Source organism: Agrobacterium sp. 22-209-1, assembly GCF_053522485.1.
Genome location: NZ_JBNWCH010000012.1, coordinates 56421 through 114091, shown reverse-complemented (window position 1 = coordinate 114091; position 57671 = coordinate 56421). Strand labels below are relative to the sequence as shown.

At 58.9% G+C, this 57671-nt stretch carries 48 protein-coding genes, 2 pseudogenes and 1 riboswitch (2 of these 51 cut by a window edge); of the genes and pseudogenes, 32 read left to right on the top strand and 18 right to left on the bottom strand.

Going from position 1 to position 57671, the window contains the following annotated elements; genetic code table 11:
* Together pdxA and ACQZ48_RS21165 are read left to right on the top strand one after the other, a co-directional pair.
* Positions 1-949, top strand: partial view of a 4-hydroxythreonine-4-phosphate dehydrogenase PdxA gene (gene pdxA / locus ACQZ48_RS21170; protein WP_077984723.1) — the 3' portion only. The gene continues 8 nt to the left of window position 1, outside the view; only the last 949 of its 957 coding nucleotides appear in the window; its start codon lies beyond the left edge, outside the window; the stop codon is at positions 947-949.
* Positions 946-2073, top strand: coding sequence for an iron-containing alcohol dehydrogenase (locus ACQZ48_RS21165; protein WP_448729421.1), 1128 nt, complete (start codon positions 946-948; stop codon positions 2071-2073). The genes pdxA and ACQZ48_RS21165 overlap by 4 nt, the downstream gene beginning before the upstream one ends.
* Positions 2074-2120: 47 nt before the next feature.
* On the opposite strand, the gene ACQZ48_RS21160 is transcribed toward ACQZ48_RS21165, so the two are convergent.
* The 4 genes from ACQZ48_RS21160 to ACQZ48_RS21145 form a co-directional block, all read right to left on the bottom strand.
* Positions 2121-2828 (bottom strand): FadR/GntR family transcriptional regulator, encoded by a 708-nt coding sequence (locus tag ACQZ48_RS21160; protein ID WP_077984721.1) that lies wholly within the window; start codon positions 2826-2828, stop codon positions 2121-2123.
* A gap of 4 nt (positions 2829-2832) precedes the next feature.
* Complete coding sequence (locus tag ACQZ48_RS21155) at positions 2833-3873, bottom strand: four-carbon acid sugar kinase family protein (RefSeq protein ID WP_448729420.1); 1041 nt, start codon at positions 3871-3873, stop codon at positions 2833-2835.
* Between the two features lie 232 nt (positions 3874-4105).
* Complete coding sequence (locus ACQZ48_RS21150) at positions 4106-6349, bottom strand: polysaccharide deacetylase family protein (protein WP_448729419.1); 2244 nt, start codon at positions 6347-6349, stop codon at positions 4106-4108.
* Positions 6350-6521: 172 nt separating this feature from the next.
* On the bottom strand, positions 6522-6911 hold the full coding sequence (locus ACQZ48_RS21145) for an acyl-CoA thioesterase (RefSeq protein ID WP_035260778.1): 390 nt from the start codon (positions 6909-6911) through the stop codon (positions 6522-6524).
* Positions 6912-7045: 134 nt separating this feature from the next.
* Between ACQZ48_RS21145 and ACQZ48_RS21140 the strand changes: the two genes are divergently transcribed.
* Entirely contained in the window at positions 7046-7279 is a 234-nt protein-coding gene (locus ACQZ48_RS21140) for a hypothetical protein (protein ID WP_137412553.1), read from the top strand.
* Positions 7280-7310: 31 nt separating this feature from the next.
* On the opposite strand, the gene ACQZ48_RS21135 is transcribed toward ACQZ48_RS21140, so the two are convergent.
* Positions 7311-9119, bottom strand: a complete 1809-nt coding sequence (locus tag ACQZ48_RS21135) for an ABC transporter ATP-binding protein/permease (protein WP_077984717.1) — start codon at positions 9117-9119, stop codon at positions 7311-7313.
* Positions 9120-9411: 292 nt separating this feature from the next.
* Here ACQZ48_RS21135 and ACQZ48_RS21130 point away from each other — a divergent pair, with 292 nt between their 5' ends.
* From ACQZ48_RS21130 to ACQZ48_RS21100, 7 genes are all read left to right on the top strand, one after another.
* Positions 9412-12738, top strand: a complete 3327-nt coding sequence (locus tag ACQZ48_RS21130) for a transglutaminase family protein (protein WP_448729418.1) — start codon at positions 9412-9414, stop codon at positions 12736-12738.
* 1 nt (position 12739) lies between these two features.
* Positions 12740-15145, top strand: a complete 2406-nt coding sequence (locus ACQZ48_RS21125) for a circularly permuted type 2 ATP-grasp protein (RefSeq protein WP_077984715.1) — start codon at positions 12740-12742, stop codon at positions 15143-15145.
* Between the two features lie 4 nt (positions 15146-15149).
* Positions 15150-16028, top strand: coding sequence for a transglutaminase family protein (locus tag ACQZ48_RS21120; RefSeq protein WP_448729417.1), 879 nt, complete (start codon positions 15150-15152; stop codon positions 16026-16028).
* A gap of 168 nt (positions 16029-16196) precedes the next feature.
* A complete protein-coding gene (locus ACQZ48_RS21115; RefSeq protein ID WP_448729416.1) occupies positions 16197-17417 on the top strand; it encodes a vWA domain-containing protein in 1221 nt (406 codons plus the stop codon).
* Positions 17418-17548: 131 nt separating this feature from the next.
* Positions 17549-19171: an ABC-F family ATP-binding cassette domain-containing protein gene (locus tag ACQZ48_RS21110; RefSeq protein WP_077984712.1), complete on the top strand. Its 1623-nt coding sequence runs from the start codon at positions 17549-17551 to the stop codon at positions 19169-19171.
* Between the two features lie 60 nt (positions 19172-19231).
* Positions 19232-20242: a 2-hydroxyacid dehydrogenase gene (locus ACQZ48_RS21105; protein WP_142913372.1), complete on the top strand. Its 1011-nt coding sequence runs from the start codon at positions 19232-19234 to the stop codon at positions 20240-20242.
* Positions 20243-20387: 145 nt separating this feature from the next.
* On the top strand, positions 20388-21140 hold the full coding sequence (locus ACQZ48_RS21100; protein WP_077984710.1) for a FadR/GntR family transcriptional regulator: 753 nt from the start codon (positions 20388-20390) through the stop codon (positions 21138-21140).
* A gap of 56 nt (positions 21141-21196) precedes the next feature.
* Here ACQZ48_RS21100 and ACQZ48_RS21095 read toward each other — a convergent pair whose 3' ends face one another.
* Complete coding sequence (locus tag ACQZ48_RS21095; RefSeq protein ID WP_077984709.1) at positions 21197-21994, bottom strand: carbohydrate-binding protein; 798 nt, start codon at positions 21992-21994, stop codon at positions 21197-21199.
* A 10-nt stretch (positions 21995-22004) separates the two neighbouring features.
* A complete protein-coding gene (locus tag ACQZ48_RS21090) occupies positions 22005-23792 on the bottom strand; it encodes a heparinase II/III domain-containing protein (protein ID WP_448729415.1) in 1788 nt (595 codons plus the stop codon).
* A gap of 247 nt (positions 23793-24039) precedes the next feature.
* Between ACQZ48_RS21090 and ACQZ48_RS21085 the strand changes: the two genes are divergently transcribed.
* The 9 genes from ACQZ48_RS21085 (at position 24040) to ACQZ48_RS21045 (ending at position 34966) form a co-directional block, all read left to right on the top strand.
* Positions 24040-24969 (top strand): carbohydrate ABC transporter permease, encoded by a 930-nt coding sequence (locus tag ACQZ48_RS21085; protein ID WP_202048328.1) that lies wholly within the window; start codon positions 24040-24042, stop codon positions 24967-24969.
* A 3-nt stretch (positions 24970-24972) separates the two neighbouring features.
* Positions 24973-25809 carry a carbohydrate ABC transporter permease gene (locus ACQZ48_RS21080; protein WP_077984706.1) on the top strand — a complete coding sequence of 279 codons (837 nt, stop codon included), beginning with the start codon at positions 24973-24975 and terminating at the stop codon, positions 25807-25809.
* A 4-nt stretch (positions 25810-25813) separates the two neighbouring features.
* Complete coding sequence (locus ACQZ48_RS21075; protein WP_448729414.1) at positions 25814-26986, top strand: glycoside hydrolase family 88 protein; 1173 nt, start codon at positions 25814-25816, stop codon at positions 26984-26986.
* Between the two features lie 13 nt (positions 26987-26999).
* On the top strand, positions 27000-28109 hold the full coding sequence (locus tag ACQZ48_RS21070) for an ABC transporter ATP-binding protein (protein WP_448729413.1): 1110 nt from the start codon (positions 27000-27002) through the stop codon (positions 28107-28109).
* A gap of 19 nt (positions 28110-28128) precedes the next feature.
* Positions 28129-28833, top strand: coding sequence for a hypothetical protein (locus ACQZ48_RS21065; protein ID WP_448729412.1), 705 nt, complete (start codon positions 28129-28131; stop codon positions 28831-28833).
* Positions 28834-28881: 48 nt separating this feature from the next.
* Complete coding sequence (locus ACQZ48_RS21060) at positions 28882-30162, top strand: ABC transporter substrate-binding protein (protein WP_448729411.1); 1281 nt, start codon at positions 28882-28884, stop codon at positions 30160-30162.
* Between the two features lie 69 nt (positions 30163-30231).
* A complete protein-coding gene (locus ACQZ48_RS21055) occupies positions 30232-32106 on the top strand; it encodes a DUF2264 domain-containing protein (RefSeq protein ID WP_448729410.1) in 1875 nt (624 codons plus the stop codon).
* On the top strand, positions 32103-33770 hold the full coding sequence (locus ACQZ48_RS21050) for an acyltransferase (RefSeq protein WP_443388565.1): 1668 nt from the start codon (positions 32103-32105) through the stop codon (positions 33768-33770). The genes ACQZ48_RS21055 and ACQZ48_RS21050 overlap by 4 nt, the downstream gene beginning before the upstream one ends.
* A gap of 50 nt (positions 33771-33820) precedes the next feature.
* On the top strand, positions 33821-34966 hold the full coding sequence (locus ACQZ48_RS21045) for an alpha-hydroxy acid oxidase (RefSeq protein WP_077984699.1): 1146 nt from the start codon (positions 33821-33823) through the stop codon (positions 34964-34966).
* Between the two features lie 226 nt (positions 34967-35192).
* Here ACQZ48_RS21045 and ACQZ48_RS21040 read toward each other — a convergent pair.
* Positions 35193-35402 (bottom strand): annotated as a pseudogene (locus ACQZ48_RS21040) (IS3 family transposase); the annotation flags it as partial.
* Positions 35403-35616: 214 nt separating this feature from the next.
* On the bottom strand, positions 35617-36513 hold the full coding sequence (locus ACQZ48_RS21035; RefSeq protein WP_077984698.1) for a LysR family transcriptional regulator: 897 nt from the start codon (positions 36511-36513) through the stop codon (positions 35617-35619).
* A gap of 105 nt (positions 36514-36618) precedes the next feature.
* Here ACQZ48_RS21035 and ACQZ48_RS21030 point away from each other — a divergent pair, with 105 nt between their 5' ends.
* From ACQZ48_RS21030 to ACQZ48_RS21015, 4 genes are read left to right on the top strand one after another with little or no spacing between them, the layout of a single operon-like run.
* Positions 36619-37701 carry a 4-oxalomesaconate tautomerase gene (locus ACQZ48_RS21030; RefSeq protein ID WP_077984697.1) on the top strand — a complete coding sequence of 361 codons (1083 nt, stop codon included), beginning with the start codon at positions 36619-36621 and terminating at the stop codon, positions 37699-37701.
* Positions 37702-37749: 48 nt separating this feature from the next.
* Entirely contained in the window at positions 37750-38751 is a 1002-nt protein-coding gene (locus ACQZ48_RS21025; RefSeq protein ID WP_443388566.1) for an ABC transporter substrate-binding protein, read from the top strand.
* A 9-nt stretch (positions 38752-38760) separates the two neighbouring features.
* Positions 38761-39582, top strand: a complete 822-nt coding sequence (locus ACQZ48_RS21020) for an ABC transporter ATP-binding protein (RefSeq protein ID WP_077984696.1) — start codon at positions 38761-38763, stop codon at positions 39580-39582.
* Positions 39569-40345: an ABC transporter permease gene (locus ACQZ48_RS21015; RefSeq protein WP_077984695.1), complete on the top strand. Its 777-nt coding sequence runs from the start codon at positions 39569-39571 to the stop codon at positions 40343-40345. The genes ACQZ48_RS21020 and ACQZ48_RS21015 overlap by 14 nt, the downstream gene beginning before the upstream one ends.
* A 165-nt stretch (positions 40346-40510) precedes the next feature.
* Here ACQZ48_RS21015 and ACQZ48_RS21010 read toward each other — a convergent pair whose 3' ends face one another.
* Positions 40511-40678, bottom strand: coding sequence for a hypothetical protein (locus ACQZ48_RS21010; protein WP_165691314.1), 168 nt, complete (start codon positions 40676-40678; stop codon positions 40511-40513).
* 192 nt (positions 40679-40870) lie between these two features.
* Between ACQZ48_RS21010 and ACQZ48_RS21005 the strand changes: the two genes are divergently transcribed.
* The 6 genes from ACQZ48_RS21005 (at position 40871) to ACQZ48_RS20980 (ending at position 47286) form a co-directional block, all read left to right on the top strand.
* Positions 40871-42028, top strand: a complete 1158-nt coding sequence (locus ACQZ48_RS21005; protein ID WP_448729409.1) for a DSD1 family PLP-dependent enzyme — start codon at positions 40871-40873, stop codon at positions 42026-42028.
* Entirely contained in the window at positions 42028-42417 is a 390-nt protein-coding gene (locus ACQZ48_RS21000) for a RidA family protein (protein WP_137412569.1), read from the top strand. Before ACQZ48_RS21005 ends, ACQZ48_RS21000 begins: the two co-directional genes overlap by 1 nt.
* 50 nt (positions 42418-42467) lie before the next feature.
* On the top strand, positions 42468-43790 hold the full coding sequence (locus tag ACQZ48_RS20995; protein ID WP_448729408.1) for an NAD(P)/FAD-dependent oxidoreductase: 1323 nt from the start codon (positions 42468-42470) through the stop codon (positions 43788-43790).
* 209 nt (positions 43791-43999) lie between these two features.
* A complete protein-coding gene (locus ACQZ48_RS20990) occupies positions 44000-44992 on the top strand; it encodes an ornithine cyclodeaminase family protein (protein ID WP_271365868.1) in 993 nt (330 codons plus the stop codon).
* Between the two features lie 5 nt (positions 44993-44997).
* A complete protein-coding gene (locus tag ACQZ48_RS20985; RefSeq protein ID WP_077984840.1) occupies positions 44998-45966 on the top strand; it encodes a threonine/serine dehydratase in 969 nt (322 codons plus the stop codon).
* A 390-nt stretch (positions 45967-46356) separates the two neighbouring features.
* Positions 46357-47286: a LysR family transcriptional regulator gene (locus ACQZ48_RS20980; RefSeq protein WP_448729407.1), complete on the top strand. Its 930-nt coding sequence runs from the start codon at positions 46357-46359 to the stop codon at positions 47284-47286.
* On the opposite strand, the gene ACQZ48_RS20975 is transcribed toward ACQZ48_RS20980, so the two are convergent.
* The 5 genes from ACQZ48_RS20975 to ACQZ48_RS20955 all read right to left on the bottom strand — a co-directional run bounded on the left by ACQZ48_RS20975 (position 47280) and on the right by ACQZ48_RS20955 (position 52838).
* Positions 47280-48701: an aldehyde dehydrogenase family protein gene (locus ACQZ48_RS20975; protein WP_374638582.1), complete on the bottom strand. Its 1422-nt coding sequence runs from the start codon at positions 48699-48701 to the stop codon at positions 47280-47282. The two genes, ACQZ48_RS20980 and ACQZ48_RS20975, sit on opposite strands and share 7 nt — an antisense overlap.
* A gap of 163 nt (positions 48702-48864) precedes the next feature.
* Positions 48865-49773, bottom strand: coding sequence for a GNAT family N-acetyltransferase (locus ACQZ48_RS20970; protein WP_374638589.1), 909 nt, complete (start codon positions 49771-49773; stop codon positions 48865-48867).
* Positions 49774-50271: 498 nt separating this feature from the next.
* A complete protein-coding gene (locus tag ACQZ48_RS20965; protein WP_137412575.1) occupies positions 50272-50772 on the bottom strand; it encodes a flavin reductase in 501 nt (166 codons plus the stop codon).
* A 26-nt stretch (positions 50773-50798) separates the two neighbouring features.
* Positions 50799-51827 (bottom strand): methionine synthase, encoded by a 1029-nt coding sequence (locus ACQZ48_RS20960; protein ID WP_077984688.1) that lies wholly within the window; start codon positions 51825-51827, stop codon positions 50799-50801.
* A 27-nt stretch (positions 51828-51854) separates the two neighbouring features.
* On the bottom strand, positions 51855-52838 hold the full coding sequence (locus ACQZ48_RS20955) for a DUF1852 domain-containing protein (RefSeq protein WP_077984837.1): 984 nt from the start codon (positions 52836-52838) through the stop codon (positions 51855-51857).
* A gap of 275 nt (positions 52839-53113) precedes the next feature.
* A riboswitch (cobalamin riboswitch) is annotated at positions 53114-53304 on the top strand.
* Positions 53305-53403: 99 nt separating this feature from the next.
* On the opposite strand from ACQZ48_RS20955, the gene ACQZ48_RS20950 reads away from it, so the two are divergent.
* Both ACQZ48_RS20950 and ACQZ48_RS20945 read left to right on the top strand, forming a co-directional pair.
* On the top strand, positions 53404-54240 hold the full coding sequence (locus ACQZ48_RS20950) for an acyl-CoA thioesterase (RefSeq protein ID WP_448729406.1): 837 nt from the start codon (positions 53404-53406) through the stop codon (positions 54238-54240).
* Positions 54241-54242: 2 nt separating this feature from the next.
* A complete protein-coding gene (locus ACQZ48_RS20945) occupies positions 54243-55130 on the top strand; it encodes a LysR family transcriptional regulator (RefSeq protein ID WP_448729405.1) in 888 nt (295 codons plus the stop codon).
* Here the strand turns inward: ACQZ48_RS20945 and ACQZ48_RS20940 are convergent.
* Positions 55122-55289: a hypothetical protein gene (locus ACQZ48_RS20940; protein ID WP_448729404.1), complete on the bottom strand. Its 168-nt coding sequence runs from the start codon at positions 55287-55289 to the stop codon at positions 55122-55124. The two genes, ACQZ48_RS20945 and ACQZ48_RS20940, sit on opposite strands and share 9 nt — an antisense overlap.
* Before the next feature lie 326 nt (positions 55290-55615).
* Here ACQZ48_RS20940 and ACQZ48_RS20935 point away from each other — a divergent pair.
* Positions 55616-55819, top strand: a pseudogene (locus tag ACQZ48_RS20935) (hypothetical protein); the annotation flags it as partial.
* A gap of 376 nt (positions 55820-56195) precedes the next feature.
* Here ACQZ48_RS20935 and ACQZ48_RS20930 read toward each other — a convergent pair.
* Both ACQZ48_RS20930 and ACQZ48_RS20925 read right to left on the bottom strand, forming a co-directional pair.
* Positions 56196-57008 carry an oxidoreductase gene (locus ACQZ48_RS20930; protein ID WP_448729403.1) on the bottom strand — a complete coding sequence of 271 codons (813 nt, stop codon included), beginning with the start codon at positions 57006-57008 and terminating at the stop codon, positions 56196-56198.
* 202 nt (positions 57009-57210) lie between these two features.
* Positions 57211-57671 carry the 3' portion of a glutathione S-transferase family protein gene (locus ACQZ48_RS20925; protein WP_448729402.1) on the bottom strand. The gene runs 127 nt beyond the window's last position, so 461 of the gene's 588 nt are visible here — the last part of the coding sequence; its start codon lies beyond the right edge, outside the window; the stop codon is at positions 57211-57213.

Below are 57671 nucleotides of genomic sequence, written 5' to 3'. Positions count from 1 at the left end.
TATTATTGGCATCACCATGGGTGATCCCTGTGGTGTCGGCCCGGAAATCACGGTGCGGGCGCTCGCCGAAATGTCCGGTTCGGATCGTGCAGCGACGCGGATTTACGGCAACCTCGCCACGCTGGAAGCGGCGCAGGATGCGCTCGGCGTTGATATCGATCTTTCTCAGCACGTGGTCGACCTGCCAGTGGAGGGTGCGCCGCTGCCCTGGGGTACATTGTCGCCTGTTGCCGGAGACGCCGCGTTCCGCTTTATCGAAAAGGCTGTTCGCGATGCCGAAGCGGGCGCAATCGGCTGCATCGTTACCGCGCCGATCAACAAGGAAGCCCTGAATCTCGCCGGTCACCATTATGATGGCCACACCGGCATGTTGCGAAGCCTCACCGGCTCCTCGGCTGCCTATATGCTGCTCGCCTCCGAACGGTTGAAGGTCATTCACGTTTCCACCCATGTCTCCTTGCAGGAAGCCATTACCCGCGCGACGACGGAGCGCGTGCTTGCGACCATCCGCGCCGGCAACGCGCATCTGAAACGCATCGGTTATGGTCAACCGCGCATCGCGGTTGCCGGCATCAACCCGCATTGCGGTGAAAACGGCCTGTTCGGCAATGAGGATGACAATCAGATCGCACCGGCGGTCGCCGCCGCACGCGCCGAAGGCATCGAAGTTCAGGGACCGATTTCCGCCGATACCGTGTTCCACCGGGCTTATTCCGGCGCTTTCGATCTCGTCGTCGCACAATATCACGATCAGGGCCATATCCCGATCAAACTTGTCGCTTTCGACACCGCCGTCAATGTCTCCGTCGATCTGCCGATAGACCGCACCTCCGTCGATCACGGCACGGCTTTCGATATCGCCGGCAAGGGCATCGCCAATCACGGCAACATGAATGCGGCCATCGCCTATGCGCGCAAGCTGGTGGCCGGCAAGGATCGAAAGGGATGAGCACCATGTCAACAGCTCCCATTCTCATCCATCAGCCACGCCGGCTCGCCGTTGGCGCCGGCACCGTTTCACAGGTCGGCGTCTGGGCGGGGAAAACCGCATCGACCCTCGTTATCGCCACACCGCTGACGGCCAAATTTGCCGAACGGCTGCAATTGCCGGGTCCTTTCACTGTCTTCGACGCCATTCCCGGCGAGCCGGACACCACAACGCTCGAAGCCGCCCTTTCCGCGGCAAGCGCCGCCAAGCCGGATCTCGTCATCGGCCTCGGCGGCGGTTCGGTAATGGATGTGGCGAAGCTGGTCGCGGCGCTCTGGAATTCCGGCCAGACGCTTGAGGATGTGGCTGGACCGAACAGGGTTGCCGGGCGCGACACCCGGCTGGTGCAGATCGCCACCACCGCCGGAACCGGCTCCGAAGCCGGCATCCGTTCGCTTATCACAGACGCGGTAAAAGGCAGCAAGATCGCGGTCGAAAGCCCTCATCTGATCGCGGATTTCGCCGTGCTCGATCCGGAACTCACCTATTCGGTCCCACCAGCCGTTACGGCGGCAACGGGTGTGGATGCCATGGCCCATTGCGTCGAAGCCTTCACCAACCGCAAGGCCCACCCGATGATCGACGGTTTCGCACGCATGGGATTTGCACTGGTCGGTAAATATCTGGCGCGCGCCGTCCGCGACGGTGCGGATACTGAAGCGCGGGAAGGCATGATGCTTGCCTCGTATTATGGCGGCATCTGCCTTGGTCCGGTCAATACGGCCGCCGGCCATGCCATCGCCTATCCGCTCGGCACGCTTCTTAACCTGCCGCACGGGCTGGCGAACGCCATCGTCTTTCCGCATGTTCTGGCCTTCAACCAGCCCGCGGTTTCTGCGAAGACGGCGGAGGTGGCGGGAGCGCTCGGGCTTCGCGAACATCTTTCGCCTGATGATTTGCGCAAGGCGGCGACGGATTTCTGTGCCGGACTCGGCATCGAAATGTCGCTTGCACGGCACGGCGCCATTGAATCCGATCTTCCCCGCTACGCTGAGAATGCGCATGCCATCCGCCGGCTGATGGACAACAACCCCGTCGACATGAGCCTCGAGGATGTGCTCGGCGTTTACCGCCACGCCTTCTGAGCAAAATTCCGGTGCGCGGACGCGCGCATCGGTCTTCGGTCACCCGCTTAATCCGTGTGCGAAGACTCAAACAGGCGGTCGCGCGATCCGGTCAGGTGCTGGAGCATCAGCTGGCGTGCCGCCTCTGCATCCCCATCGGCAATCGCCTTTGCGATTGCCTCATGCTCGGCAAAAACACGCGTCAGGCCGGATGCTTCCCGCTTCAATGACATGCCGTGGAACTTCATTCCCACGGCAATATGGTCTTTCAGCGCTTCCATCGCAGTGGAGAAATAACTGTTCCGCGCCGCCCGTGCGATGGCGAGATGAAACTGATAATCGGCATCCTCGCGGTGGGACTGGCGATTGGTCGCATCCCGCATCAGTTCGAGCGCCTTCCGGATCGCCGCAAGTCTCTCACCATCGTGCCGAAGAGCCGCCGCTGCCGCCGCGGCCGGCTCCAGCGTCAGCCTGAATTCGTAACAGTTGAGAAGGTCCGCGACGTTTTCAAGCTGTCCGAAGCCGAGCGGCTCGCGCAGGCCGAAGGCCCTGACATAGCTGCCGGAGCCTCTGCGGGAATAGATGAAACCCTGTTCGCGCAGCCGCCGGAGTGCCTCGCGCACCACCGGTCGCGATACTTCGAATTCCATGGCGAGTTCATGCTCGGTCGGCAGCCGCTCATCCGGCTTGTAGGCGCCGGATTTGATCGCGCGGTGCATTCTCTCGAAAATAATGTCCGGAAGTGCCTTGCGCGCCGTTTCTTTCATCAGCCCCATCTGGTCAGCTCTCTCCAGCGTCATTGTCGCCAAGCATCATTTTCGCGATCCGTTTCAACGTGTCAGCTTGCCCAAAACCGCCGGACTTCGCAATGATGCATTGATCGCCGGACCAGCCCACGCCGAGACCCGGCAGGCATTCGCCGGCAAGACGCAAGCGCGAAACGCCCATGGCCCGCAGCACGGCCTCCGCCGTGGCTCCACCTGACAACAGCAGTCTCGCCGCTCCGGCGGTAAAATGCGGCACGACGCCTTGCGCCAACCGGTCTGAAACCGCAAGCGGCGACAGATTTTCCGCACCCTGCGTCGCTTGAACCAGCATCAGACCGGCACCGTCATCGGTGTGGCGGGGCATGACGCCATTCGGCGCCTCAATGATCGAAACAGGTCCAACGCTTTTGAGAACGTCAATCTGCTCCACCGTGATCGGATCGCGAGACCCGATGACAAAAAGCCCCTTTCCGGCCGGAATGATCGCGGCCTCAGGAACAGCCTGCGCCGTCATCGCCTCAGCCAGCGCCTCGGCAAGCCCGCGCGCGCCGACCAGAAGATCGGCCCCTTGCGCCTGCGCGGCGGCGAGAGCCTCGGCGATTTCGCCCTTTGATCGCGTATCGGGTATCGTGCAACGGTCGGCATGCCCGCGCAGCCTTTCATGAACCGGAATGGCAGCGTCGACGCCAAAGCCGGAAACGGCTCCGCCAATAACGACGCGTCCAAAATCCGGAATTGCGGGCGCGACAAGCGCGTGGCGATAGGAAATCGCATCCATTTCCGCCGCAATATGCCCCTTCAGGCGGGAATCGATCTTCTTGAAAAGGATGGTATCGACCGGAATCAGCCCCAGCAGTTCCCGCGTGCGGCGGCGGGCTTCATCCGCCTCGCCGTCGCGGCAGCCGAGATCGACGCTAAGGACGGCAGGCGCGTCCGCCAACGCCGCACGCGCACCGTCAAGCCCGATGGCAACCTCGGTCGCCAGCCCGCGCCCGGCAAAAGGGGCGGCGGCGTCGAGCGCTCCGGTCAGATCATCGGCAAAAATTAATAGCAAGGGCGATGTCTTCATAAAAGTTGTAATGTTTTCTGTCGATAAATTTATTTATAATCAATAGATAAGTGGATGTGAATAACAAAATTTGCGACACAGCTTTTCGCACTGACCAATCAGCCGCAAAGAGGCTCGAAGGACGAGAAAAAAACCGGAAACGGCAAAAGTGAACGCCAAATGCGAGCCGCAGAAACATCTGGCAAGACGGCCGAGAGATGGCGAACGAACAAGGTCGCTAGATGAAGCGGAAGGGCAGACCTGAAATGAGCGCCTTGACGAAACGCTTTTTCTGAAAGCGACCATTCAGCGATACACGCGGCAGCTGCGTCGGCTTTTCAAGGCATCGGGGATCGATAACGCCAGCCTGCGTGGTCACGGCTGCGGAAAATCCTGCGTCGTGAACCGCTTTCGCTTCCCGTTCTCCCACGGCCTTTATCCAGCCATAGGGATAAGAAAAGGACCGTGGCCGGTGGTCGACATAAGCTTCCACCCGACGCGTCGATTCCGCGATCTCATAAGCCAGACGCGTCGCATCGACCTTGCGCATATTCACATGCGTCACGGTATGTGCGCCGAAATGCACCAGAGGGTCTTGTGCCAGCGCCTTGAGCTCGTCTTCATCCATGACAAGTTCGTCCACGATCGCGATGGGATCGACGCCATGCTGCCTCGCGACACGATCGATCCGTTCCACCGCCTCGTCTTCCGAAAAATTCTGGACGAAATCTTCAAGCCGCGTGAATGCCTCCGCTTTCTGCGAAGGGCTGGCGCACGCCACCAGTTCCGGCCCCGCCCCGAAATCGAATTCGAAAGACGCGGCTTTCTGCGTCAAGGCGGCAGCGGTTTCCCACCAGAGGCTGCGTGTTCGCTCCACAAAACCCGGCGTGATGAAAATCGTGTAGGGAACGGCATATTTACGGAAGATCGGTGCGGCATACTCGGCATTGTTTCGATAGCCGTCGTCGAGCGTGAAGGCGCAGAAGGACCGGCCCTCGTGATTATCGGCTAGCAGAGCCGGCAGATCGTGCAGATGGACAGGAACAAGACCGCATTCGAGTGCGGCCTGTATCGCCTCTTCCAGAAATTGCGGCGTGACGGACAATTGCACATTGGGTGCGAAAGCCGAAACAACCCCTCCGGGGCGCACATGATGAAGCGTAAAGATTACGCCACGCCCGGCAAAAGACGGAAATGCCGAACGGACGGCCGGGAGAGAACTCACCTCCAGCCCCGCCCTTATGACTCCATATTTCACAAGGCGTTTGATCGGCTGAAAGAAAATTCTCCCCGATTGTCCTGATCTCAGGCCGGGAAGAAGGCGTTTTCTCACGACTCTCGAGACCGTTAGCGGCAGGTCGATCAGGCCCGGCAAGGGATCCTTCGGCGCAAAGGCGGCCCAGCTGCGGATCTTGCCCAGAGAAGCAAGGTAGTCACCAATTTTCGCCTGCCCCCTCCGGGCCAATGTGAAAGCGGCAACGGCGTCGCGGACAAGATAGGACCAGGAAACACCCTGCCGCACATCGCCGGGCGGACCGACCGGCTCACCGTTGGCGACCCGCCATAGCAGGGCGCCAAGGTCGACGCCCGCCGCCGAGCAAAGGCCAAACCATGACCATGGGCGCGGATTGACATCGAGAAGCTTGAGTTTCCCGTCCCGGTGGTCGAGCTTGAATTCCGCCTCGACCAGCCCGCTATGGCCGGCCGATTTCAGTATTTTTTGGGCCGCCTCCACCGCTTTCCCGTTGTCGACGACCTCGACGCGGGTGCTGGTATAGCCGAAATCGACAGGATATTGCCGGACGCGCCGGGCAGTGAATTCCGCTACCGGCTCTCCGTTCAGCCAGAGCGCCGCGTAGGAGAACTGGCTTTCTCCTCCACCCGGAATGAGTTCCTGCACGACGACATTGCCGACGCCGATCTCTTCACTCGCATCGGCAAAAGCCGTTTTCAAAGCATGGCGGTCATCGGCGCGAATGACTTTTGCCCGGGCGATGGTGGTATCGCCACCCCCCATATTCGGCTTGAGAATGACGGGAAACAATATGTCCAGCGTGTCGATGTCAGCGGCCGATGTCAGTGCATAGGTACGCGGAATATCGACGCCGAGTTCTGCGGCGCGCTGATAAAGCAGCGGTTTTTCGCAGAGCCATTGCAGCTCCGCCCAATCCGGCAAAACGATCTTGTAAAGAGCGGAAAGCTCCTCACGATGCTGCGCAACGAGCTGGACCTCTCCGTCACCGGATGGCACCAGCAGACAGCCCTTCAAACCACGTTTCGCCGCCATCTGACGCAGGAACTCCATTGCTCCGGCGTCGTGCGGGCCATCCCAGCGGATTGTTTCCCGCACGAAGCGCGACCAGCCTGGCAACGGTGAATCATGGGTGAGATAATAGACAGGCACATTCAGGGCGCCGAGGCTGCGCGCAAGGGCGAGCGTGCCGTGAGCGCCGCCGACAATAACAACACCTGGAATGGTCAAAGCCTGATCCCCGTCCTATTCCATATCTTGATCGCAAAAATTGATAAATAAATTGGATATTTCTAAAGTATTGAGCGGACGGATATCGAAATGCGAAAAATCCGAAACGCCTATGCTTCTAGTCATTTGCAGGCGCTTCGGAATTGCTTTGAAAAAAAAAGCGGAAGTCGTCTCACGCCTCCTTACGGACAGGACGCGGATCGCCGTTGTCGTCCACCGCGACCATGATGAAGACGGCCTCCGTCACCTTTTCGCGTGAATCCTGATAGTGCCTGCGGGTCCACGCCTCGATCTTCAATGTGACGGAGGTACGGCCGATCTTTTCGATTTTTGTATAGACACACAATGTATCGCCGATCTTGACCGGCTTCTTGAAGACGATCTCATTGACTGCGACGGTGACGGTGCGGCCGCCAGCCACATCATTGGCGCGGACGAAAGCGGCAAGGTCCATCTGCGACATGACCCAGCCGCCGAAAATATCGCCGGCCGGGTTGGCATCGGCGGGCATCGCAAGCGTTCTGAGCGTGAGTTCCATATCGGCGGGCGGTTGCTGGTCCATGTCTCAAAGTCCTTTCACAAGCCTCCCGCTGCCGGACTTAAACAACCGCACCCCATCCGCCAATAGCCGATTTGTCGCGGCAGCCCTTCCAAAACAGCAAGGAATCATAGAGCCGTCGTAAGCTTCGGTTAACCATGATGAGGCACGATTCCAAAAAACGCGAGGGCGTGCGAATGGCCTATGACTGGAGTGGAAACAACGCAATACAGCAGCGCTACGACCGTATTGTCCTGGTGGTCGCCAGCGTCGTCGCCATCAGCCTGGCGACCGGCACATTTGCCCTGCGTTCGCAGGTGGAGCCGGACACCACACTAAGCCTTGTCAAACAGCCGCGGCTCGCTTCGGATCAATGGCATCTTCGGCTATAGCCCGCTCCGAACAACTCCATAGCCCGACGGCCTATAGCGGAGCGCTGTCTGCCGGAGAGATATTTTCCTTCTGCGCGGTATGGTCGAGATGCGCCACGGCCGGGGCGAGAACCGACAGAAATGTTTCGGAGCGGCCGATATAGATGATCGCCGCACTGTCGATCCCGTTCAGAACTTCCGCCAGCGTATCCTGCGTCTGTTTTTCCAACCCTTCGAGCAAATCATCGATAACGAGGAATTTCGGCTTCAGCAGCAGGGCGTTTGCAACCCGGATGCTGGCCTGCTCGTCTGAATCCAGTTTTTTATCCCAGCGAATGTTTTCATCGAGACGGGACGCCATCTCGCCAAGCCCGCAGGCAGCGAGCGCCGAGATATAATCGGCATCGGCAAAACGCTGGGGAGCGCGCGGATAGGCGAGGATTTCACGCAGCGACCCCGCCGGCAGATAGCCGTGCTGGGCGATGAAAAGCGTGTCGGACTGTTCGGGCATCTCTATCCTGCCCTGTCCCCAGGGCCACAGGCCCGCCATGGCCGCAAAAAGCAGCCTTCGGTTCACGCCCTGCTCGCCATTGATCATCAGTCTTTCGCCCGGCCCGATCGTGACTTCGCTCTCGCGCAGCTGGAAGCCGCGATCCAAATCCTGTCCGCCCGCATCGCGGCAGATCACCACCGACTGGAGGCGGATTTTTTCATTCTCCGCGCTGCGTTGCAGATCGATCGCCAAGCCGTGCTGTTCGACGCTGTCCATCTCGATAAGGGCGTTACGGAACACCGAAACGCGCTGTAACGTGGCCTTCCAGCTGGCAATCGGTCCGAAATTGTCGATGTACCAGCGCAGCGCCGTGTTGACCTGGTTGAACGCACCCACGGCCATCATCAACCCGCCGAATGTCAGATTGCCGGAAAAATAAACGGGAGCTGCGATCAGGATCGGCGCCACCACCGCCAGCCAGCCATATCCCGCCGAAACCCATGTTAGATTTGTCAGGGCCATCGCCAGCCCTCGAATGACGCCAATCACCGCATCAACATCGATACCGATCCGCCGCCTTTCGTTCTTTTCACCGCGCGCAAGGGCAATGGCGGCAAGATTTTCGCTGGCCCGCATCAGCGAGAAGCGAAGCTCCGCTTCTTTGGAGTAACGCTCGGCATTCAGTCCAACCAGCCGATAACCGACGAGATTGCTGAGCAGGGAGGCTGAACCGGCGTAAAATATCGCCGCCCAAACCATGTAGCCGGGGATAGCATAGGTATCGCCGCCGATGGTGACAGCAAAGCCCGCCGAGAGCGACCAGAGGACGCCGATAAAGCTGATGAGCAGGATCGTCGCATTGACGAGCCCGATGGAAAGCGCCGTACTGCTTTCAGCGAGATTGCGGACATCGTCATGGAGGCGCTGGTCGGGGTTGATCGCAATCGTGCCGAAACCGGCAAGACGGGCGGCGCGCCCGGGTTTCAGCCATTGATCCACCATATCCTTGGCAAGACCTTCGCGCATGTTCAGCGCCGTCATCTGGTTCAGCCAGGTCTGGATGACGTTGAGGAGAAGCAACGCCCCCCCGATGATGGCGAAGACCTCCAGCTGATGAATGAAGGCGGCAAGATCGCGCCGCTCCAGCGCATTGTAAAACGGCGCGTTCCATTCATTGAGCCTGATCTGGCCGTAAGCGGTGAGCAATATTACCGTGAGCAACGCCATCGACAGCAAGATCAGCCGATTGCGCACCGGCGAGGTCCAGAAGGCGCGCCCCATCATGCGCAGCTGCGCGGGAAAATCGAGATCGAAACCCGAAAGATTAGCCGCGCTTTTGCGCTGATCGTCGGTCACCGTTGTTGCCATTCATTCCATTCCGAAACGTCAGTCGGCAAAGAAAGCGGGGCGCGATTCTGCGCCTTTCGTTGCCAAGCAATAACACGCCGTTCAACCTTGTCCACAATCCCGGCGAAATCTCAGCTGCGATGATTGAAAAGCCCAGACAATTCTTCCCACGGGCAAATATCGCGGCTTAACCCAACAATGCTGTCGCTTCCGGAAATGATCCTTGCTTTCTTTTCCTGCATTGCACAAAATCCGGATAATTTCAGAGGGGCGGACAAACCGCATAAGCCGGAAAACCGGGCAAGGCAGATTAATGGCGATCAAAGCGAGCATCTATCATCTGACGCATTATAAATACGACAATCCTGTTCGCCTTGGACCACAGATCATAAGATTAAAGCCCGCCTCGCACTCCAGAACCCGTGTCATTAGCCATTCGCTCAAGGTTTCGCCCTCCAATCACTTCGTGAACCTTCAGCAAGATCCTTACGGCAATTACCTCGCCCGCTTCGTTTTTCCCGAGCCGGCGACGGAATTTAAGATCGAGGTCGATCTTGTCGCCGATATGACGGTTTACAATCCGTTCGATTTCTTTGTGGAGGAAGAGGCGACAAAGTGGCCGTTCGATTATCCGCAGGAATTGCGGGACGATCTCTCCATCTACATGAAGCCGGAACCGACAGGCCCGCTGCTTGCCGCCTTCATGGCCACCGTCGACCGCACGCCGGGGCAACCGACTGTGGACATGGTCGTTGGCCTCAATGCCCGCCTGCAACAGGAGATCGGTTACGTCATCCGCATGGAACCCGGCGTCCAGACGCCGGAGGAAACGCTCGCTTCCGGCAAGGGCTCATGCCGCGATACGAGCTGGCTGCTCGTGCAGGTTCTGCGGCATCTTGGCCTCGCCGCCCGCTTCGTGTCGGGATATCTCATTCAGCTTACTCCCGATCTCAAGGCGCTGGATGGCCCATCCGGCACCGAAGTGGACTTCACCGATCTTCACGCCTGGGCCGAGGTCTATATGCCCGGCGCCGGCTGGATCGGGCTTGACCCGACCTCCGGGCTTCTGACAGGTGAAAGCCATATTCCGCTGGCCGCGACGCCGCATTATCGCAATGCCGCACCGATTTCCGGCGGTTATTTCGGCCACGCCAATACCGAATTCGCCTTCGACATGCAGGTCCGGCGTGTTGCCGAGACACCGCGTATCACCAAACCCTTTTCGGATGAAAGCTGGGAGGAGCTCAACGCGCTCGGTGAAGCGGTCGACGGCGTTCTGAACAGCCATGACGTCCGGCTGACCATGGGCGGCGAGCCGACCTTCGTTTCCATCGACGATTTCGAATCCGACGAATGGAACACCGGCGCAGTCGGGCCGACAAAGCGTGAAAAGGCCGACGCCCTGATCCGCCGCCTGCGTGAGCGTTTCGCACCGGGCGGCTTCCTGCATTACGGGCAGGGGAAATGGTATCCGGGCGAAACCCTGCCGCGCTGGACCTTTTCGCTCTACTGGCGGAAGGACGGACTGCCGATCTGGCAGAACCCGGCCCTGATTGCGGAGGAAGGCGCCGATACGGGCGTCAAGGCCGAAGATGCACAGAAGCTATTGGGTGGTATAGCCACCCAGCTCGGCATTGAGCCTGATCTGGTGCTGCCAGCCTATGAGGATCCGGCCGAATGGATCATCAAGGAAGGCAGCCTGCCCGACAATGTCGACCCGTCCAATTCCAGACTGAAGGATCCGGAAGAGCGCAACCGTATCGCCCGCGTCTTCGAACGCGGTTTGACGACGCCCACCGGCTACATCCTGCCGGTACAGGCATGGAATGCGCGCGCCGCCGGCGAACGCTGGATCAGCGAAAAATGGAAGACGCGGCGCGGCAAGATTTTTCTCGTTCCGGGCGACAGCCCGGTCGGTTACCGCCTGCCGCTCGGCACCCTGCCCTATGTGCCGCCGTCGGCCTATCCCTATATCCATGAGGCCGACCCTTCTATCCCCAGGGGCCCGCTTCCCGATGTCTTGACTCCCTCCGGTCGCGCCATGCCCGAAGCCTCGTTCCAGGCAAGCGAAGTGGCCGGGCAGGAGCGCATAGAGCAGACGCTCGGTGAAATCGGCGGCGCGGTGCGCACCGCCATGTCAGTGGAACCGCGTGACGGAAGGCTTTGCGTTTTCATGCCGCCGGTCGAGCGCATCGAGGATTATCTCGAACTGATCGCGGCAGCGGAAGCGGCTGCCACAGAGCTTGGCCTGCCCGTCCATATCGAGGGTTACGCACCGCCGCATGACGAACGCCTCAATGTTATCCGCGTCGCGCCCGATCCCGGTGTGATCGAGGTCAACATCCACCCCGCTTCGAGCTGGAAAGATTGCGTCAATATCACTACGGCAGTCTATGAGGAGGCGCGCCAGTCGCGTCTCGGCGCCGACAAATTCATGATCGACGGCCGCCATACCGGCACCGGCGGCGGCAATCATGTGGTTGTCGGTGGGGCAAACCCTAATGACAGCCCCTTCCTGCGCCGGCCCGATCTTCTGAAAAGCCTCGTTCTGCACTGGCAGCGGCATCCATCGCTCTCCTACCTCTTTTCCGGCCTGTTCATCGGCCCCACAAGTCAGGCGCCGCGCATCGACGAGGCCCGACACGACAGTCTCTACGAACTGGAAATTGCGCTGGCGCAGGTGCCTGCCCCCGGTGAGGGCGCTCCGCCTCTGCCATGGCTGGTCGACCGGCTGTTCCGCAATCTTCTGACGGATGTGACGGGTAACACCCACCGGGCCGAAATCTGCATCGACAAGCTGTTTTCACCCGACGGGCCGACCGGGCGCCTCGGACTGGTGGAATTTCGCGGTTTCGAAATGCCGCCGAACGCGCGCATGTCGCTTGCCCAGCAATTGCTGGTGCGCGCCCTCATCGCCCGCTTCTGGAAAAATCCGGCCGCCGGCAAATTCGTGCGCTGGGGTACGGCGCTCGCCGACCGCTTCATGCTGCCGCATTATATCTGGGCGGATTTTCTCGATGTGCTTGCGGACCTCAGAGAAAACGGTTTCGACCTCAAGCCGGAATGGTTCACCGCCCAGCAGGAATTCCGTTTCCCCTTCTTCGGCGAGGTGGAATACGAGGGTGCGAAACTTGAGCTGCGCCAGGCGCTGGAGCCCTGGCATGTGATGGGCGAACAGGGCGCGATCGGCGGCACCGTGCGTTTTGTCGACAGCTCCGTGGAGCGCCTGCAGGTGCGGCTGGAAACCTCCAACCCTTCTCGTTACACCGTCGCCTGCAACGGACGCGCCGTGCCGATGACACCAACGGAAAACCGCAGTGTCGCGGTGGCCGGCGTGCGCTTCAAGGCATGGCAGCCCTCTTCCGGCCTGCATCCCGTCCTGCCCGTCAATTCACCCTTGACCTTTGACATTTATGATACATGGTCGAGGCGATCGATCGGCGGATGCATCTATCATGTTGCTCATCCGGGCGGGCGCAATTACGAGACGTTTCCCGTCAACGGCAATGAGGCCGAGGCACGCCGCCTCGCCCGTTTCGAACCATGGGGGCATACGGCCGGGCAATATCCGCTGATGGCGGAAACCGTGTCGCCAGAATTTCCGCTGACGCTCGATCTGCGTCGGCCTTACGGAGTGTAAATTGTCCAAAGCCCCGGCAACGGAACGCAAGACGGAAACAGGCGCGCAACCACGCGGGCTTGAATATTCCCCCTTGCCGGGCGTTGCCGACGAAATGCTCGATACCAATGGCAAGGTCAGGCCGGTCTGGAAGACCCTGCTCGACGCCCTGTCGCGCATGTCGGAACGGGAACTGCACGAGCGCTTTGCCCGCACCGACCGCTATCTGCGCGACGCCGGCGTGTTCTACCGCGACTACGGCAAGGGCAGCAGCGAAAGAAACTGGCCGATCTCGCATATTCCGGTCCTGATCGACGACAGGGAATGGACGGTACTTTCCGAAGGACTGAAGCAGCGCGCCAATCTTCTCGAAGCCATGGTTGCCGATTTTTACGGCGAGAACCGGCTGGTGAAGGAAGGTTATGTGCCGCCAGCGCTGATTGCCTCCAATCCGGAATTTCTAAGGCCCATGGTCGGCGTGAAACCGGCAACCGGCCACTATCTGCATTTCTGTTCCTTCGAGATCGGCCGCGGACCTGACGGCAACTGGTGGGTACTGGCTGACCGCACGCAGGCACCGTCCGGCGCGGGTTTTGCTCTCGAAAACCGGGTGGCGACCACTCGCGCGCTTTCCGATATCTATGCGGAAACCCATGTCCACCGTCTCGCCTCGTTTTTCGGTGCTTTCCGCGACGCGCTGCAGGCGCAAAGAAAGCACCCCGATGACCGGATCGCCGTGCTGACGCCCGGTCCCGCCAACGAAACCTATTTCGAACACGCCTATATCGCCCGTTATCTCGGCTTCATGTTGCTGGAAGGCGAGGACCTCACCGTCGTCAACGGCCGCGTCATGGTCAGAACCGTGGCCGGGCTAAAACCGATCGGCGTTCTGTGGCGGCGTCTCGACGCCTCCTATTCCGATCCGCTGGAACTCAACCAGCACTCCCATATCGGCACGCCCGGCATGGTGCAGGCGCTGCGCAATGAGGCGCTCACCATCGTCAACGCGCTCGGCAGCGGCATTCTCGAAACCAGGGCGCTGCTCGCCTTCATGCCGCGCATCTGCCGCCACATTCTGGGCGAGGAGCTGAAACTGCCATCCATCGCCACCTGGTGGTGCGGTCAGGAAGCCGAACGCCGCCATGTCGCCGGCAATATCGAAGGCATGGTCATCGGGCCTGCCTATTCCCGGCTTCCCTTCTTCGACGACAACGGCCAGTCCGTGCTCGGCTCTTCCCTGAGAGAAACTGCAAAGGAATCGATCAGCGACTGGCTTACCTCCGACGGCCACAGGCTGGTGGGCCAGGAAGTGGTGAAGCTCTCAACCACCCCAGCCTATATCGACAACAAGCTCGTGCCGCGCCCGATGAGCCTTCGCGTTTTTGCTGCGCGCACCCAGGATGGCTGGCAGATCATGCCGGGCGGCTTCGCACGGATCGGCAGCGGCGACGATGTGTCTGCCATCGCCATGCAATCGGGCGGCAGCGCTGCCGATGTCTGGATCGTCAGTGACAGACCTGTGGAGCGCACCACGCTTCTGCCGGCGGAAGAGAGCTTCACCCGCAATATGCCGGGCAGCCTGCCGAGCCGCGCAGCCGACAATCTGTTCTGGCTCGGGCGTTATATCGAGCGTTCGGAAGGCGCCCTGCGCATCCTGCGCGCCTGGCACGGGCGTTATGCCGAATCCGCCGATCCGCGCCAGCCGCTGCTCGCGCATGTGACACGCTATCTCGAAACGCTCGATGTGGAGATGAACGATGCCGTGCCGGAAAGCCTGCTGAACAACATCAACAGCGCGCTTTATTCCGCCAGCAACATTCGCGACCGCTTTTCGCCGGACGGGTGGCTGGCGCTGAACGACCTTGCCAAGACCGCCCGCCGTTTCCACGCGAAAGTGGCCCCCGGCGACGACGCTACCCATGCCATGACGATCCTTTTGCGCAAGCTTGCAGGCTTTGCCGGTCTCGTGCACGAAAACATGTATCGCTTCACCGGCTGGCGTTTCCTGTCGATCGGCCGTTACCTGGAGCGCGGCCTGCATATGACGCGTCTTCTCGGCCATATGACCGGCCCGGACGCGCCTGACGGCTCCTATGACATGCTGCTTGAAATCGGCGACAGCGTCATGACCCATCGCCGCCGCTACAACGTCAATACGGCCGGCCTGACCGTGACCGATCTTCTGGCGCTCGACCCGCTCAATCCCCGCTCGATCCTGTTCCAGCTGAACGAGATCCGCACCGAGGTGGAGCAGCTTCCGAATGCCTTCGTCAACGGTCAGATGTCGCCCTTCTACCGCGAGGCGATGCGCCTGCATTCCGGGCTTGCGGTCATGACGCCGGAAAACATGAACGGCGCGATCTATCGCCAGCTCGAAACCGACATGGAGCATCTCTCCGATGTTCTGGCCCGGACCTATCTCGGATAATCCTATGCTTTACGATCTTTCCCTGCATATGGGTTACACTTACGACACGCTGGCCCACGGCGCGCGCCACATCATCCGCGTCCTGCCGCTCTCCATCCCCGGCCGGCAGCGGCTTGTCGCCGGCTCCATCGATGTTTCGCCTGTGCCGGAAGAACGTGTCACCTTCGAGGATTTCTTTCATCAATCGGCCACGTCAGTGCATCTGCGCGCACCGCATGAGAAGCTGGATATCCGCATGCAGGCCCGCGTGATGGTGGAGGCGCCGGCGCTGACGGCGGATTTCTCGCCCGAGCTTTCCCGCCTGCCGCAGGATCTGGCCGATGTCTGGTCGCTCGATTTCCAGTCGCCGCACCACTTCATCGGTGCGAGCCCGAGGATCGGAATGGACGCAACAATATCCGCCTATGCCCGGGAATTGCTGAAACCCGGAATGACCATTCGCGAGATCGCGCTCTCTCTATGCAAACGCATCCACAAGGACTTTACCTATGACGGCGAGGCGACGACCGTCGATACGACGCCATCGGAAGCCTTCAAGCTGAAGCGCGGCGTGTGCCAGGATTTTTCGCATATCATGATCATGGCGCTGCGCAGCCTCGGCATTCCCGCCGGTTATGTCAGCGGTTTCCTGCGCACCATTCCGCCACCGGGCAAGGAACGGCTTGAAGGCGCCGATGCAATGCATGCCTGGGTTCGCGTCTGGTGCGGAGAAGCGGCCGGTTATCTGGAACTCGATCCCACCAATGATATCGTCGCCGGAAGCGACCATATCGTTGTCGGTTACGGCCGGGACTATTCCGATGTCGCCCCGGTGATCGGTGTCTTGAAGAGCTATGGCAACCAGCAGATAAAACAGGCCGTCGACGTCATCCCCGTCCAATAATGACACGATGTGTATTATTGCGGCCATCGCGCCAGACAATTCTTGAAAATACTTCGAAAACTGCTCCAATGTGAACACTGTGTAAAATTGAACCGATCACGTTAGCGGATTTTACATCGTTTGCGGCTTTTCTGTGCTCAGTCGAATATTCTAATCTGTGAGCCCGTCATGACCGCCTCTGCACATCAAAAACCCAAGCGCCGTTTTCTTGCCGATACCAGCGGCAATTTCGGCATGATGACGGCCATCCTGCTGCCGGTCCTGCTGGGTTTTGCCGGCGCCGGCATGGAGTTGGCGAATGTGATGCAGGTGAAAGCGGATATGCAGAATACCGCGGATTCGGCGGCCCTTGCGGCGGCGACCGAGGCCCGTTTGAAAATGGGCGATATGACGGACGAGCAGATCAAGGAAATCGCCAAGAACTTCATCGCCGCCCAGATGGAAAAGAGCCTGACCGAGGAAGAGAAAAAGGAACTGGAGCAGAATTCTCCGACCAGCATTGCGACGACGGAAAATGCCCGCGGCAAGACCTACACCGTCGAGACCACGATCAACCGTCGGATAGAACTCAATCCGCTCCTGGGATTCATTGGCGCAAAAACGCTCGATCTTTCGGTAACGGGCACCGCAAAGAGCACCGTCAACAAGGGCGCACCGATCTCCATGTATCTCGTGCTCGACCGTTCAGGTTCGATGTCATTCAAGACAGAGAAAGTCGACGGCAACAGAACGTCTTGCCAAAATTACACGGCTGACAACTGGGGCAGCTATCCCAATCTTAAAAAGACAGCACCCTGCTACGTCAACAAGGCCACATCGCTAAAGACCGCTGTAAGATTTCTCGTAGACGGACTGAACAAGGCCGACCCAACCTCTCAGTTGGTCCGGACTGGCGCGTCAGTTTATACACACGAGAGCTATCCGGCTCAGGCCATCACTTGGGGTACGAGCAACATTGTCAGATATATAGACAAATATATCCCGGACTTTCCACAGGGCGGAACGGACGCCACAAGTGGTCTGGACGCCGCCTATAACGCCCTCAAGAAGGCGAATACTACGGAAGCTGAAGCGCATGACAAGCAAAAAAATGCATCTTTCGAGCGGTATATCGTTCTTATGACGGATGGCGAAATGACTGGGAACAGTGCCACGTGGAATGCTAGTATCGATGCAGCAGTTCTCAAGACCTGCGAGAAGGCCAAGAAGGATGGTATCAAGATTTTCAGCGTCGCCTTCATGGCACCTGAAAAGGGTAAAACGCTGCTAAAGAATTGCGCTTTCACCGAAGATAATTATTACGCGGCCGAAAGCATGGAACAGATCGTCACCGCCTTTGGCGAAATCGCACGAAAAGCCGCCGGCACCGTAGCCATCCTGACCAACTGACGACAAGCAGAATAACGCGATTACCGCATTCCGCGATATGGCGATACTTGATGTCTCGTCCTGCAGTCCGGCAGGTGACAGTGGCGGCGGCCCGTGGCATAGGAGGGCCGCTCCCATTCACAGGCCCTGTCATGATCCGCATCGAAAACATCAGCAAGTCGAACAGTCACCGCATTCTCTATATCGAGGCTTCCGCCGCGCTCAATCGCGGCGAGAAGATCGGCCTTGTCGGCCCGAATGGCGCCGGCAAGACCACGCTGTTCCGGATGATCACCGGCGAAGAGCAGCCCGACGAGGGCCAGGTCGTCGTTGAAAAGGGCATGACGGTCGGTTATTTCGATCAGGATGTCGGTGAAATGTCCGGCCGCTCGGCCGTCGCGGAAGTCATGGAAGGGGCAGGCCCCGTCAGCGAAGTGGCGGCGGAGCTTCGGGAACTGGAAGCCGCCATGTCCGACCCCGACCGGATGGATGAGATGGACGCCATCATCGAACGTTACGGCGAAGTGCAGGCGCGTTATGAGGAGCTGGACGGCTACGCGCTGGAAGGCCGTGCGCGTGAGGTGTTGGATGGCTTGAGCTTCAGCCAGGAAATGATGGACGGCGATGTTTCCAAGCTTTCCGGCGGCTGGAAGATGCGCGTGGCGCTTGCCCGTATTCTTCTCATGCGCCCTGACGTGATGCTGCTCGACGAACCGTCGAACCATCTCGATCTCGAAAGCCTGATCTGGCTCGAAGACTTCCTGAAGAACTACGACGGCGCGCTGCTTATGACCTCGCATGACCGCGAATTCATGAACCGCATCGTCACCAAGATCATCGAAATCGATGCCGGCAATCTCACCACCTATTCCGGTGACTACGGCTTTTACGAGCAGCAGCGCGCGCAGAACGAAAAGCAGCAGCAGGCGCAGTTCGAGCGCCAGCAGGCTATGCTCGCCAAGGAAATCAAGTTCATCGAACGCTTCAAGGCCCGCGCTTCGCACGCCTCGCAGGTGCAGAGCCGTGTGAAGAAACTCGAGAAGATTGACCGCGTCGAGCCGCCAAAACGGCGTCAGACGGTTGCTTTCGAATTTGCGCCCGCTCCTCGCTCAGGCGAGGATGTCGTGGCGCTGAAGAAGGTCAACAAGACCTATGGCAGCCGCACGATCTACGACGAGCTCGATTTCATGGTGCGGCGCAAGGAACGCTGGTGCATCATGGGCATCAACGGCGCCGGAAAATCGACGCTGCTGAAGCTGGTGACCGGCACGGCGGAACCGGATTCCGGCAATGTCACCCTCGGCGCCAGCGTCAAGCTCGGCTATTTCGCCCAGCATGCCATGGATGTGCTTGATGGCGACAGCACCATTCTCGAATGGCTGGAGGAGCGTTTTCCGAAGGCGGGGCAGGCGCCGTTGCGCGCCCTTGCCGGCTGTTTCGGCTTTTCCGGCGACGACGTGGAAAAACGTTGCCGTGTTCTTTCCGGCGGCGAAAAGGCCCGCCTCGTCATGGCCGCCATGCTGTTCGATCCGCCGAACTTCCTCGTGCTGGACGAGCCGACCAACCATCTCGATCTCGACACCAAGGAAATGCTGATCAAGGCTCTGTCAAATTATGAAGGCACGATGCTGTTCGTTTCGCACGACCGCCATTTCCTGGCCGCACTTTCGAACCGGGTGCTGGAACTGACGCCTGACGGTATCCACCAATATGGCGGCGGCTATACCGAATATGTCGAAAGCACGGGACAGGAGGCACCGGGTCTTCGCAGCTAAGATATCTGCCGGACGCATCGCCCTGTCACGGCAGCTTTCGTTTGGAGACTGGAGAAACAGATGCGGATCGTGGTCTACAGCGCCAAACCTTATGACAGGCAGTTCCTTGACGCTGCAGCCCACGCTGACATGCGGATGCTATATTGCGAAGCACGTCTGTCTCCAGAGACAGTTGCGCTGGCGGAGGGAGCGGCGGCGATCTGCGCCTTTGTTAATGACGACCTGTCGCGGCCGGTGCTTGAAAAGCTTGCGGAAATGGGTGTCCGGCTCATCGCCCTGCGCTGCGCCGGTTTCAATCAGGTCGATCTCGCCGCCGCCGAAAAGCTCGGCCTGACCGTTGCGCGCGTGCCGGCCTATTCGCCCTATGCGGTCGCCGAACACACCATGGCGCTCATCCTGTCGCTCAACCGCAAGATCCACCGCGCCTATAACCGTGTCCGCGAAGGAAACTTCGCCCTCGATGGCCTGCTTGGCTTCGATCTTCACGGGAAGACCGTCGGCATTGTCGGCACGGGCAAGATCGGGGCGATTTTCGCGCGCATTGCGGCCGGCTTCGGCTGCCGTCTCGTCGGCCACGATCTACGGCCAAATCCGGATTGCGAGGCGCTGGGCATGGTCTACGTCACGCGCGAGGAGCTGTTCCGAACATCGGACATTCTGGCGCTGATGTGCCCGCTCACACCGGAGACCCGTCACCTTATTCGTGGAGAAACACTGCCGCTTCTGAAAAAGGGCGTGATGCTCGTCAATACCAGCCGCGGCGCCATCATCGACACGCAGGCGGCAATTGCAGGCCTGAAAGACGGCACGATCGGCAGTCTCGGCATTGATGTCTATGAAGAAGAGGCCGATCTCTTTTTCGAGGATCTTTCCAACGAGGTGCTGCGCGACGATGTTTTCGCGCGACTGCTGACCTTTCCAAATGTTCTGGTCACCGGTCATCAGGGCTTCTTCACGCAGGAGGCGCTCAAAAATATCGCGGACACCACGATCGGCAATATCGAGAGCTTTTTCAGGACCGGCAGGGCGTTGCATGCCGTTTCCACGGAACAGTTTGCTGGCCCGGCCTAGTGTCTCCGGTCAGAATCGGGAAGATTTTTAGTACCATTCTGCGCCTCCTCTGCATGAAGGCGGGTAAAATTGGTATGATCATTGAGTTTTAATGAAATTCATCATACATATTTGACAGGCTCCACGCCTGCCTCGATTTCAATGCATGGTGACCGACGTGCCTGAACAGCAAAAACAGCGCAGCAAATCCTCCGGTTCTCTGGTGAGCAGAGTTAGCCTCAGCCTGAGAAACGCGATTGCCTCCGGGCAATATGGGCCCGGCGACCGCCTGCCCAGCGAGATCGAGATGACGGAAACCCATGGCGTCAGCCGCACCGTCGTGCGCGAGGCGGTGACGGCGCTACGCTGCGACGGGCTGGTGGAGGTGCGTCAGGGAGCGGGCATTTTCGTACTGAAGCATGAAAAGGACACGTCACCCACACCCGGTGTTGACCGCGCCCGGCTTTCTTCCGATCTGGAGGTGCTGGAAATCAGGACGCCGCTTGAAATCGAAGCGGCGGGGCTCGCCGCCCTCCGCCGCTCGCCATCGCAAGAGGAAGCGATTTTCGACTGTCACGCCCGGCTTCTGCAATGTATCGAGGAGAACCGCTCCATTCGTGAGGCGGATCTGGCGCTGCATCTTGCCATTGCGGCCGCCACCAACAATCCGCTTTTCACACAGTTCCTCGAACTGCACGGCCAGACCGTAATTCCACAATCCCGCGTGGTTTCCGAAACCGGCGAGAACGACCAGACAGCTTACCGGCGATTGATCCACAAGGAGCACGAGGCAATCGTCATCGCCATATCGGACCGGAACGAACAAGCCGCAAAGCTGGCGATGCAAGCGCATCTGCGCGGCAGCCAGCACCGTTACCGCGACATGATGCGCGACATGCGCGGCATCGCACACAGCTAAAGGATTTCACGTAAACCCGGGTCGTAGCTTTGTGTTCTGAAAGGCGCGATCAGGGGCTACGGCGCTTCCCGCAGATCCGCCCCCCAGACCTCGATCTGCGTCAGCGCGGGAAAGGGCGAAGGGTCGTCCGCTTTTTTAAGATCATGCAGACGGATCCACTCCACCCGGCGCGGCACAACCGGGAAGGTTTGGGCCACACCGGTTTTCTGCAGGGAAAAGCTCGCACTTTCGCCGTCGGAAAAAGTGACGCTCGCTTTTTCCCACCAGGCATCGTGTGGGAAGTCTGCCCGCAGGTAAAAAGTCAGCTGGTCGATAAGGACTGCGCGGCCGAATACGAGGGTCAGCGAAGCTTCGGGATCGCGGTTGATGCCCCAGCTTGTATAGGGCCAGAAGCCGTGGCCCGCGCTCGCCTTTTCACCATCGATAACATTGCGGGCTGCGAAGGCCGCCTCCCCACGCGTTTCCGTGCTCGCATAAACGTGCGGAAACAGCGAGGTGTTCTCATGATCGTCAAACGGGTTGAGCGCCAGATTCCTGCGAACGCCAATTTCACCGGCAAGTGTGCGGCGCGCGGCGATCCTGTGAAGATTGCCGCTGAACGCCTGCGGCGGATAGGATTTGCGTTTCGCCGCGGAAGGAATGGGCAGGGTGAATTCATTTCCGTGCAGGAAAACCAGCGTCGGCTGCATGCCTGCGTCGAGCGCAAGCCAGATATGACCGGGCTGTGAAATCTCAACGACAAGCCTGTCACCCTCGCAATATTCTGCGCGATAAACGAGCAGAGCTTCGTCCTCCGCTTCGGCTTTCGCCAGAACATCACCCAGCGCATTGACGACCTTGAGTGTAAGTTTCATCGGCACTTCCTTAACTGATCGTCAGGCACAGACGCTGGGCTGCGATGGGGATGAGAATGCGATAGATTACCGGGGGCCAGGACTGGCGAAGGCGGGCATCGTCGATTGTTATGGCTTCGATTGCGGGTTCTCCCGCGCCTTCGCAGGCTATCTCTCCCAGCCCCGCAAAGTTCAGGACACCCGGCGTGACAGCGGGCTTTTCGGCAACCATCAGCGACAGAACCGCCTCCTGCCTGCCGTGATAGTCGTCAAGGACTTCCACATGGCTGCCACGCAGCAATCGGACGCGGCGACGATAGTGTTCAACACGCGCCATGGCGGGATAGGCCCTGGCTATGTCAAAAGAGACTTCCGCCTGCTCTTCGGAAAATTCGGTCGCAAAATCTGTCGCGGCAAACTCTGCCCCGGCAGCCTGCATGACGCCGCCGAAAGTCGGCAGATTGTGAAAGGCCGATTGCATCGTCCAGATGTCGTAGCGTTGCGGTGAGAAGGTTTTTGCGGTGTAGGCTTCCACCCCGACATCGATGATGAACGGCCGGCCGTTCTTATAAAGCGTGAAACTGCCGACATCGTTATGATTGTGGCTCTCACCATTATTACCCGCCTTAACGGCAAGATCGAAAACCCCGTCGCGGGCAATCGCCAGACCGATACCGGGATAGGCGATATCGATCTTTGCCGGTTCCGCCGGGACAGGCGCGGACAATTCCGGGATGGCGAGAACTGCCTGGACCCGATACCAGAGATTCCACTCCTTGCACATCATCCGGTCCGGTGAGCGGTTCCAGCAGGCGGCAGCGAAAGCCTGAAGCGGTAGCGAAGAAACGGCCCTGCCGAAGAGATATTCCCGCACGCCGGATGTCTCGACCTTCGCCGGCGCATCGGCGAAGTTGAAGAACCGGTCTTCCGCCACGTGCATGTTGAGAATGAATTCGGCCATGCTGCGCAGCTTCGGCGCATGAAAGAGCGACGCCATGAAGCCCGGCGCAGAGGCTTCGAGAATGCTCATCGCCCCGAACAGGCAAAGCGCCGCATGGCCATAATAAAGAACGCCCTCTTCGCAGGCGCCGTCTTCCGCATAATCCTTTTGAAACGCATCGAGACTCTTGAGCGCCTTTTCCACGACCGCACGCCTCGTCGACTGGTCTATGGGCAATAGCAGGGTCGAGAGAAGGACGTTCTGGGTGATCCAGGCCGTCCAGTTGTTCATCCGTTCGTCGCCATTTCCCATCCACCAGAAATGCCGGGCGAGATAGGGCTTCGTGATACGCCTGTCGATCTCGGCGCGGATGCGGAAAACAAGGTTTGCATTCGCTCTTTCCAGTTCCGGAGCCAGCAAATGGAGGCACAAAGCGAGATTGGCGCCCGTTTCGGCGGCGAACAGGTCGATCACCGGGTTCTGCGGATCGGGCAGAGAATCTCGCGGGCCGCCGCGAATATGGGAATTATGGGCGGGCAATTGCCAGCCGCTTTCCTCGCATATCAGCCAAAGACCATCGATGATGGCATCGAGAAAGCGACCCTGCCCCTCGGCGCATTCTCCAAGAACCAGCGCGTTCAGCTTCAGTCTTCGGGAAAAATAAAGCGCCTCGAAACGATCGCGATTGCCGGTGCGGCTATATTCCCGGTAGTCGCCCGCCAGAATTGTGGACCAAGGTTCGTCAAGCGTCTGCTCCGCCGCCTCGATGAGACCACGGGAAACCGCGCCCGGCGCTGAAGACCGTATTTTCTGCGCCGTCAGTTCCGCGCCGAAATCGGCGAACCGCTCTGGCAGAAAACGCATCCTTTCGACAAACACGCCCTCAAACCTCCCGCGCGTTCCGCAATCCGATACGGGCCTCCTATCATACGTATTTCCGAAAAACCAGAAAATTTGTCTGACTTTATGCAAAGTTGTTTGACCAATATCGATATTGTGTTATCCAGAGCGCGGGAGGCGGCAGGGCGAAGACCTGGACCGCAATGGAACATGCAGGCAGCCGCCACCGATTAAGCGGTGAAACGGCGGCAATGGGAGATATGCTGTGGCAATCGCAACCGCGACCATGTCCGACAAGCAGGCGACTCCGTATCGCAGGAAAAAACGCCGCATCGTCTCCAAACGGCGGCGCGGAATAGAAAATGCGCTCGTCGCCTATTCCTTCATTGCGCCCAATTTTCTCGGATTTGCGATTTTCACGCTCGGACCGATCCTCTTTGCCTTTGCGTTGGCCTTCATGCATTGGGACGGCTCCAATGCCATGCGTTTTGCCGGTCTCGATAATTTCTGGCGGCTTTTCGAGGATAAGGCCTTCATCGCGGCCTTCTGGAACACGGTCATCTACACCGTCGCGTCAGTGCCGGCCACGCTCGCCTGCGCACTCGGTCTCGCGATCCTGCTTAACCAGAAAATCCTCGGCCGCAATTTCTTTCGCACGGCCATGTTCTTTCCCTATGTCGCATCATTGGTCGCCGTGGCCGTCGTCTGGAACATGATTTTCAATCCGGAGATGGGTCCGGTCAACATGCTGCTCTATACGCTCGGCCTCGATCCCGCCGACATGCCGGGATGGGCGGCGGACCGGCACTGGGCCATGGTCACGGTCATTCTCTTCGGCGTCTGGAAGAGCATGGGATATTACATGGTCATCTATCTCGCCGGGCTGCAGGGCATCAACTCGGAGCTTTATGAAGCCGCGGGGCTGGATGGCGCCAATGCCTGGCAGAAATTCATCCACGTCACCCTGCCACAGCTTGCGCCGACGACCTTTTTCGTCACCGTTATGCTGACGATCCAGTCCTTCAAGGTTTTCGATCAGGTCTATATGATCACGCAGGGCGGTCCCGGCACCTCGACGCTCGTTCTCGTCTACCACATCTACAATGAGGCCTTCATTTCCTGGGATCTCGGCTATTCCAGCATGATCGCGCTCGTCCTGTTCTTCCTGGTCTTGGTGGTCACCATCGTCCAGTTCAAACGGCAGCGGGAGGATTGATCCATGCGCATCATGGGCCGCAAAATCCCCGCCGCCACGATCGGCATCTATCTGACCGTCATCGTCGTCACCATCGTCATGCTTTTGCCCTTCGCATGGATGCTGTCGGCGTCGCTGAAACTCAGCCGCGATGTCTTCGCGTTCCCGATCGAGTGGATACCCTCCCAGCCCCGTTGGGAAAACTATGTGGAAATCTGGACAAAAATCCCGCTGGCGCTGTTCATCTACAACACGTCGAAGCTGACGATCATCGTCACGCTACTGCAATTGCTGACCTCAAGCTTCGCGGCCTACGCCTTCGCCAAGCTGCATTTTCCCTACAAGAATACGCTGTTTCTCGGCTATATCGCCACCATCGCCATGCCCTGGCAGGTCTATATGGTGCCGCAGTTTCTGCTGATGCGTGAATTCGGGCTCAACAACACCCATCTCGCGCTGATTTTCCTGCAGGCCTTCACCGCCTTCGGCGTCTTCCTGATGCGGCAGTTCTACATGTCGATCCCGAACGAGCTTTGCGAGGCGGCGCGCATCGACGGCATGAACGAGTACCAGATCTGGGCGAAGATCATGCTGCCGCTTTCCAAACCGGCGCTTTCCACCTTGACGATCTTCACCTTCGTCACGACCTGGAACGATTTTCTCGGGCCGATGATCTATCTCACCAAGACCGAGCTGAAGACCATCCAGATCGGTCTTCGCATGTTCATTTCGCAATATTCGGCGGAATACGGGCTGATCATGGCCGCCTCGGTGGTGGCGCTCATCCCGGTTCTCGTCGTTTTCCTGGCATTGCAGCGCTTCTTCGTCGAAGGCGTCGCCTCCACCGGCCTCAAGGGTTGATTTCATGCTCGATTTGACCACGTCCCTTCCAACCCCGATCACCGCAGCGGAAATCGACGTAGCGCTGACGGCCGCCGTCGCGCAGGTCAGGCGCAATCTGCCTGAGTTCACCTATGCCGCGCAGAACCATTCGAGCGTGAAGAATTTTTACCCCGCAGTGGCCAACGACCAGTGGACCGCCGGTTTCTGGCCCGGCCAGATATGGCTCGCCTTCGAACATACCGGCGACAGGACCTTTCAGCATGCGGCGCAAATACACGTGCAGAGCTTCCTGCACCGTATCGAAAAGCGCATCGAGACCGATCATCACGATATGGGCTTTCTCTACTCGCCCTCCTGCATCGCCGCATGGAAACTGGTGGCCGATGAGGATGGAAGACGCGCGGCGCTGATGGCGGCGGACCAGTTGATGGAACGGTTCCAGCCGATCGGGCAATTCATCCAGGCCTGGGGCCGCAGGGACAATCCCAACGAATATCGCTATATTATCGACTGCCTTTTGAACCTGCCGCTGCTTTATTGGGCGAGCCGTGAAACGGGCCGGGAAGACTACCGCACCGTGGCGCTTGCCCATGCCCGCACCACACTTGCCCATTCCGTCCGGCCGGACGATTCCACCTATCATACATTTTACATGGACCCGGAGACCGGCGCGCCGGTGCGCGGTGTGACCAAGCAGGGTTACAGCGACGAGAGTTACTGGGCCCGTGGACAGGCCTGGGGCATCGCCGGCATGGCCATTTCCTATCGTTATGAGCGTCTGCCCGCCTATCGCGACACCTTCGAGCGGCTTCTCGCCTTCTATCTTAAACGCCTGCCCGATGATCTCGTACCCTATTGGGACCTGATTTTTGCGGATGGCGATGGCGAACCGCGCGACAGCTCGGCGGCGGCCATCGTCGCCTGCGGCCTCCTGGAAATGGCGGAGCTGGAAACGCCGGAAAAGGCCGCGGAATATCGCGACCTGGCAAGGCGCATGATGAAAAGCCTCGCCGATCTCTATTCGGTTCGCGATCCCGCGATCTCCAACGGGCAGCTTCTGCACGGCACCTATTCCAAGAAGACGCCCCACAACACCTGCCGGGGCGAAGGCGTCGATGAGTGCGTCTCCTGGGGCGATTATTATTATCTGGAAGCGCTGATCCGGCTTTCGCGCAACTGGTCTTCCTATTGGTGAGCGCGAGGCACAGATGGCTAGCATTTCCCTGAAAAAACTCAACAAGACCTTCGGCGCGCTCAAGGTCGTTCACGATATCGATCTGGATATTGCCGACAAGGAATTCATCATTCTGGTCGGCCCTTCCGGGTGCGGAAAATCCACGACGCTCAGGATGATCGCCGGGCTGGAGGAAATCTCCGGCGGCGAGTTGCGCATCGGCGAGGACGTGATGAACGATGTGCCCTCCAAGGACCGCGACATCGCCATGGTGTTCCAGAACTATGCACTTTACCCGCATATGACGGTCTACAAGAACATGGCCTTCGGTCTGGAACTCAGAAAGGCGCCGCGCCATCTCATCGACACCAAGGTCAAGGATGCGGCGAAAATTCTCGACATCACCCATCTCTTGAACCGAAAGCCGAAAGCGCTTTCCGGCGGCCAGCGCCAGCGTGTCGCGCTTGGCCGCGCCATGGTGCGCAATCCGGAAGTCTTTCTGCTCGATGAGCCGCTTTCCAATCTCGACGCCAAGCTGCGCGGAACGATGCGGTCGGAAATCTCCAAACTGCACAAACGGCTCGAAGCCACCTTCATTTACGTCACCCACGATCAGGTGGAAGCCATGACCATGGCAGACCGCATCGTGGTGATGAAGGATGGCCATATCCAGCAAGTGGATACGCCGCAAAATCTCTACGACCGACCGATCAACATGTTCGTCGCGGGCTTCATCGGCGCGCCGCAGATGAACATGCTGCCGGTAACGCTACGCCGTGACGGCGACCGCTTCACCGCCCTGTTCGACGGCGCTTCCTTGCCACTGCCGGCAGGCATCGATACCGCACGCCTGCACCCCTATGAAGGAAAGGACATCGTTCTCGGCATCCGCCCGGAAAACTTCCACGAATTCGCCCCGGCGGATATCGACGCCGCCAATGTCGCACCCTTCCGGGCGACGGTGGAACTGGCGGAGCCGATGGGATCGGAGGTGCATCTCAACCTCGTCTCCGGCGGGCGAAACCTCGTCGCGCGCGTCTCACCGCGTTTCAGGGCGAAGATTGGCGATCCCGTCGAACTGGTGGCGGATTTGACGAATGCACAGCTTTTCGATCCCGCCACCGAGCGATCGATCCTTTATTGAGGCGACGGGGAGAAACGCGATGCAATGGCTGGAAGGTTTATGGACAAGGGAAGGGGCCGGGATCGACAAGAACGCCCCGCCGCTTACCGGCCTTGCCCTGTTCCTCGATATCGTCAAGCGCGAATGGTGGGAGATGGTGAAGCTCAACCTCCTGTTCATCATCGCCAGCCTGCCGGTGGTGACGATGCCAGCGGCGATGCTGGCCACGGCCCGCATCTCAGTTTCCTTCGCAAATGACGAGAATACCTATCTGCTGCGCGACTTTCTCGAGGCCTTGCGGAAGTTCGCTCTTCGCGGCACCGCACTTGTGGTTTTGAGCGCGCTGCTGGTGAGCGCCGGTGTTTACGCGACTGTCAGCTATGCCGGGGCCGCCCGGCTTCAGCTCGTTTATAGCCTGCCCTTTACGATCAGTCTGGCAGTGACGCTGCTTCTCATCCTTCTCAGCGCCTACGCCATTGTTCTCATGGCGAAACAGGACTTGCTGCTTGGAGAAACGCTGCGGCAGGCGGCATTTTCCGCGCTCATCAGACCGTTGCCGATGCTGGCGGCGCTCGGCTTCGTCACAGCGCTGTGGATCGCACACATCCTCTTTTATCCGGTGTCGGTGTTCATGCCGGCCACCATCAATTTTTCGCTCGGCATGTTCGCCCTGTGTTTCGCAGCGAGAAACGCTGCAGCGAAAACACGCGCGCCGAAACCCGAACCGGCGGGGAGCAGCGCTTAAGGCAGACTAAAATCAAAACGACATCAGTCAGGGAAGGAGAAACGGGCTATGGAGTTTAAGACAACCAGACGTGCATTTGCTCTCGCAACCGCCGGTCTCGGCATTGCGATCGGCATGGGAGGAACGGCGCTTGCTGCGGGCGATGCGCCCGTCACGCTTAAATGGGCGCTTTGGGATTTGGACAAGGGCGCTTATTTCAAACCCTTGATGGAGGCCTACAAGCAGAAACATCCGAATGTGACGTTCGAGGTGGTCGACCTCGGCTCGCAGGACTATACGCAGATGATATCCACTCAGCTGACCGGCGGCTCCAAGGATATCGACGTCGTCACCATCAAGGACGTGCCCGGCTACGCCAATCTGGTGCGCGCCGGCAACATCACCGATCTCAGCGGCTTCATCAAGGACCAGAAGATCGAGACGACGCCCTATGGCGGCCTGATCGAGGAACTGACCATCGACGGCAAGATTTACGCCCTGCCGTTCCGCTCGGATTTCTGGGTGGTCTATTACAACAAGGATATTTTCGACAAGGCCGGCGTGCCCTACCCCACCAATGACATGAGCTGGGCGCAGTTCGATGAAATCGCCGGCAAGCTGAAGGGTGGCATGGGCGCCAACCGCACCTACGGCGCGCTGCTGCACACCTGGCGTTCGACGGTGCAGCTGCCCGGTATTCAGGACGGCAAGCACACGCTGGTGGACGGTAATTATGAATTCCTGAAACCCTGGTATGAGCGTGCGCTTGCCCTGCAAAAGAGCGGCGCGATACCGTCCTACGCCTCGCTGAAAACCTCGAATACCCATTATTCCGCTCTTTTCTTCAACGGAACGATCGGCATGCTGCCCATGGGCACATGGTTTGTCGGCACCCAGATTGCCAAGGTGAAATCCGGCGAGTCGAAAAGCGCCAACTGGGGCATCGTGAAGTTCCCCCATCCGGATGGTGTGCCGGCAGGGGCGACGGCCGCGCAGATTGCAGGATTGTCGGTCAATGCCAATTCCGACCACAAGGAAGCGGCGCTGGATTTCATCCACTTCGTTACCGGACCTGAGGGTGCGGCGATCATCGCCTCCACCGGCACTTTCCCTGCGCTCAGAACCGATGATGTGGCCGAGAAGATCGCAGCACTGCCGGGCTTCCCGCAGGATCAGAACAGCAAGGACGCGCTGCAGGCGGGCAAGGCCTATCTGGAAATGGCGGTCAACCCGAATGCGGCCAAGATCGAAGTTGTGCTGAACCGCGTGCATGATGCGCTGATGACCGACAATATCTCCATCGATGATGGCATCAAGGACATGAATGACGGCGTCAAGGCCATTAAATAATTGCCCCAGGGCCGCGGGCGATGAGCCTGCGGCCCTTCCTTCGATCATGAATTCCGGATATTCGTCACCGTGCCTCACGAGACCGCCACAGCCAATCCGCTCTTTCACAATCCGCTTTTAAGCCGGGACGATCTCGCAAAGGCGGTGATCGATCTCTTCAACCCGCTGCTTGCCTGTTTTTCACCCGGCGGCGCGCGTGTCCGACTTGGAGCGACGGGGGCGATTTTCGATTTTCCTGCGGCGGAACTGGAGGGTTTTGCCCGGCCACTATGGGGCATCGTTCCACTTGCCGCCGGCGGTTATGACTTCCCCCACTGGGATCTCTACAGGCGTGGACTGGCCAATGGCGCCAACCCCGCCCACCCCGAATATTGGGGCGACACGGCTGATCGGCACCAGCGGCTGGTCGAGCTGGCGGCGATAGGATTTGCGCTCGCCATGGTTCCCGAACATATCTGGGAGCCGCTTGCCGAAACGGACAGGCAGGCCGTCGTCGCCTATCTTCTTGCTGCCCGCGAGCGGGAATTCGTCGACAATAACTGGAAATTCTTCCGGGTTCTGATCGATCTCGGGCTGGAACGGGTCGGCGTGGAATTCGACCGCGCCAAGACCCAGACCTATCTCGATGAACTCGAGGCTTTCGATATCGGCAACGGCTGGTATCGCGACGGGCCGGTGCGCAGGGTCGACCACTATATTCCCTTCGCCATGCATTTTTACGGCCTGATCTATACGGTGCTGGCAAAAGGCGACGACGCGCGAAAAATGCGCTTGCTCGAACGCTCGCGCATTTTCACCCGTGACATACGCCACTGGTTCGGGCCTGACGGGGCCTTGCTCGCCTTCGGACGCAGCCAGACCTACCGTTTTGCGGCGGGCGGTTTTTGGGGCGCTCTTGCCTTTTCCGGTCTGGAGGCGCTGCCGTGGCCGGAGATCAAGGGTTATTACATGCGCCATATCCGCTGGTGGTCGAAGCGGCCTATCGCGGACCGCGACGGCGTCCTGTCGGTCGGATATGGCTACCCAAATCTTTTGATGAGCGAGAGCTACAATTCTCCCTGTTCCCCCTATTGGGCGCTCAAATTTTTCCTGCCGCTGGCGCTGCCCGCCGATCACCCATTCTGGACTGCGGATGAGGCAGAACCGCAGGAATTTGCCGAACCGGTTCCCTTGGCGGAGCCGGGTATGGTGGCCTTTCATACGCCGGGCAATATCGTGGTCCTGTCCTCCGGGCAGCAGCACGACAGGATGCGCGGCGCACAGGAAAAATACTCGAAATTCGTCTATTCCACCCGTTATGCCTTCAATGTCGAGGCGGATGACCGGCATTTCGCCGCCGCGAGTTTCGACGGCATGCTCGGCCTTTCCGACGATGGCGTGCACTTGCGCACCCGCGAGACGATGGAAGAGGCCTTGATTGCGAGAGACTGCCTCTATTCCCGCTGGCGGCCATGGGCGGATGTCGAGATCGAGACCTGGCTCGTGCCACAAAACCCCTGGCACATAAGGCTGCACCGCATGCGCACCCCGCGCCCCTTGCAAACATCGGAAGGCGGATTTGCCATAGAGCGGGCCGATTTCAATCGCGACTGCACCGAGGCGGGTGAAGGTCGCGCCGTCTGTTACGGACAGACTGACACCAGCCTCATCGTCGATCTTTCGGCTGGCATTCGGCGCGAAGGCGTGTGCCATCAGGCAATCGCCAATACCAACCTCATCCACGCCAGAACCCTTGTTCCGCAATTGCGCGGCGCCATCGCATCCGGCGAAACGCTGCTGGTGACGGCGGCCATGGCACTGCCGGCCGGTAGGGAAGCAGAGGCCGCATTGGCTGTCCTCCCCGAAAGTCCAGATCTCCCGAGGCTGGAAGAGATGTTCAGGCGGGAGGGGCGACGCGTTCCCGCCTATGCTCTCGATGAAACCCGCGCAGGCTGGCGGAGATGACAGACGAAGTATCGAGCTTTTCCCAAAGGTCGGATCGGCTGAACATCCTGACCTGGGAGCGGAAGCAGGAGGATATCGACGGCCCCGACCATCAGGCGCGGTTGCGTGGCCTCAAGCGCTCTGCCAACACCGTTTTCGGGCAGGGCGTCTACATCGCCGCCAAGGCCGAGGTGCATACGGATAGACTCCTTATGGGTGCGTATTCGTGGATCGCCGGTTACGCAATCGTGCGCGGCGATATCGAACTCGGCGACAATGTCTCGATCAACCCCTATGCCTGTCTTTCCGGCAAGGTCACAATCGGCAATGGCGTGCGCATCGCCTCACATGTCAGCATCGTCGGCTTCAACCATGGCTTCGACGACATTGAAACTCCGATCCACCGCCAACCGCTGACCTCGCTCGGGATAGAGATCGGCGACGACGTCTGGATCGGCGCCAATGCGGTTGTGCTTGATGGCGTGAAGATAGGACGCGGCGCTGTTGTCGCCGCAGGCGCGGTGGTGGCGAAGGACATTCCCGCCATGGCCATTGCAGGCGGCGTTCCCGCCCGGGTTCTGCGATATCGCGGAAAAAAAGCGGCCGCGCCGACGCTGATGGAACCCGATAGCCCGCTGCGAGAACTCGGCAAGGAGATTGCGGACGACTGGCTTGTGGCCATCCGCTCCTATGGCGAGGATGGCGTCTATCGTTCCGCCGATGCATCTGGAGGTGAGGTCGAAAGCGTCAGGCATCTGTGCGATGCCATCGAGATCGCAGCAGCCTTCGGACAGGAAAAGATCGCTTTCGATACCGGAAAAACCGTGGCCAATCTTCAGGCCTTGCAGGATCAAGAAACGGGGCTTTTTCTTAACCGTCACCACCGCTCTTCTACATCTCCCGAGAAGGACCCTGCCGTCCTCTATAATATTCTGGCTGTCGGATATGCGCTTGAATGTTTCGGAGCTGCGCCAAAACAGCCGATCGCTTTCATTGAGCGTCTGCGCGCCGAAGAACTCATCCTCCTGCTGGAAGAATTGCCGTGGCAAAGCCGGGCATGGCATTGCGGCGCCACAATAGACGCCATCGCCACCGCGCTTTATTTCAACAGGCGCTATTTCACATCCGGCGACAACCTCACCGTTCTCTTCGGTTGGCTGGCGATGAATGCGGACAAAACCACCGGGCTTTGGGGTGAGCCGACTGCCGCACAGGGCCTGCTGCAACCGGTCAACGGTTTTTACCGGCTTACCCGCGGCTCTTACGCGCAGTTCGGCCTTTCCCTTCCCTATCCGGACGCAGCAATAGACTCCGTTATCGCCAATTATCGTGCCTATGGCGGTTTCCACGGCGAGGATTTTAATGCCTGTAACCTGCTCGATACAATCCACCCGCTTCTTCTGTGCCTGAAACAGACGGATCACCGGCAGGACGAGGCGAAAGAGATAGCCCGCGAAATTCTGCGCCGAAATGAGGGACGCTGGCAAAGGAACAGAGGATTTGCCTTTGCCGAGGGGCATCCGGCCGGCCTGCAGGGCACGGAAATGTGGATGTCGGTTCTCTGGCTTTCAGCGAAGCTCCTCGATGCGGAACATCTCCTGCCGTTCCGACCTCGCGGCATCCATCGCTTCGAGCCTGCGGAAATCGTCCGTGGCCTGATTGCCCGCTCCAAATCTCCGGTATAGGTTTCCGACACTCTTTTGAAAGCTTTCAAACCTGACCGGTCGAGTAAAAGATGCAACTCAAAGACTGCTATAATTTCCACGATTTTCGCCGCATGGCCAAGCAGCGTCTGCCCGGACCGATCTTCAATTATATAGACGGCGCCGCCGATGACGAGGTGACGTATCGGCGAAACACGGCCGCCTTCGAGAAATGCGATCTCGTTCCCGATGTGCTGCGGGGCGTGGCCGATGTGGATATGTCGGTCACCGTCATGGGGCAGAAGCTGTCCATGCCGGTCTATTGTTCGCCGACGGCGCTGCAACGCCTCTTCCACCATCAAGGGGAACGGGCGGTTGCGGCCGCGGCGGGAAAATACGGCACGATGTTCGGCGTTTCTTCGCTCGGCACCACGAGCCTGGAAGAAGCGCGCCGGATCAGCGGCGGCCCGCAGGTCTATCAGTTCTATTTCCACAAGGACCGAGGCCTCAACCGCGATATGATGGCGCGCGCCAAGAGCGCCGGTGTCGAGGCGATGATGCTGACGGTGGACAGTATTACCGGCGGCAACCGCGAGCGCGACAAGCGCACCGGCTTTGCCATTCCGTTCAAGCTCAATCTTTCCGGCATCGCACAATTTGCCATCAAGCCGGCCTGGGGCATCAATTACCTGACGCATGAGCGCTTCAGCCTGCCGCAGCTCGACGACCACATTAAAATGGACGGCGGCGCTCTTTCCATCAGCCGCTATTTCACCGACATGCTCGACCCTTCGATGAACTGGGACGACGTGGCGCAGATGGTGCGCGAATGGGGCGGGCCGTTCTGCCTGAAGGGCATCATGTCGGTGGATGACGCCAGACGCGCCGTCGACATCGGCTGCAGCGGCATCGTGCTTTCCAATCACGGCGGCCGCCAGCTCGATGGCTCCCGCAGCGCCTTCGATCAGCTGGCCGAGATCGTCGATGCGGTCGGCGACCGGATCGACGTGATGATGGATGGCGGCGTGCAGCGCGGCACCCATGTTTTGAAAGCACTGTCTCTCGGTGCAAAAGCCGTGGGGCTCGGCCGCTATTACCTTTTCCCCTTGGCTGCTGCCGGGCAACCGGGCGTGGAAAGAGCGCTCGAGTTGATGCGTATCGAAATCGAGCGCGGCATGAAACTGATGGGCTGCACCTCCGTCGATCAGCTGACACGCCGGAACCTTCGGTTTCGTTGAACAAGCTGGACGTTGGAAAAGAGCTGGGCGAAGCGCGGTCGCAACCGACTACGTGAAACCGCATGCCATTTCAGCCGCGTTTCGTCGCTGCTCCTGAAGCGCCATACTGATGTTCCAGACGAGCGCCAGACAAACAAGCCCGCAAAAGCAGGCTGAAATCAGCGAGCGATGACGCTTGGCTCCGGAGAGAAACTGAATAGCCCCGCGTTTCGTAGACACCCTCGGGTTACGTTTTCTGCCGTTTTTCGAACTCGACGGGTGACAGCATCCCGTTTTAGACATGTTTGCGCTTCGGGTTGTAAAACATCTCGATGTAGTCGAACACGTCCTGCCTGGCTTCGTCTCTTGAGCGATAAACCTTTCGGCATACCCGCTCCCGGCTCAACAGATCGAAGAAGCTCTCGGCCACGGTATTGTCATGGCAGTTGCCGCGCCGGCATCCTCCACTTCAAGAGGGGGTATCCTCGCTGCGAGGCAAATGATCAGATAATCACGGCGCTAGATTGGCGAGCGCTGGTCGCGGAACGACCGCGGGCGATCTCGTGCTTAGAACCAACAGCAATAGCTCGACACTACTCCAAAGTGGCCAGATGCTCACGAACAATCCCGCGTATCAGGGCCTGAGGTTTAGACCGCACGAGGTTGTAAAATTAATGTGTTTTCCAAGTTCTCAACAGCATTTCCACGAATTTTTCCGCCGCCGGAGACAGCGCGTTACTCCTTCTCCGCACGATGCCTATCGTGCGGGAAACCACCGGGTTGACGATCGGCCGGGTGATAAGGAATGGGTGATCGCCCTGCGGCGTTGCCAACCGCGGCAGGACGGAAATCCCAAGTCCAGCTTCCACAAGACCGAGCGATGTGTTCAGGTGCGTCACCTCGTAAAACCAGTTCAATTTTAGATTGCATCGCGCAAGCGCGCTGTCGAGAAGCGTCCTGTTGCCACTTGAACGGTCCACGACAACCAGCGGAAAGGCCTCCAGCTGGTCCCACTCGATTGTCTCGTAGGCTGCCAGAGGGTGGTCTTTCCTCATCGCCAGCACGAAGGGGTCATCGATGAGGGGCTCGAATGAAAGCTCGGGATCGGAATTGCCCATCAGGTTGATGCCGAATTCCACCTCGCCTCTGGCGACCGCCTGAAGACCTTCATTGGCTGTCAAATCCCTGATCCTCAGCCTTATGTGGGGATATTGCTGGCTGAAGGTCTTGATGACGGTGGGAAGAAAGTAAAAGGCGGCGGTCGGAACACAGGCCATGGTGATAAGCCCACGCCGTTGCGCGCCGTCCTTCATGGCAAAAAGCGATCCGTCAAATTCCTCGAGCATACGCCGAACGAGCGGCATGACTTCCTGTCCCATGGCAGTGGGGGCAACGTGGCGTGTCGTTCTTTCCAGAAGGGGCGCCCCGATCGCCTGCTCCAGTTTCTGGATACGGCGGGTGAGCGCCGGTTGCGAGATGTGAAGCGCCTCGGCGGCCCTGTGGAAACTGGCCAATTCAACCACCGCTTGAAACGCCCGCAAATCCAGAATTTCGCAATTGATGCTCATATCGCAATAAAACTCCAAAACATTGCATTTAACAGATTAGACTCTTTTGCTCATATTGCAACAACACGACGCATTGATCCGCCAAATGCAATATTGAGGCAACCCATGAACGACCTGCTGAAGATACCCTGTGTGCTGATGCGCGGTGGAACGTCGCGTGGACCGTTCTTTCTCGCATCCGATCTTCCCCGTGATCGAGTAGACCGGGACGCGGCCCTTCTCTCCATCATGGGGTCGGGCCATCCACTGCAGATCGACGGCATTGGCGGAGGCAATCCGGTTACGTCCAAAGTTGCGATTATCGGCCCTTCCACAGTCCGGGGCGCGGACATTGATTACCTGTTCGCGCAGGTTCGGACCGACAGGCAGTATGTCGATTATTCGCCAAATTGCGGAAACATGCTGGCCGCTGTCGGCCCTTTTGCTATCGAAGCGGGACTTGTCGAAGCACGGGGCAAGGATACTCTTGTGAGAATCCATAACGTGAATACCGGCAAGCTGATCGAGGCGAAAGTTCCGACACGCGGTCGTGAGGTTATTTATCTCGGCGACGCCTCGATCGACGGCGTTCCGGGTCTGGCGGCACCCATCGCATTGACATTCATGGATGCAGCAGGTGCGAAGACCGGCCAGCTGCTACCAACTGGAAAGCCGGTTGATCTGATCGATGGCGTCAACGTGACGGCCATAGACTGTGCCATTCCGATGGTTCTCATCCGCGCACCCGATCTCGGCGTGACGGGGTACGAGGATCCGCAAACCCTGAGCGCTCACAAGGACCTCATCGCACGGATGACCCGCATCCGCATCGAGGCTGGAAAGTTGATGGGAATGGGTGATGTCAAAGACATGGTCATTCCGAAACCGGTGCTCGTTGCGCCCGCCCGCAGAGGCGGCACTCTCTCGGTACGGTATTTCATGCCCAACGAGTGTCATCCTGCACTGGCGACGACCGGTGCTGTTGGCATCGCAACCGCGGCTGTCACCAAAGGCTCTGTCGCTTATGATATGGTTGGAGGCCTTTCGGTGCCAACCCAGATCCGCATCGAACATCCCGCCGGCTGCCTCGACGTGCAGCTGGAGATGCGAAACGGAGCAATAACGGCCGGACTTGTAAGAACGGCGCGCAGGCTTTTCGAAGGCTTCGCCTTTGCCAAACCAACCGCTGCGATTGAAGACGCAGCCTAGACGCGGCCATAGTGGCGCAAAATATAGTTGAACCGGGAGGAGACCCTTATGCGTAAATATCTGCTTGCAACCGCCGCGCTCTGTGCGCTGGCAGCATCAGCCAATGCCGAAGCCGTCAGGATGAGCGTTGGCTCTTACAACCTCAACAACCTGCCTTTCCCCGTGGCTGCGAGCCTTGGCTTCTACAAGGAGGAGGGCCTTGATGTAACGACCGAGAACTTTGCCCAAGGCGGGTCGAAGGTCCTGCAGGCGCTTGTCGCGGGTTCCACGGACGTTGCCGTGGGCTTCTACGATCATACGATCCAGATGCAGTCGCAGAACAAGCATGTGGTCGGCTTCGTGCAGCTTGCCCGTAACTCGGGCCTGGTTCTCGCCGGCAAGAACGACACGGACTTCGATCCGGCCAAGCCCGAGACGATCAAGGGCAAGAAGGTCGGCATTACGTCGCCCGGCTCCTCCTCGGACTTCTTCATTCGCTATTACATGAAGCAGCATGATCTCAGCGACAACGACATCTCCATCATCGGCGTCGGTTCGGGTGCTGCAGCCGTAGCCGCTCTGCAGCAGGGCAAGATCGACCTGCTCGTCAATTACGATCCTGCCGCGACCATCGTCGTGGAACGCGGACTGGGCAAGATCCTCATCGATGCCCGTAGCGATCAGGGCGCCAGGGATGTCTATGGCGGCATCTATCCGACATCGGTCCTTTACGCGACGCAGGACTATATCGATGCCAATCCAGAAGTGGTTCAGAAAGTCACCAATGCAACGGTTCGGGCGCTGCACTGGATGAAGCAGCATTCTGCGGAAGAAATCGTCGCGAAGCTTCCCGATGATTTCGTGTCCGGCGACAAGCAGACCTACATCAAGGCTGTCGAAGCAGCCAAGGCGATCTTCTCCGAAGACGGCAAGTTCGAGCCTGCCGATCTCGAAACGCCGCTTTCCGTTCTGAAAAGCTTCAATGATGCGGTTGCCAAGGCGACGATCGATCTCAACACCACCTACACCAACAAGTTCGTCGAGGCTGCTGCCTCGAAGGCCGCAAACTGAGAGGCCGCCATGTCTTCGCCAGCCAGAAAGCTAGAACCCGTGACGGAACTGAAGCCCCCGCCGATGGTAGCAATCGATGATGTGACCATGGCGTTCGGTTCGTTTGTTGCCGTACAAAACGTAAATCTCAAGGTCGGCGATGGCGAGTTTCTCTCCATCGTTGGGCCTACGGGATGCGGAAAGTCCACCATTCTCAACGCCATTGCGGGCCTGTTGAAGCCAGCGCAGGGCAAGGTTTCCATCGACGGCTCGCTCGTCAAGGGCGTACAGAACAACATCGGATATCTGTTCCAGCAGGACGCGCTTCTTCCCTGGAAGACAGCGTTTCAGAATGTCGAGCTTGGCTTGATGTTCCGCGGCGTTCCCGAAAATGAGCGGCGCGCCAAGGTTCAGTCCTGGCTTGAAAAGGTCGGCCTGAAGGGATTCGGAGACCGCTTTCCGCACCAACTCTCCGGTGGGCAGCGCAAACGCGTGCAGATGGCGCAGGCACTCATCACCGAGCCGAAGGTCATCCTCATGGACGAACCCTTCTCCGCATTGGATATCCATACCCGGCACCTTATGCAGAACGAATTGCTGCGCCTGTGGCAGGAGGACCGCCGTGCAGTGGTCATGATCACCCATGATCTGGAAGAGGCGATTGCGCTCGGAGACCGGGTTGTTGTTCTCGCTGCCGGCCCGAAGAGCCGCGTCATCGAGAGCTTCCCTGTCGATCTTGAACGTCCCCGCAACGTTGCGGAAATCAAACTCGATCCAAAATTCATGACGCTCTATCGCGATATATGGGCGTCCCTGCGTGGCGAAGTGGAGAAAAGCTATGCAAGCCGTTAATGTTCGTATCATCCAGGTCGTTCTTCTGGTCGTGCTTTTGGGAGGCTGGCAGCTCGGTGTCACCTCGGGCGCCATCGACCGGTTCTTCTTTCCGGCGCCCTATGACATCGTCAAACAGGTGATTGACTGGGTTGCCGATGCCGGTTTTTACAAGCATGTCGGCATCACGCTGAGCGAAACGGTGCTTGGCTATCTCATCGGTACAGGTCTCGGCGTCGGCGCCGGCGTCTGGCTGGGCCTCAGCCCCTTCGTCGCCCGGGTGCTTGATCCGTTCATCAAGGCCGTGAACGCCATTCCGCGTGTGGTTCTGGCTCCGATCTTCGTGCTGTGGCTCGGCCTCGGCCTGTGGTCGAAGGTTGCGCTTGCGGTTACGCTCGTTTTCTTCGTCACTTTCTTCAACGCCATGCAGGGCGTGCGCGAAGTGAATCCGGTCGTGCTTTCCAATACTCGCATTCTTGGCGCCAAGCGTTCGGATCTGCTGCGTCACGTCTATTTCCCCGCTGCGGCGAGCTGGATTCTGTCGTCGCTGCGCACCTCCGTCGGATTTGCCGTGGTCGGCGCAATCATCGGAGAATATCTGGGAGCCTCCGCTGGCCTCGGTTATCTAATCGCCCGCTCGGAAGGCAACTTCGATGCGGTCGGCGTCTTCGCGGGCATCATCATCCTGGCGGTCTTCGTTCTTGTTATTGACCTCATTCTGGATTTTGCGGAGAAGAGGTTGATTACCTGGCGGCCGAATGCAGGCGAGGAGCGTCCCGCGTAAGCGGAATGAAACAAGACTATTTCCATCGGGGCGGCCAGTCGGCCGGCCCGCTTTTTCTTTAACGACGTTGCTACACTTACTATTAACGCCACAACGCCGCGATTGGGACAGCGGATAGCCGCTCTCCGAACGGGATCACCTTGTCATGGTCGTACATGACAATGCCTAAAACAAATCGTTCCCTTGTTGCTTCAGCCAATATTCGCGCTTGAGATCGAAGGGTACGTTCTCAACAGCGTGTGGACGCTCCATGCCGCGCGGTAGGTTAACGGTCAAACCACGAACCGCAATCACCGCGTCATCCGGCAACACAGGCTCGGTCGTAACGACCATGCCAGAGACAATATTCCTGGGCCGAAACTCTGACTGCCACGAGAAAAGCCTGCTCAAGGCAAGGCCTGGAGGTGAAGAGATTAACAGAAAGCTAAATCCAACATTCACTAGTCATTAATTGCAGACTTTATGAGTTGGCGGCAAATTGGGATCAAACCGGAAACCGGACTGATGGATGTAAGGACGCTCCAAATGCGGACAGAACCCAATTTCGCCAGCACGCTCGACACCCTGGAAACGCCCTGCCTTATCGTGGATGCGGATCGGATGGAGAGAAATATCGCGCGGCTGCGGACGCGTCTCGATGCACTGGGCGTTTCTCTACGCCCGCATCTGAAAACTGCCAAGTCGATCGAGGCCGCCCGCAAGGTCATGACCTCGCCGGAAGGGCCTGCGACCGTATCGACCTTGAAGGAGGCCGAACAGTTCGCCGCAGCAGGCGTGCGCGACGTGATCTATGCGGTTGGGATTGCACCCGACAAGCTCGCTCGTGTCGCCCAGATGCGGGACCGCGGCATCGACCTCATGGTCGTGGCCGACAATGTCGAGCAGGCCGAGGCTATTGCCGCAGCGTCCAAGGCGGCGGGTTTACGCATTCCAGCCCTCATCGAAATCGATTGCGACGGCCATCGCTCCGGCGTTCCGCCCCATGACCATGCCCGGCTGCTTCAGATCGGCGAAGTACTTGCCGCCGGCGCCGAGTTGCGCGGCGTACTGACTCATGCCGGTGATAGCTATCGCGGCGGCGGCCCGGAGGCTCAGGAACGCTTCGCCGAGGCAGAACGCCGGGCTGTCGTCGAGTCAGCGCAGGTCCTGCGCGCCGCCGGCCTGCCCTGCCCCATCGTTAGTGTCGGCTCAACGCCGACGGCTCATCACGCAAAGGATTTGACCGGCGTGACCGAAGTCCGCGCTGGAGTCTTCGTGTTCTTCGATCTGGTCATGGCCGGGATCGGCATCTGCCGGGTGGATGACATTGCGCTCAGCGTTCTCGCCACCGTCATCGGCCACCAGCGCGAAAAGGGCTGGATCATCACAGATGGCGGCTGGATGTCGCTGTCGCGGGACCGCGGCACCAGCAAACAGCCCCTCGACATGGGCTTTGGTCTCGTCTGCGACGTCAACGGCGAAGTTTTCAACGATGTGATCGTTGCCGATGCGAACCAAGAGCACGGGATCATTGCTGTCCGGCCGGGTTCCAACGGCCGCCTTCCAGACTTGGCCGTCGGAGACCGCGTCCGCATCCTGCCCAACCACGCCTGTGCGACCGCGGCACAGCACGGCGCCTATCATATCGTGCGCGGGGTCTCGCGCGATGTGGAAGCCGTCTGGCCGCGCTTTGGAGGCTGGTAATGACAAGATTGCTGGACATCAGCACGGATGACGCGCCGCGCCCGGCTGGGCATTATGTCCAGGCAAGGCGTGGCGGTGATCATCTTTACATATCCGGCCAGTTGCCGATCCGCCCCGACGGGGAGCCCCTGCCCGACAACAGTTTCGAGACGCAGGCTGCGCAAGCAATCGACAACATGCTGGCGATCCTCAAGGCCGCCGACGGGCAGCCGGCCGATCTCGTCCGCGTGACGGCGTACATCGTTGGGGTCAGCAATTGGCCGCGTTTCAACGCGGTCTATGCCGAACGGCTGGGTGAGGCGCGCCCCGCCCGCACAGTCGTTCCCGTCCCTGAACTGCACTATGACTATCTCGTCGAGATCGACGCGATTGCCGTCATTGGCCAGTAAATCCACCGAACATCCGGTCGCAAGAACACCACTCACCTAGGTCAAGATTCATGACTCCAATGCTCAGATCCATCCCAAGCGACCCGGAACTCCCGGCCAAGGCCGATGTCGTGGTCATCGGTGGCGGCATCATCGGCGCGTCCGCAGCATTTTCGCTGGCCGAACGTGGTCTCTCCGTGGCGCTACTGGAAAAAGGTCTGGTTGGCGCGGAGCAATCGAGCCGCAACTGGGGCTGGTGCCGCCGGCAGAACCGGGATGAGCGCGAATTGCCACTCTCGGGCGTCGCCATGGACCTGTGGGACGAGATCGCGGCGAAGATCGGCGAGGATGTCGGCTTCCGCCGGTGCGGCCTGTTCTATGCCACGGACAATCCGCAACAGCTGGCGGAATGGGAGCAATGGCAGACGACTGCCCGTAAGTTCGATGTCAATACGCGCATGCTGAGCCCCAAGGAGGCACATGAAAGCGTTCCGGCGCAGGGGCGTCGATGGCTCGGCGGGGTTCATTCCGTTGATGATGGCAAGGGCGAGCCGGCCATTGCCGCTCCGACAATCGCGAGCGGTGCCCGCAAGTTCGGCGCAACCATCCACCAGAATTGCGCCGCGCGCGGGCTGGATGTTGTCAACGGCGCAGTCGCCGGGGTCATCACAGAAAAAGGCACGATCAGGACTCAGGCCGTCCTCAATGCCGGCGGCGCATGGGCATCCATGTTCAGTCGGCCCTACGGCGTCATATTTCCGCAGGCAAGTGTCCGCCAGACGGCGGTGCGCACAGTACCGACGGTGGATGTCGGCGATGCCCTTTACACACCCGAATGTTCGCTGACGCGCCGGCTCGATGGCAGTTACACTTTGGCCGTCAGCGGCAGGGCAACACTTGACCTGACGCCCCAGGGCATGCGCTATGCCCGCTGGTTCATGCCGATGTTCCTGAAACGGCTGAAGGCCGTACAGATCGGCGTCAGTACGTCGATGTTCCGCGGTCCGGAAGCGCTGGCACGATGGACGATGCAGGAAACATCGCCCTTCGAGCGGATGCGGATTCTTGATCCGGCCCCCAGCAAGCGCACAATTGCCGCCATGCTGAAGGGTGTCCACGACCAGTTCCCGGCGCTTGCCGGCGTCACGATCGCCGATAGCTGGGGTTCCTATGTGGACTGCACACCGGACGCAGTGCCGGTGATCTCTGCAGTCGACCGCGTGCGCGGCTTTTATCTGGCGGCCGGCGGGTCCGGTCGCGGTTTTGGCATCGGTCCGGGCATTGGACGACTCGCGGCCGACCTGGTTGCCAATGATAAACCCTGCGTTGATCCCACGCCCTTCCGGCTGTCGCGCTTCTTTGACGGATCGAAGGTGAATGTCGGCGCGCTTTGATTGCAGTCGAGATCGCCACCGACGGATGAACGCACACGTCCGGTTCGATCGTCGTCGGCAAACTTTATGCGTAAGCCGCGACGTCAATCACAACAATCTGCGTTCACCGGCAGTCTATGCGGCGATAAATGAAGACAAATATCGAGCACGGTCATCACACGAGCAGCCGCATGCGTCTGCAGGGAACCGCGAGCAAACCGATGTCAGCGATGCAAACGCTCCTACTCAACAAGGATCAGGTAAGGCGCCTGATCGACATGCGGCAGGTGATAGGCGCTGTGGAAGACGCCTACAGGGCCTATAGCAGCAACCAGGTCGCACAACCCGACTATATCGGCATCCACCTGCCGGACGGACGCGGAGAGATCGATTTCAAGCTTGGCTATCACAAGCAGGCGGAAATGATTTCGATGAAAGCCCATTCCGGCGGCTTCGCCAACAACCCCGAGCAGCATGGCGTGCCGAACAGCATGGGAACCATTCTGCTGTTCGACGCCACAAGCTGCGCGCTTATCTGCATACTGGATGGAAGTCTGATCACAGGCTTTCGAACTGGGGCTTCTGGCGCCGTCTCAGTGAAGGCCCTTGCCCGAAAAAATTCCCGTGTCATTGCATCGATCGGTACGGGCAATCAGGCGAGAATGCAGATCCGCGCGATTAGCAGGATCATGCAGATCGACGAGATTCACGCCTGGAGCCGCACGTCGGCGGCCCTGGCTGCTTACAAGCAGGACATAGAGCGCGAGTTTAACATACCGGTTACGCTGGCGGCGTCCAAGAAAGACGCTGTCGAAAAGGCGGACATTCTGATCACGACGACGCGCGGCAAAGGCGATCTGGTGCAGGCCAATTGGGTAAAACCTGGAACCCACATCGTTGCGATCGGCACTGATCAGCGCGGCAAACAGGAACTCGAACCCGAAATATTCCGAAACGCGAAGATTGTCGTCGATTCCATTTCGCAGTGCTCGCAAAAGGGTGAAACCTTTCATCCGCTCGCAAACAACATCATCACCATGGACGACATCCATGGCGAAATAGGAGAGGTCCTGCTCGGCGCGAAATCCGGTCGGACAAATGATGAGGAAATCACGATCTTCGATTCCACCGGCATGGCGATCCAGGATAACACGACTGCCCGGTCCATCTACCAGAACGCCCTCGCCAACAATGTTGGCGCATTCTTTTCCTTTTTCGAGTGATCACCATGACAAGCTTCCCGACCCTTCAGGACATCCAGGACGCGCGAGCGCGCCTGAAACCCCATATCCGGCATACGCCCCTGTTGCGCGCAGACAAGATTGAAAAGGTTGTCGACTGCGAACTCTACCTCAAGCCTGAGACCTTGCAGGTTACTGGCGCCTTCAAGATTCGCGGCGCGCTCAACAAGGCTCTCTCGCTGTCCAGGGACGAAATTGCAAACGGGATTATCGCGACATCTTCGGGCAATCACGCACAGGGGTTAGCCTATGCCGCCCGTATGCTGGGCGTGAAGGCTATTCTGGTGCTGCCGGTCACATCACCGAAGATCAAGATCGAGAACACAAAAGCGCTGGGGGCAGAGGTCGTTCTCTTTGACGGAGACAATGCAGCGCGGTGGAAACACGTCTACGCGATGGCCGCCGAAAACGGATATGCCCCCATCCACGCTTTCGAGGATCCGATTGTGATGGCAGGCCAGGGAACGATCGGCTGCGAAATTCTCGATGATCTATCGGACGTTGATACGGTCATCGTCCCCGTCGGCGGTGGCGGACTGATTTCGGGTATCGCAACAGCCATCAAGGAAACTAGTCCCTCCGTGCGCGTCATCGGCGTAGAGCCCTCTTTGACGCCGAAATATTACCAGAGCCGGATCAATAAGGAGCGCACTTCGCTTCCGTTGCTGAACACGATTGCTGACGGGCTGCGGCTCAGCGTGCCGGCCCAGAATCCGTTTCCCATCATTGAAAAATACGTCGATGAGATTATTTTGGTTGAAGACCGACATATCGTTGATGGCATGCGTGCGTTGGCAAAAGATGCCAAGCTGATTGCTGAACCGGCGGCCGCGATCACGGTGGGGGCGCTGCTGGCTGGCTCGATAAATCTGAAGCCAAATGAAAAGGTCTGCGCCGTGCTGTCTGGCGGAAACTGGGACTTAAGCGATCTCGCTGAAGTCTATGCCGAGGGATAAGCATTTGAGTCGGTCTCACCGGGCAGCCGGCGACCAAACGTCTCATTGTATGGATTGACTGCTCATCCCTACCGGAAATGGTCCGGGAGAACACATCGGTAACTTGCGCCGTCTGGACGAAAGCCGTTCTTATTCTGGTGCAGGTTGGCTGCTGACTTGAGACAGATGCCTGTTCTTGAACGTCGCAGTTCTTCAGGTGACCGTGACGAAGGTTACGCAGCGTCTCGATCGTCCTCCAGGCGCCGACATAGCCTAGCTTCATCACGAAGCTGTCGCCCGCGCGGCCGCGAAAATCGAGGCTTTTCCGCGATTCTTCGATCAAACGTCTTGCCTCCTGAGTATGAAGATGAAAATTAATGCGATTAGAATATTAAATTCAGGATGAACTTAATGCTTACATCCGATGATCTCGCCTTTTTCTCGGTCCTTGTCGGCTCGCGATCCCTGGCGGAGAGCGCGCGCAAACTCAACGTGACGCCGCCAGCCGTCACTCAGCGGCTGCGTGCGCTCGAAGAAAAAGTGGGTGTCAGGCTGATCGATCGAACCGGCAAAAGCCTCTTTTTGACCGAGGAGGGCTCGCTCGTCGCTTCGCACAGCGTTATCGTCAGCAACGCAATCGATGAGCTGTCAGAAGCCCTGGCGGACCGCAGGGGCGTGGTGCGGGGACATTTGAGGATCGCAGCCCCACACGGGTTCGGCAGGCAGCATGTCGCACCCGTCGTGGAGGCGTTCGCGCGCGAGCATAAGAACGCGCTCGCCACGCTGGAACTGTCCGACCACCCTTCCGCCTTGCTCATGGAGAGTTTCGAAGTGATCATTCACATCGGCGCGCGGGGACATCTCGACCAAGTGGTAACGACGCTGGCGCCGAACCGGCGCATTCTCTGCGCCAGTCCGCACTATCTGACTTCGGCGTCGCCGATTTTGGAGCCGGCAGATCTCGCCAGGCATCGCTGCCTTGCCGTCCGCGAGAACGAAGAAGACGTGACGCTGTGGCGTTTCACCAGGCCCCGGCAGGAGACTGCGACAGTGCGTATCAATCCAGCCATGTCGAGCAATGACGGTTCGGTCATCCGAGACTGGGCGCTGGCGGGCCAGGGCGTGATGATGCGGTCGGAATGGAGCGTCGCTGAAGACCTCGTCGCCGGCCGATTGCAGGAAGTGCTGCCCGACTGGCAGCTTCCCTCGGCCGACATCATCGCCATGCTGGGATCGAGGCACGGGCGGAGCGCCCGCTCCACCGCTTTCTTGAAGCTCCTGCGTCAGTCGCTCAAGCCGCCGCCATGGCGAAGCGGCAACTTGGCATCAGTCGGTCAGTAGCCGAGGATTGACTTCGTCTCGAGATATTCCTCAAGTCCGTGGACGCCGTATTCGCGCCCATTGCCCGACTGCTTGTAGCCGCCGAATGCCGCCGCACCGTTCCAGGCCGGATAATTGATATGAACCTGACCCGCGCGGATGCGGCTCGCCACGCGTCTCGCCCGGTCGATATCGCCTGACTGCACATGCGCGCCGAGACCGTAGACCGTGTCGTTGGCGATTGTGATAGCCTCTTCCTCGTCCTTATAGGGCATGATCGCCAGGACAGGGCCGAAGATTTCCTCGCGCGCGATGCGCATGTCAGGCGTGACGTCGGAAAAGACCGTCGGCTGTGCGAAAAAGCCACTCTCGATCCCGCCAGGACGACCAGGTCCGCCTGCCACGAGCTTGGCCCCGCCATCGATGCCGGCCCTGATCATGGTCTGAACGCGTTCGAACTGGGCGCGGTTGGCGATCGGCCCCATCGTTGTCGCGGCGTCGCGCGGATCGCCAACCACCATGGCATGGACGGTGTTGCGCGCCAGTTCCTCTACTTGGGAAAGCCGGTGCGCTGGCACCAGCATCCGCGTCGGCGCGCTGCACGATTGGCCGGCATTGCGCATGCCCGCCTGCAGTCCTTTCGGGACCGCGATTTCGAAATCGGCATCATCCAGCAGGATGTTGGGCGACTTGCCACCCAATTCCTGAACCACGCGCTTGATGGTCGGTGCGGCCGCCTGGGCGACCAGCACGCCTGCACGCGTCGAGCCGGTGATGGAGATCATGTCGACATCCGGATGGCTGGACAGAGCAGCACCAACGGCCTCGCCCGTGCCGCTGACCAGATTGAAGACGCCGGGCGGCGTGCCGGCATCATGCATCAGTTCGGCAAACAGAAGCGCGCTGTAGGGCGAGAGTTCGCTGGGCTTCAGGACAATCGTACAGCCAGCGGCAATCGCGGGCGCCACCTTGGCGGTGATCTGGTAGAGAGGCCAGTTCCAGGGGGTGATTAGGGCACAGACGCCGATGGCCTCTTTCGCTGTCGCGAGGCCTCCGTTCACCGACAGGAACGGATAGGTCTCGAGCGTCTCCATCTGGACGCGGATATGTTCGGCGGCAAAGAAGACCTGCGACGACCGGGCAAAGCTGATCGGCGTTCCCATTTCGCTCACCATCGTCTGGGCGAAGAGCTCGGCGCGTTCCATGACGAGCGCATGCATTCTTTTGAGAAGCGCAAGCCGCTCCGGGATACTCGATTGGGCAAAACTGGGAAAGGCCTTGCGCGCGGCGGCCACGGCCAGGTCAACGTGGCGGGCGCTTCCGGCAGGGATATGGCCGGTAACCTGTTCAGACGCCGGATCGACGACCGGCAGCAGGTTCACATCGGCGAATGCCTGCCACTCGCCGTTGATGTAAAACTGGTTCTCTCGTTTCATCGCTACGCCCTCTCCTTGGTCCTGCACGACGTATTCCGTGCGCTTCGAACAGGATGACTGAAAGGGCAAGAGATCGACAGTCGATCTCGCCTGAGTGCCCGGTTAAGGCTGGGCTTAACAACGGCGGCCCGAATGGGCAGGCCGGCCGGTCGCCTCAGCATGATCAGCCAAGTGTCTGGCTGGCCAGTGAGTAAGTCACCGACGCACGCGTTCCCTCCGTCGCAAAATCCGCAAGCCGCCTGCCCCGCGACATAGTCAGTACGGTATCGTAGACGGTAAGACCGCTGCGCTGCACGAAGAGCGCAAAGTCACCTGTTTCGTAGTGCGTATCGAGACGAAGGAACCGGCCCTCATGATCGCGGATATGCGGCGAAACGACAGCGATGGCCTCCTCGTCGTTCGAGGCCACAATCGGCCCGACGACATGGCCGCGCCCGAACCGGCGACAGAGGGCAAAAGCCTTCAGTATGCCATCGTGGAAAAAGCCGTAGCCTCGCGAATGGGCCATGAGCTTTTCGATGACGCCTGAGCGCACCACGCCAAAGGCCGCCGCGTCGAGCGCCGTCACTGCGGCGAGATCATCAGCGCCCAAGACCCGCAAGTCGCCGGAAAAATCCTGCTCGACGGACGCATCGGTGACGATACCCTGGCACTGATAAACAATCTTTTCCGGCACGAAGTCGAGGGACAGGTAAAGCCTCTGGGCAGCCCGCGTTGCGTTGAGGCGCAGGTCTATGCCGTCAAGATCTTGTAGCGCATTTTCCATCAACCAGAGGCCCGTGCCATGCGTCTGCAAGCGCGGCGAGGTGATGACCATGCCGATCGTTGCGAGCTCGGGCGATTGACGGAACCACATGGCGGAACTCATGATGCGGCCGATGTCATCGATCGCAACGACGCCTTTGCCGGCGTCGCGCAAGAACTGCCAGTCCTGCGGGCGGTGCGGCCAGCCGACCGAAATCGACAGCGCATGAAGCTGCTCAAGGTCCGCCCTCGCCACATCGTCGATCTGCATCGCGAAGGCGTCGATCTGGTTTCTTTCTCCGAGCTTGAGGATTTCACTCACACGCATGTCCTCTATCAATTCCCACTGTTTCGTGCCGCTCGTGGCGCATAGCGGCTCGATCATAACCCCACCGCGCCGCAGCTTTTGCTCGAAATCAGTGGAGCTTTGCAACATTTCACCGAAACGGTGATGCGTTCGGCATCACATCCTTCACAATGCCGTGCCCGATAGCTGTCGAACCGTGCCAAAGACGGCCGAAGCCTGCACCCGTGACCCGGTGAACGTGGCTGAAGTTCTGGAAAAACTGGTTTGCTTCATTAGCGTGTTCAGGACGCTGAATGCCGCGATCGTCGAATGGATCGAACGACTGCTGGTCGCAGCCCTGCGACGTCGAGGGCATCAGGAGGAGATGGCACAAACCCCTCGCTCCCGCCCCCTGAACCTGTAGAGCCCCGAAATGGAGCTATTGCAAAACATGGATTCCATCTTGTACGTTACATACAACAGAGTTTCGGAGGATGTGGTGGGAGAGGTGAACGCCGGTGTCACGACGGCCTGTATCCGCTATCCCTTGAGATAGCGACGCATGCAGTAGAGCAGCGTTGCCTGCTCTTCGCTCTCGCGAATGTCGATCACGCACCCGAAAAGAATTCGGTGCGTTGCTTCGTCGACGGCATTGGTCAGCTCGCATTCAAAGCTGACCGAGGCGTCAGCCAGAATCGGGACACCCGTGAGGCCGTCTTTCCATTCGCCAAGCGCAAATCGATCCTTCACCGGTCTCTTTCCGCCGAAAGCGTTCGAGATATCCTCCTGGCCCGGCATCAGCGTGTTGACGCAGAAGTGTCGCGCACGCTCAAACGCATGAAAAGATGAGCTGGCTCGATTGATGCAGACGAGAAGTGTCGGCGGCGTGTCGCTGACACTGCAAACAGCCGATGCGGCGAAGCCGTAACGCTTCCCGCCGTATGTGGTGGTGACGACGTTGACCGCAGAGCCGAGACGCGACATGCCGTTGCGAAACGTGGCTTTGTCCACAATATCGAAGCGATGGTTCACCATGTTCATGTCGGCCTCCTGCGGCTCCGGTAACGCTAGGCTGACAGTTCTTTTCGAACGATTTCCGCTCCTGCGGCGAGAGCATTCAGCTTGCCTCGTGCTACCCGGCGAGACAGGGGTGCCATGCCACAATTGGTACAAGGGCAAAGTTTGTCGGCATCGACAAACTGAAGTGCCTTTCGCAGAGTAGCGGCCACTTCCTCCGGCGTCTCGATGGTATTGCTCGCAACATCGATCGCTCCGACCATCACCTTCTTGCCGCGAACCAGTTCCATAAGATCCATCGGAACGTGAGAGTTGTGGCATTCCAGGGAGATCATGCCGATGCTGGATTTCTGCAGCTTGGGGAAAGTTTCCTCATACTGCCGCCACTCCGACCCAAGAGTCTTTTTCCAGTCCGTATTGGCCTTGATACCGTAGCCGTAGCAAATATGAACGGCAGTCTCACATTTCAGGCCTTCGATTGCCTTTTCCAGAGTGGCAACACCCCAGTCATTCACCTCATCGAAGAAGACATTAAATGCGGGTTCATCGAACTGGATGATATCCACCCCGGCAGCCTCCAGTTCTCTAGCCTCCTGGTTCAGGATCCCGGCGAATTCCCAGGCCAGCTTTTCGCGACTTTTATAGTGATCGTCGAAGAGCGTATCGATCATCGTCATCGGCCCCGGCAGAGCCCATTTGATCGGCTGTTTGGTCTGCTGACGCAGGAACTTGGCGTCTTCGACAAAAACCGCCTGTTTGCGCGACACGGCGCCGACGACTGTCGGAACGCTCGCATCATAGCGATCCCGGATTCTGACGGTCTCGCGTTTTTCGAAATCGACACCATCGAGATGCTCGATGAATGTCGTGACGAAATGCTGGCGCGTTTGCTCGCCGTCGCTGACGATATCGATACCTGCCTGCCGCTGGTCGTCCAAGGACAAGCGCAAGGCGTCCTGCTTGCCCTCGATCAGTTCGTCATCCTGCAATTTCCAAGGCGACCAGAGTTTCTCAGGCTCTGCAAGCCATGAAGGTTTCGGCAAGCTGCCGGCGGTTGACGTGGGCAACAGTGTTTTCATGATGGGGGACCTTATGCTTTCAGTTCATCAAAGGGCGTGTTTGGTAGACCATTGCTCAAGAACAGTCCCATAGGGTTTGATGAAGTGCTCCTCAGCGAACCTTCCCTGCTCGACAGCCAGCCGGCTACGCTCTTCGCGATCGTAGACGATACGCGTCAATGAGTAGTCCTGATGCCCGAGACTCGGGCGATAACAGGCCCCTGCCGCGGAATTGGCGTTATAAATTTCGGGCCGGTAAATCTTCTGAAAAGTCTCCATGGTGCTGATTGTGCTGATGAGCTCGAGATTGGTGTAATCGTCGAGCAGATCACCGAGAAAATAGAATGCAAAAGGCGCGACGCTGTTCGGCGGCATGAAAAAGCGAACCTTCAATCCCATTTTCTGGAAGTATCGATCGGTCGACGACAATTCATCCTGCTGGTATTCGACACCCAATACAGGGTGCTGATTACCGGTCCGGCTGTATGTCCTGCTGCTGGAGGCACTCAGGCAGATGACCGGAAGTTTTTGAAAGTGTTCTTTGTAGGCATCTGAATTCAGGAAACACTTGAACAGGTTTCCATGCAGATCGCCAAAATTCTCCGGCGTGCCAAATGCCAGGCGATCCTTATTGTAAGCCGGCAGCACGACGCTGAAGTCATAATCCCGAACATACGAGGAGAAATTATTCCCGACGATGCCTTCGATGCGTTCGCCTGTCTTATGATCGACGATATTCGTTTTCAGGATTTCGATCAGGGGGAAAGCATCAGTATTGCCTTCAGCATCAATCCTCATCTCGACGGAAACGATCTCGAGCTGGACAGAATAACGATCGTTTTTCGGATTGTCCCAATGCGCCAAGGCGTTGAAGCGATTGTCGATCATCCTCAGCGCGTTGCGCAAATTCTCCCGGCGGCTCTCCCCTCTGGCCAGATTGGCGAAGTTAGTCGTGAGCCGCGTATTTTCCGAGGGTTGATAATCCTCGTCAAAAGGAATGCTCTTGAGAGAGAACGTAAATTCACCGCTCATGGCAATATTGTTCTCATGGACCGAGAAAAACCCTGAATCTGTTTCTTTTTCTTTCAGTGCTCTCATTTTTTCTCTCGTGTTTCTCAATCAACAATCTTTAGCTTGTCTATGGCCTGGAGCGCGCCCCTCTTATGCCTGAGCCGTTGATGGAGAAAAATTGATTTCATTTCATTGAAACATGAGCCGTCCTCATGGTTTTGGGTAAGCGACATGGCTTGCGGGGTGGTCTGGCCCGCCGACCGGAAACGAGGCCTTGACCCCACGAGCGGCATGGGACATTGGTTTACCGTCGTGGTTCTGTGGACGACAGTCCGGAGCTAAGAGGGAATTCGGTCAGATGCCGGAGCTGCCCCCGCAACTGTAAGCGGCTAGCGAACGTCCATTTTTGTCACTGGGTTTATCCCGGGAAGACGGGCGGGAGCGGTCATCCGCGAGCCAGGAGACCTGCCACGACAGATAACGTCCACGGGCGGGGTGTCCCGGAGTGCCGCTTTCGCGATCGGCATCTCTGCGCCGTCGTCTCTGCGTCATTGCCCAGCCCTGCCACAACCTGATGGTAGCGCCGATGATCAGCACCGACACGACAGACAAGCCCATGCAGCACCTGTCGACAACACAACTCGTCGATATCGTCTTCCCTGGTGACACAAACCATCACGGAACTCTTTTCGGAGGGACCGGCCTCGCCCTTATGGATCGAGTCGCTTTCATCGCGGCGACCCGCTTCGGGCGCGCACCATTTGTGACCGCGTCCTGCGAACGTATCGATTTCAAACAGCCCGCACGCATCGGGCACATCGTCGAATTCACGGCAAGACCCGTCAAGGCTGGCCGCCGTTCCCTGACTGTTGAGGTCGAGATGGTGGCAGAGACAATTGTCGGCCGTCAACGGCATACCTGTACGCGCGGCGTCTTCCATATGGTTGCCGTTCCAGAGGGCGAGAACGCCGCGCATTACGCCTTACCCAAACTGCTTCCCGAGGACGCGCCGGGCGAAAGCGATATGCTTGCCATGGTCGAAATCGTCTTTCCGGATCAGGCTAACAGCGTCGGCCGGATGTTCGGGGGCGAGGCAATCGCCTACATGACAAAAGCTGCGTTCGTGACGGCATCGCGCTACTCCGGCAAGCTAGTGGTGCTGGCATCATCCGAGCGTATCGACTTTGCAAGGCCAATCGAGATCGGCGAAATCGTCGAGGCGGAGGCACGTGTCGCGAGCGTTGGCCGCAGTTCCATGTCCGTCGAGACAAAACTCTGGTCGGAAAACCTTCTGACGGGCGAGCGGCATATCACGGCTACCGGACATTTCACCATGGTCGCGGTCGACGAAGATCACCGGCCGGTTCCTGTTCGAGACAGCGAACAGATAGAAGTCTTTCCCCTCGACAAAGGAGGCGCATAACGATGCTGGACAGGCAACATCTGTCGATCCTGCGCGAAGTCGATCGCATGGGCAGTCTGACGGCGGCGGCAGAACGGCTGAATGTGACCCAGTCCGCGCTGAGCCACACGATCCGCAAGCTCGAAGAACGCTATGGCGTCGCCATGTGGGAAAAGGACGGCCGCAATCTTCGTCTCACCGAGGCCGGCCGCTACATCGTCGCGCTGGCGCAGCGCGTCCTGCCACAGATCGAAAGGGCTGAGGATGTCTTGTCCGACTACCGCTACGGACAGCGAGGCTCGCTCAAGATCGGGATGGAATGCCATCCCTGTCACCAATGGCTGATGGGCGTGACAAAGCCCTATCTGGTAGACTGGCCGCATGTGGACCTGGAACTGACGACATCATTTGCTTTTGGCGGCGTGGCGGCGCTGACCGGATACGAGATCGATATCCTGATCACCCCGGACCCGATCGAAGCGCCTAGCGTCCATTATCTACCGGTGTTCGACTACGAACTGGTTCTTGCCGTACCGGCCGATCACTCTCTGGCGGCCAAGGACCATGCCGAACCTGCGGATCTGCTGGATGAAACGCTCTTCACCTATCCTGTGCCACCCGAGCGGCTGGATGTGTTCACGCATTTCCTTGCGCCTGCAAATTGCCGCCCGCGCCACCACCGGAATGTCGAGACCACGGAAATGATGCTACAGCTCGTCGCAGCCGGTCGCGGCGTCAGCGCCATCCCGAACTGGCTGGTGCGTCGGGAAGCCGCCGAGCTCGGAGTTCGTCCCGTCAGTATCGGCAAATCAGGGATACAGAAGAGTATTCACCTCGGTTTGAGAAGCGGCGAAGAGGCCGTTGACTTCATCGCCGGTTTTCTCGCGACGTCGCGCATGGCCTCAGCCTGACACGTCGTTGCCAGCATCGACATTGCTGTAATAGAGCTTGCCGATCTCGATCGGCTCACGGCCCTGGCTGCGGCGGTGGATATTGCTGTCGCGCAGGGAACAGACGCCGCGGCAATATGCCTGCTGGTAAAACTCGTCGCGTTTGCTGACATCAATCATCCCTCAATGATAGCGCCATCGCCTCAGGTGAGCTCAGCGACCAATGATGGCGTTCAAATGCCGCATTGTACAGAATCCGCATAGCATATAGTGTCTGAATTGTGTCACAAGAGGCACTATGGGGATCGATGATCAAGCGATTGGGCTTTGCCGAACAATGCGTCGTGCGCACCATGTGCGCGCTTGCCTTGTTGTTGGTAGGCTTTGCCAATGAGCCACCGACGCTGGCTAACAGCCAGATCCCTCTCAGCGAAATAGCACAATAAGTCCTTCCGGACGGAACTCTTCCGGTTCTCTGCCTCCCATCGGAGGATGGCAAGGCCAAGCACGATCACCACAAGATCGGATCCGGTTGCGAAGCGTGCCGTCTGACGGCTTCGGTGCTTCTGCCCGCTCCTGCCGATGCACTCGGGCTGCCAATCCTTCGTGAGGCTGAGCGTGTCACGCCGACCCGTGTTGAAGCGTTCTACCGTCAGCTCTTTCCGCCGAATACATCGCCTCGCGGACTTCCATCCGGCCTGACTGCATAAATCGCCGCTGGGATCAGCGACTATTTCAGTCTGTGCCGGTTTTCTCCGCCTGTGGCGGAATACGTTCCGGCACATTGCCGGAACCCTTTCCATGTCACACGGAACCACCGCGTCCGCATGCGCGGATTGCTGGCGCCGGCGGTGATCCGTCCGCGACGCAATCCGCGGGTTGCGTCGGACACTTTTATGCAGGCGCGTGACCACCAAGCGGTAAACCGGGCCCTTCGGGCCGATCGGTGTCTTGCCCTTCAGGCGCACAGTCATCGACTCTCCGCCCTCGGAGCTGAAGGTAAGCAAATGTGTCCGAGACAAGCCGTGAAGTTTCCGAATGCCGACGCCCTACTTTCTGCTTGTGGTGCGCAAGCTCCGCGAATGCCTACAGCCGGGAGAGCCCAAACGTTTTCCTGATGCCGCCATCCAATGCCTTGGCTGGAATAAACCGTTTCAGGCGGCTCAGAAGTGTAGCCTGTTTTCCAACCGGTCTGCGCATTTTGTGAGGACCTGTGATTGCTGCCATGATTTCGGCGGCGACAGTCTGAGGACTGCTTGCCGTCCTAATGGCGGAAAGGACGGCCTCATTGGATTTGGCTAATTGAGTGGCGTAGTCGTCGATACGCGTCTCCGTCTGCTTCGCATTGACATCGAGACTTGTCCTCGTGAACGTCGGCTCGACCAGGACGGAGCGAATGTTGAATTGCCGAACTTCGTGGTCAAGCGTTTCAGACAGTCCCTCCAACGCATGCTTGCTGCTGGCATAAAGGCCCATATAAGGTGCGGGGAGAAAGCCGAGAACCGAACTGACATTGACGATCAGACCGGAATTCTGCTGTCGCATCGCAGGCAATATTGCTCGTATCATGCGCAGTGGGCCAAAGAGATTGGTTTCAAAAAGGGCCTTCGCCTCATCGTCCGACGTGCTTTCGACCGGCCCGACGAGAGAGACGCCTGCATTGTTCACCACGACATCAATCCGGCTTGAACGGGACAGAACCCAATCGACGAATTGCCTCACCGACTCGTCATTGTCCACATCGAGACGCCCGTACTCGACACCGGGAACCGGTCCACTTTTGTCCGGATTGCGCGATCCTGCAAACACCTTGAACCCATTCTGTGACAGCAACCTCACGGTCGCCTGCCCTATGCCGGAGGATGCTCCGGTCACCACAACAATCTTGTCTGTCGACATCTACGCTCTCCAAAACTAGCGTTGGACTAGAAATCAATATAGATTTCGTTTGTAATCTATATTTCAATTAGATTGCAAGCGAAATAAAACGCGCTTGCAGAAATTGAGGAGGCACATGGTCAGAAGCGGGAAACATCGGTCGAGTTAATGCGGGATTCTCGCCTGGAGAGTGAAAGGTGTGACGGATGCTTATGCCGTCAATTCACGCCGTTCGCCTGTCCGCTGGTGGATTGCCCAGCGCACGCTGGAACGCGGATCGTTGCTCGCCTCTTTCGACATAGTCCTGCAAGCCAGCGCTATCCAGCAGAATACCAGAGTGCTTGAGCGGCCGCAGTACGCTCACCATCATGAGATCACCGGCGCTGAACTGAGCCCCCTCAAGCCACTCCTTCCCTCCAAGCGTATCGCCCAGTTGCTGGAGCCGCTGACTGAGATGACCAACGCTGCCAGAGGCGATACAGGGCTCGATCGTATTGACCGCTGCAAACATCCACATGATGGAACGCGAGCGCGCATTTGCTTCATCGGGAAGGAGGCCAGCGAAACGCTGTGCTATGTGAAGCACGATCGCACCGGATTCGAAAAGAATGAGATCGCCCTCCTGGTAGATCGGCATCTGGCCGAATGGCTGTATTTCCAGATATTCGGGGCGGCGCATCTCGG

Bases quoted from the DNA above. Each gene is read 5' to 3' on its own strand.
- ACQZ48_RS21110 (WP_077984712.1), top strand. From the start codon at position 17,549: ATGATCCGCATCGAAAACATCAGCAAGTCGAACAGTCACCGCATTCTC.
- ACQZ48_RS21050 (WP_443388565.1), top strand. From the start codon at position 32,103: ATGACAGACGAAGTATCGAGCTTTTCCCAAAGGTCGGATCGGCTGAAC.
- ACQZ48_RS20950 (WP_448729406.1), top strand. From the start codon at position 53,404: ATGATCAGCACCGACACGACAGACAAGCCCATGCAGCACCTGTCGACA.
- ACQZ48_RS21005 (WP_448729409.1), top strand. From the start codon at position 40,871: ATGCGGACAGAACCCAATTTCGCCAGCACGCTCGACACCCTGGAAACG.
- ACQZ48_RS21095 (WP_077984709.1), bottom strand. From the start codon at position 21,994: ATGAAACTTACACTCAAGGTCGTCAATGCGCTGGGTGATGTTCTGGCG.
- ACQZ48_RS21130 (WP_448729418.1), top strand. From the start codon at position 9,412: ATGGCGATCAAAGCGAGCATCTATCATCTGACGCATTATAAATACGAC.
- ACQZ48_RS21120 (WP_448729417.1), top strand. From the start codon at position 15,150: ATGCTTTACGATCTTTCCCTGCATATGGGTTACACTTACGACACGCTG.
- ACQZ48_RS21100 (WP_077984710.1), top strand. From the start codon at position 20,388: ATGGTGACCGACGTGCCTGAACAGCAAAAACAGCGCAGCAAATCCTCC.
- ACQZ48_RS21165 (WP_448729421.1), top strand. From the start codon at position 946: ATGAGCACCATGTCAACAGCTCCCATTCTCATCCATCAGCCACGCCGG.
- ACQZ48_RS21060 (WP_448729411.1), top strand. From the start codon at position 28,882: ATGGAGTTTAAGACAACCAGACGTGCATTTGCTCTCGCAACCGCCGGT.
- ACQZ48_RS21080 (WP_077984706.1), top strand. From the start codon at position 24,973: ATGCGCATCATGGGCCGCAAAATCCCCGCCGCCACGATCGGCATCTAT.
- ACQZ48_RS21085 (WP_202048328.1), top strand. From the start codon at position 24,040: ATGTCCGACAAGCAGGCGACTCCGTATCGCAGGAAAAAACGCCGCATC.
- ACQZ48_RS21035 (WP_077984698.1), bottom strand. From the start codon at position 36,513: ATGAGCATCAATTGCGAAATTCTGGATTTGCGGGCGTTTCAAGCGGTG.
- ACQZ48_RS21000 (WP_137412569.1), top strand. From the start codon at position 42,028: ATGACAAGATTGCTGGACATCAGCACGGATGACGCGCCGCGCCCGGCT.
- ACQZ48_RS20985 (WP_077984840.1), top strand. From the start codon at position 44,998: ATGACAAGCTTCCCGACCCTTCAGGACATCCAGGACGCGCGAGCGCGC.
- ACQZ48_RS20930 (WP_448729403.1), bottom strand. From the start codon at position 57,008: ATGTCGACAGACAAGATTGTTGTGGTGACCGGAGCATCCTCCGGCATA.
- ACQZ48_RS20955 (WP_077984837.1), bottom strand. From the start codon at position 52,838: ATGAGCGGTGAATTTACGTTCTCTCTCAAGAGCATTCCTTTTGACGAG.
- ACQZ48_RS21075 (WP_448729414.1), top strand. From the start codon at position 25,814: ATGCTCGATTTGACCACGTCCCTTCCAACCCCGATCACCGCAGCGGAA.
- ACQZ48_RS20980 (WP_448729407.1), top strand. From the start codon at position 46,357: ATGCTTACATCCGATGATCTCGCCTTTTTCTCGGTCCTTGTCGGCTCG.
- ACQZ48_RS21045 (WP_077984699.1), top strand. From the start codon at position 33,821: ATGCAACTCAAAGACTGCTATAATTTCCACGATTTTCGCCGCATGGCC.
- ACQZ48_RS20990 (WP_271365868.1), top strand. From the start codon at position 44,000: ATGCAAACGCTCCTACTCAACAAGGATCAGGTAAGGCGCCTGATCGAC.
- ACQZ48_RS21145 (WP_035260778.1), bottom strand. From the start codon at position 6,911: ATGGACCAGCAACCGCCCGCCGATATGGAACTCACGCTCAGAACGCTT.
- ACQZ48_RS20940 (WP_448729404.1), bottom strand. From the start codon at position 55,289: ATGATTGATGTCAGCAAACGCGACGAGTTTTACCAGCAGGCATATTGC.
- ACQZ48_RS20995 (WP_448729408.1), top strand. From the start codon at position 42,468: ATGACTCCAATGCTCAGATCCATCCCAAGCGACCCGGAACTCCCGGCC.
- ACQZ48_RS20975 (WP_374638582.1), bottom strand. From the start codon at position 48,701: ATGAAACGAGAGAACCAGTTTTACATCAACGGCGAGTGGCAGGCATTC.
- ACQZ48_RS21025 (WP_443388566.1), top strand. From the start codon at position 37,750: ATGCGTAAATATCTGCTTGCAACCGCCGCGCTCTGTGCGCTGGCAGCA.
- ACQZ48_RS20945 (WP_448729405.1), top strand. From the start codon at position 54,243: ATGCTGGACAGGCAACATCTGTCGATCCTGCGCGAAGTCGATCGCATG.
- ACQZ48_RS21020 (WP_077984696.1), top strand. From the start codon at position 38,761: ATGTCTTCGCCAGCCAGAAAGCTAGAACCCGTGACGGAACTGAAGCCC.
- ACQZ48_RS20960 (WP_077984688.1), bottom strand. From the start codon at position 51,827: ATGAAAACACTGTTGCCCACGTCAACCGCCGGCAGCTTGCCGAAACCT.
- ACQZ48_RS21135 (WP_077984717.1), bottom strand. From the start codon at position 9,119: ATGGCAACAACGGTGACCGACGATCAGCGCAAAAGCGCGGCTAATCTT.
- ACQZ48_RS21105 (WP_142913372.1), top strand. From the start codon at position 19,232: ATGCGGATCGTGGTCTACAGCGCCAAACCTTATGACAGGCAGTTCCTT.
- ACQZ48_RS20970 (WP_374638589.1), bottom strand. From the start codon at position 49,773: ATGCGTGTGAGTGAAATCCTCAAGCTCGGAGAAAGAAACCAGATCGAC.
- ACQZ48_RS21115 (WP_448729416.1), top strand. From the start codon at position 16,197: ATGACCGCCTCTGCACATCAAAAACCCAAGCGCCGTTTTCTTGCCGAT.
- ACQZ48_RS21030 (WP_077984697.1), top strand. From the start codon at position 36,619: ATGAACGACCTGCTGAAGATACCCTGTGTGCTGATGCGCGGTGGAACG.
- ACQZ48_RS21160 (WP_077984721.1), bottom strand. From the start codon at position 2,828: ATGGGGCTGATGAAAGAAACGGCGCGCAAGGCACTTCCGGACATTATT.
- ACQZ48_RS21010 (WP_165691314.1), bottom strand. From the start codon at position 40,678: ATGGTCGTTACGACCGAGCCTGTGTTGCCGGATGACGCGGTGATTGCG.
- ACQZ48_RS21065 (WP_448729412.1), top strand. From the start codon at position 28,129: ATGCAATGGCTGGAAGGTTTATGGACAAGGGAAGGGGCCGGGATCGAC.
- ACQZ48_RS20965 (WP_137412575.1), bottom strand. From the start codon at position 50,772: ATGAACATGGTGAACCATCGCTTCGATATTGTGGACAAAGCCACGTTT.
- ACQZ48_RS21070 (WP_448729413.1), top strand. From the start codon at position 27,000: ATGGCTAGCATTTCCCTGAAAAAACTCAACAAGACCTTCGGCGCGCTC.
- ACQZ48_RS21140 (WP_137412553.1), top strand. From the start codon at position 7,046: ATGATGAGGCACGATTCCAAAAAACGCGAGGGCGTGCGAATGGCCTAT.
- ACQZ48_RS21015 (WP_077984695.1), top strand. From the start codon at position 39,569: ATGCAAGCCGTTAATGTTCGTATCATCCAGGTCGTTCTTCTGGTCGTG.